Below are 57,671 nucleotides of genomic sequence, written 5' to 3'. Positions count from 1 at the left end.
TAGCCCTGAGCCCGCTTGTAGCGGCTGAGGATATCTGTCGCCGTGTAGCCCTCTGGATGCCCTACATGGAGCCCCGCTCCTGATGGGTAAGGAAACATATCCAGCGCATAAAAGTTAGGCTTGTCCTTGTCGGTACCTGTCTTGAATGTATGGTGCTCTGCCCAGTATTTTTGCCACTTAGGCTCGATTTCTCTATGATTGTAAGTACTCATATTTATCTCCAACTATTGTGATGTTTCTATTATACCATTTTCAAAGGATTTTGAAAGATGGAATCCAGTTTTCACCGATAAAAACTATAAGTCATTTCTAAAGCGTTAATCTTTGATTGACCTCCAAAATTAAAAGGTGTATAATTCTGACCGGAGGAATAATCATGAATTTACAAACTATTTTCACTTATGTTTTCTTTGTTATTTTTATTAGCACAGAAATGTGGATTAAAAATAAAACTAAGTCAAACAATGTAAATGATTCTGCAGACAAAGGAAGTCGCTACATCATTATCGGAAGTGTTATTTGCTGTCTTCTATTAATGAATGAACAACTTCTACCTTCTATAGCTCAATTGCCACCTTTTTTGATCTATGTTGGAATCCTCATCTCCCTAGCAGGGTTCGTATTGCGAATCTATGCAGTCAATTATCTCGGAAAAAACTTCACACTGGCCGTTCAAACAACCGATAGTCAACAATTAGTAGACTATGGCCCTTATTCTATTGTGAGAAATCCTGCTTATACTGGCAGTATCTTGTCTATCCTTGGCTATCGATTACTTCACTAAATCCTTTTACAATCATTATCTGTCTTATTTTACTAGTGGTGGGATATAGCATTCGACTTAAAGTAGAAGAAAAAGCCTTAGGTAATCACTTTGGAAAAAATTACGAAGCATATTGCCAAAAGGTTAGATACCGAGTTTTTCCTTACATCTGGTAATCTCACCAAAAAAACAAGCCGCCTTGTCAGCCTTATGGTTGAAAGGCGGCTTGTTTTCTATTTTGCTTTTATTTATCCAAATCCTTGACATATTGGTCGACTGCTAGGATAGCTTGTGCCACATCAGAAGCAGAAATAGCAAACGGCATCTGATGAATTGTCTCACCCTCAATCGTCGCCTGCTTTCCAACTTTCAGTAGATCCTCATAGCTAACATTTTCTAAATGCATTTCTTCTAAACTTGTCGGCATACCAATTCTTTGATAGAAACGTATGTATTTCTCCAATTCCTCTTTCGGCCGATTTTCAAGGAAGAGCTGGGTCAAGGTTCCATAGGCAACTTTTTCGCCGTGGGTCAAGTGGTGAATATCGCCTGAAAGAGCTGTAAAACCATTGTGAATAGCATGGGCTGCTGCCAAACCAGCACTCTCGAAGCCTAATCCACTAAGTAATGTATTTGCTTCAATGATATTTTCTAAAGCCGGCGTGACAACTTGGACTTCACAGGCTGCGATAGCCTGCAAGCCATCTGCAAACAAAATCTCTTCACATTTCTTCGCAATTGCATTTCCTGCTAAAGTCTGCCTGTCCCCCAACATGGTAACACCATTAGCCTGCATAACCGCTCTAGCCTCCACCCAAGTTGCTAATCCATCTGCAATTCCAGAGGCTAATAAACGTTTAGGGGCTTTAGCAATGACAGCTGAGTCAACTAAAACTAAATCTGGATTCTTACTGTAAAAAATATATTTCTCAAATGCTCCCTCATCAGTGTAAATAACTGATAAAGCAGAGGTTGGTGCATCTGTAGAAGCAATGGTCGGCGCAATAACCACTGGCACTTCTAACAGGTCTGCAATGGCTTTCGCACTATCAATGGTCTTACCACCGCCGAGACCAATCACCAAATCAGCCCCATCTTTTTCTGCTAGAGAAACTACTCGATTAATCTCATTATCGGAGGCTTCTCCATTAAATGCAACTCTAAAAACATGGAATCCATAACGTGTTAAATATTTCGAGAAAGCTTCACCAACAATACCATATACCACATCATCACAGAGAAGAACTGGGCGATTCCCCAACTTCAATATCTGCTTGGCATTCTCAAACAGAGCATTTTCTCCTTGAATATAACGAGACGGACTTGCAAATATTCTCATAAGGCACCTCTTTCAATTTGTTATGGGTAAACAATTTATTCTTTGTTAAACATATTCCTGACTATGAATATCGGACCAATCTGTTGCAAAGTCGTCTACCGCCTTAGCAATGGACGGCATGGCAAAGGCTGCTGCAAAAACATCCGGACCTACTGTAACGGCTTGGGCACCATCAGCAAAAGCTCGATTGACTTGGGCAACATTTTTAAAGGAGGCCGCCAATATTTTACTGTCGGAACGATCTCGCTCAATAGCCTGAGCCAGCTGGCTGATGACTGCATCTGAATCAATATTCAGATTTTCCATACGGTTATAGTAAGGAGCAAGATAGTCGGCCTCCGCTTCAATAGCTAATAGCCCTTGAAAGGTTGTATAAATGGCTGTTGCTGTAATCTTGTAGCCTTCTGCTTTGAGAGTTTTGATAGCCGCCAACCCATCTGGTGTGACCGGAATTTTAATGTAGACAGCATCGCCACATTTTTTTCGAATTGTGCTAGCATCTTTCAAGATTCCTTCATAATCCTTGGCAACAACTTGCACATGAATAGACGGGCCTTCCCCTATAATTTCTCGAACGGCGCTAATCCGCTCGAAGAAGTCTATCTTCCCTTCTTTTTTTGCGATGGTCGGATTAGAAGTCACTCCCGCCAAGGGAAGGACTTCCGACCATTTTTTTATCTCCTCTAAATTTAAGGTATCAAGCATGAATTCCATAAATTGGACCTCTTCTACAATGTGTGCTCCGTCCGTCCGATAATATCATCTTGCGTCGCCTTAGAAAGCACATTGAAGAAAGCAGAGTAGCCTGCAACGCGAACAATCAAATCGCGGTGCTTTTCAGGATGCTTCTGTGCATCAATCAAGGTTTCCCTAGAAACGACATTGTATTGGATATGATAGCCATGCAGACGGTTAAAGAATGTACGAAGCAAGGCAATTAGTTTCAGTTTATCTTCCTCTTTAGACAAAGTCTGAGGATTTACTTTTTGATTAAGCAAGACGCCACCAACGATTTCATCCGTCGGCAATTTAGAAACGGATTTCAATACAGAGGTTGGACCGTTCTTATCCATATTGTGAGATGGTGAGCATCCTTCAGCAAGCGGTGTTCCGGCATTGCGGCCATCTGGCGTCGCCAAAGTACCACGACCTTGACCGACATTGGCTGAAATAGAAGATGTTCCTGAGTAGCGGATACCGCCAATTGGACCGCGGCCATAGCGAGTATTTGGATATTTAGCGATTTCATCCACATAAATATCGTAAGCATCTGTCACTAGCTTATCTGCGTAATCATCATCATTACCATATTTTGGTGCATCATGAATCAGCATCTCTTGGATTTCTTTACCACGCTGACCTGCATAGTCCGTTTCAAGTGCATGCCATAGTTCAGCTGGAGTCAGCCTACCCTCCTCAAATACCAGTTTTTTGATAGCCGCCAATGAGTCTGATAGATTGGCAATACCGACTTGAAGACCGGAAATATAGTCATAGACAGCTCCGCCCTCTTTCAAATGCTTACCTCGTCCGATACAGTCATCTGTCAAAGCTGAGCAGAGAATATCCGGCACTTCTCTTTCAAGAGACAGGTCAATAGAATTTTCCACGATGACACTCATGCGGGTCAAGTGGCGCAAGGTCTTGTCCCAAGCCGTTTGCAGCTCAGCAAAACTCTTCATATCTTTAAAGTGACCAAAGCTTGGTGCAAAGCGCTTGCCAGATGCCGGGTCAATTCCATCATTCATAGTGATGAGGAGTACCTTAGGGAAGTTCATGTAGCTCATACCTGTACAACGGTAACCCCATTTACCAGGCACAGCGGTTTCCACACAGCCGATAGCGCTGTAGTCGTATGCATCTTCTTCTAAAACGCCTTTTGCGATAAAGGACGGAATGATGATTTCATCATTATTGAAAGCCGGCATACCGAAACCAAGCTTCATGACTTCAATACACTCATTCATAAAGCGAGCATCTAAGCCTGCATGATAGCGAACGGTCAGATTCGGCTGAGGAAGATGAGTTTGAGCCACAGATTTCAAGACAAGGTAGGAAAGTGGGTTGACTGCATCTCTCTTATCTCTCGTTTGGCCACCGATTGTCACATTTTGATAAAGGGGACTGCCCGCAGATGAGAATGTGTGGGCCTGACTGCGCACTTTATTAATGGTGATCGTCTTAATCCAGAGATTGGTTAAGCGTTCTACAATGCTAGCTTCTGTCTCACGTCCAGCTTCCAGGTCTGCCTTGACATAAGGATACATGTACTGGTCAAAGCGTCCATAAGAGAGTGAATGTCCGTTGGACTCAATCTGAAGAATACACTGGATAAACCAGACAGACTGAACAGCTTCAGCAAAGGTTGATGCTGGCTCATATGGCACTTTAGAACAAATTCTAGCGATTTCTAATAGCTCCTGACGACGCTTAGGCTCTGCTTTTTCAGCCAGTTGTTTGGCCAAGGTGACAAAACGCTCCGCATAAGCTTTCACCGCATTGACTACGATGAAAATCGAATCATAAAAATGGTATTTGTCAATACTAGCCGGGTCGGTTAAATCCAAAGCTTCTTTAGCTGCGCGAGCTTTTTCTTCAAAACCTTTCAGTCCATAAGCCAAGAGTTTCTGATAGTTGACCGCCAAGTGGGCATCCCCAGAGTTCATCTTTCCTTCCATGCCAAAGAAGCCAGTTTCCATATAAACTTGAACTTCCTCTGGGAGTAAAGCGCCAGCTCGAGCACGGAGGTTATTATTTTCCCAGAAAGGAGCGATGCTACGGAGCTGCTCTTTGGTTTCCTCTGTAATATAGAAGACGTCTCCGTCCCGTTTCTCAAAAAGATCTAGTTCATTGAGTACAAACTCTAAAGTATACTCTGGGAAGATAGGCGCGTCTTTGTTAGATGAAGCTTGATTACCAACAATCATCGTTTCATCTTCAATGTAAAGCGTCATATTTTCCAAAATCTCTTGGAGCATGTAAGCACGTTTCAACACATTTGGTTTTTCCTTATGCTTATCATAAGCCTTGGTAGCTAGGACAGCACGCTCTGCGTCAATATAGGGCTTTTTATTCAAAACATCTTCCCGATATTTATTCATTCTCTCTGTCAGACTACCAAAATAGTCTGTTTTTATTGTTGTTCTTTCTACTTCTTTTACTTGGATCATTTTGCCGCATCCTTTCTTATGAAATTATTTTTATTTCTTTCGTAAGTATTGTAACATGCAATATCCAAGAATTCAATCATTTATAGGCTATAATTAAATTAAAGATTATTTGCACATTTGTGCCATCCTATCCTGAAACTTTTATTATCTTTCAACATCAGCTTATTCTTCATTTTTCAATTCATTATTGTAAGCAATGTTGTCCTGAAATTTCACAAACGGGAAGTAAACAAAGGCGGACATGGCTAGAATGACAATTTGAATGACTGCTCCTTGCCAACCAGCAACCATAAAACCTGAAATGATAGCCGGTGTACTCCAAGGCAAAGTCACACCTGCGAATGGTTGCATAAATCCAACTGCAATCGCCATGTATACAATCAAAGCAGCTAAAACTGGAACCAAAACAAAGGGTAGGAACATGACCGGATTCATTACAATCGGAAAACCAAAGACAACTGGTTCATTGACATTGAAGATAGCCGGAAAAGCAGCAACTTTCCCAAGAGCCTTATACTGCTTAGACTTGGCAGCAAAGAGCATGGCTACGACTACTCCAAAAGTGATACCGGATCCTGATAAGATAAGAAAACTATCCAAGAACTGTTGGGTCACAATATGAGCACCTTGGCTAACGGACAGCTTATCTGCAGCAAGTAAAGCCTTATTTGCATCCAGGTTAGACAATAGTAAGGCTGTTACGACGCCATTGACAACGGATTGCCCATGAACACCAAACCACCACAGAAAAGAAATAAAGAATGCAATACCAATAGCTCCATAAAGAGAACCCGTAAGGCCTTGTAGAGGAACCTGAATAACATCATAAATCATCTCAATAAAGGTACCACCACCTGTCGCTAGCTTGGCAACTATATAAACTATCATGGAAAGTAAGAAAATAACGAAAGCTGGAATCATAGCTTCAAACTGCTTAGCAATCGCTTGTGGAACTTGCTCTGGCATTTTAATGACAATATGTTTTTTAATGAAAACAGTATAGATGCTACCAGCCGCTAGACCAATTAGAATTGCTCCTATTATTCCTTGCCCTCCAAACCAAACCTTGCCAATCGCATCTGCAATCGCCTCGCCTTTTTCAGGAACATAGGAGGACTTCAAAAGGATAAAGAAGGAAGATAAAGCCAGTACACCTGCAGGAAGGGGCTCTACACCACTGTTCTTGGCATAAGAATAACCGATTGAAAAACAAGAAATCAGCCCCATAATAGCAAAGGTTCCTGAATAAACCTGCATAAATGGTTCAGTCCAGTCTGACCCAAACACACCAGCAATAGCTTGATTTAGTCCTTCAAACGGTAATTGACCTACAATCAAGAATAGGCTTCCAACAACAGTAAGAGGCAGAATTGCCAACATACCATCTTTTAATGCGATAATTCCACGCATATTAACAAACTTCATTATGGGTGCAATTATTTTTTGTGTATTTATCTTAGACATAACTAAGCTCCTTGATCTTGATACTTATCTAACAAACTCAAAGCGAGATCTAATACTTTTTTGCCATCTAACATACCATAATCAGCCATCGGTATCACTGCAATTGGAGTATGGCAACTGTCGCAGATAGCTTTCGATTTGTCTAGAGTATAAGCAACCTGAGGTCCTAATAAAGCGATATCCAAGTCCGCAGCATAATCAGCCAGCTTAGCCTGTGAGTATGCCTCAATCTCAGCCTCTATCCCTTTTTCGGTTGCAGCTATTTTCATATTATTGACTAACATTCCTGTTGAAAAACCTGCTGCACAAAACAAACCAATTTTGACCATCATTATATCCTCCTAATAAGTTAAGCTTTTTCTTGTAGTTCTTTTCTCAAATCAATGATTTCCTTAATGAGATTAATCTCTGTAATACTGGTCATCAAATGATCTTGAGAATGGACAAATAGTGCTGTGATTTCTGTTTTTGTCCCCCCTGCTTCCTGTGCTAAAAATTGAGTCTGTAAATTGTGAGCCTCAAGCAACGCCTTGTCTGCCAACTCAACTTGTTCATCACACTCTAAAAACTTTCCATCTTTAGCTAGTGATAAAGCCTGATAAATATGTTGCTTGGCATCACCGGCATCTAAAATAAGTCCCATGATAATTTGATCTGCAACAATAACTTCCATAACTTGCTCCTTTTCCAGTCAACTTTTAACAACGTTTATTTGTTTCATATGAAAGCGCTTTTATTATGTTTGTAACTTAAATCTATCACCTTTAAACATATTCGTCAATAATTTATAGCACATTTACTCTTATTTAAATATTTTTGCACATTTGTGCATATTGCTGCAAAAAAAAGAAAGAACTAAATTCTTTCTTTTTTACTATTCTTTTTTCTTTAACCTACTAGGTAAAACTATTATCCCCATCTAAGGATAACACCTTTAATATTGTTTCTTCATCTGTTACTAAATGATTAATATATCCTGCCCGTAAAACTGATAGGATAGCTGTTGCCTTGGCAGACCCATAGGCAAATCCCAAAGCATGCGGTATTTTTTTAAGCTCAGATAGAGAAATAGCGATAGTCCTTTCCTGTAATTCTTCATATACAGGTTCTCCATTTTTATCGAAAAAACGGCAACAAATTTCTCCGACCTCTTCTTCACTTTTTAAAACAGAAAAATCTCGTTCTGTTAACATATCCAGCCACTGACGATTGTTCTCATCTGCAAAACCACCGATTCCTACGACAGCAATATCCAAATCCTGCCAACTCTTTTTGAGATCTTCAAAATACTTTGATGATAAAATTCCTTTTGCTAAATTTTCCTTTTCCTGAATAATAGTCGCATTGATAAAATTACAATCTCCATGACATTTGCTTGCCATATTATAAATCAAAGTATTAACATGGTACCGGGCATGGATGTGACTGGGACCACCAGCTAGTGGAACAAAATGAATATCTTTCAAATGTCGTGGATTTAAATGTTCTACCAACAGGCTGAGACTTTTTCCCCACGAAAAGCCTACATTCATATGATCATCTAATAGAGCTCGAAGTAGATTTGCTGCACTTTGACCTAGCCTTTCTTCTAATTCAGCAGTTGATTCATCAGGCACATTCGCAACTATATCTATACCTTTTAATCCATATTTCTCTTTGACATACTTTTCTAACTGAAACAAGCGAGTATCGAAATTATCTATTTCAATCTTGACAATCCCTTTTTTCTTTGCTTCAGCCAGCATTCGACTAACAGTTGTGCGATAGATTCCTGTTTCTGCTGCAATTTCTGCCTGGCTCTTCTCTTCTATGTAATAAAGATAGGCTAATTTAGCCAGAAGCTTTTTTCTTTCATTTCTCATCATCCGCTCCTTCAAGCCTAAACTTTAACAACTCTAATACTTGCCTTTTCTAATTGCTCAACAGCGACATTTGAAATTCCGGTATCTGTTACAACTTGAGATACCTGCTTAAGTCCGAAACGCTTAACAATCCCTTTTTTCCCAAATTTACTTGAATCAGTAAGAATTACAACTTGGTCGGCCACTTCAGACATATATTGAACGACTTCACTACGCATCAAATCTTTCCCTGTAAACCCAAGTTCTTCATCATAGCCATCTGTTCCTACAAAAGCATATTTAACATGAAAGTAGTGGATCATTTCTTTAAGAAGCGGACCAACAGTCACTTGAGAGTCTTTTTGGAATTCTCCACCTAAAAGAATGATTTTGCACGAATCATAATTCCTAACATAGTCAGCTATAAAGTAGGAATTGGTAACGATTTTTACATTCCTCTTGCTACGGCAAATTTCTTCTGCTAAAAGGGCACAAGTAGATCCTGATTCAATCAAAATTGTTTCATTATCACTAATTAGTTCAGCAGTTTTCTGGGCAATTCTTCGCTTTGTATCGTAATTAAAAGACAATCTGACATTAAGGTCGTCCCCACTATTCAAGACAGCATACCCATGTTCACGACGCAATAAACCTTTTAATTCCAATTTATCTAAGTCTTTCCTAATCGTTACTTTAGAAACTTGTAGCTTCTCAGAAAGTGTATTAACATCAATCTTTTCATATTCAGAGACTAATTTCACAATTTTATCTAAACGTTCCATTTTCATTACCTCACCTATATTTTAACAAAAGATTTTATAAAAATAAATTAAAAAATAGTTTCGTTCGTAATTGTATTTGTTGCGTAAATAAGTTATAATAGTTGTATTAAAAGGAGGGTTGCGTATGGAAACAACAAAAGGAATTATTTTCAATATCCAACATTTCAGTATTCATGATGGCCCCGGAATCCGAACAACAGTTTTCCTCAAGGGTTGCCCACTACGCTGCCCTTGGTGTTCAAACCCAGAATCACAGAGGATGCAGCCTGAACCTATGCTTGATGCTACTACCAAAAAAAACATTACTATGGGAGAAGAAAGAAGTGTTGTTGAGATTATAGATGAAGTATTAAAAGACCGTGATTTTTATGAAGAATCCGGCGGTGGTTTGACCTTATCTGGCGGGGAAATTTTTGCTCAATTTGAATTTGCCAAAGCTATCCTTAAAGCAGCTAAGGAGAAAGGTATTCATACCGCAATAGAAACAACGGCTTTTGTAGAACACGAAAAATTTGTTGATCTCATCCAATATGTTGATTTCATTTATACCGATTTGAAGCATTATAACTCTGTCAACCACCGAAAGATTACTGGTGTTAAAAATGAGTTGATTGTTAAAAATATACATTATGCCTTTACTCATCAAAAGACAATTGTCCTTCGAATTCCAGTAATTCCTAACTTCAATAACTCTCTAGAAGATGCGGAACAGTTTGCAACTCTTTTCAATGAATTATCCATCGATCAAGTCCAACTGCTGCCTTTCCATCAATTTGGAGAAAACAAGTATAAACTACTAGGACGTCGGTATGAAATGGAGGGTACTAAAGCCCTACATCCAGAGGATTTATACGATTATCAGCAGGTTTTTCTAAACCATAACATCAATTGTTATTTCTAAGCAAAAATTCCTTTTCCTAACTATTTTTTATATTATAAACCTTCTCTGATTATACCTCACATCTTGAACTGATTTTTATCCTTAATCAAAGGCTTCTAAATTTATTCGCTGAATCCAAGTTTGAAGAAAACCTCTACTTTGCTATTTCTTCAGCTTGGATTTTATTTTTATAGTAACTTTCTCAAAGGATTTTGAAAGACGCTAAAAATGGAGAATGGGGAAAATCTTTGTTGATTGGCCTTGACTTATCTTTAAAAACAGATAGAATTAAAATTAAATTCATATGAATAAGGGAGAGCTATGATTATGAGAAAGACTTTGTTTCAGATTATTGAGCCCCACCAGCAGGAAAGTTTTATTGAAGAAGCCTACGATATTTTCATGATCTTGGCCATTATTGTCAGCTTAATTCCTCTAACTTCAAAAAGTCATTCAGGAATCTTCATTTGGCTCGATCTTATAACAACGATTATTTTTATCATTGACTATGTGCTCAGGTTCGTCACTGCCGATTATAAATTACAGAAAGGACGGATTTCTTTCCTCCTCTATCCTTTTACTTTCTTAGCTATGGCTGATTTGCTCTGCATATTACCATCACTCTTTTTGTTAAATGACAGTCTGCGTCTGTTTAAAATTTTACGTATGCTTCGTACCTTGCGTATCTTTAAATTTTTCCGCTATTCCAAAAACATTCAGATCTTGACAAATGTCTTAAAAAAACAGAAAGACAGTCTGATTATTGTAGGGGTTTTAGCACTTGGATATATCTTTGTTTCCGCCCTTGTCATTTTCAACGTAGAGCCTAGTACTTTCCCTACCTTCTTTGACGCCCTCTATTGGGCAACGATTTCCCTGACTACGGTTGGATATGGGGACATTTACGCGATATCAACTACCGGAAAAATCATTACAATGATCTCTTCATTTTTAGGAATTGCAATTGTTGCACTCCCCGCTGGTATCATTACAGCTGGCTATATGAAAGAAATCAAAGAACTATAAAACCTGTTTAGGGAACCCTAAACAGGTTTTTTGTATATGCATTCACTTTTCTATAACCTTAGCTGAGGTTTCTTTTATTTCTTAACCTTTTTAATAAAAAATGGAGTGTTAATAGAGCAACAATAATAAGTGAAATATAAATTAGCATGAATTGATTAGAAAGATGAGCCCCACCAGCATTCTGCAATACTATTCCATAAGATTCCTTGTATTCATTTACCACCGAACTTGGAGCATTATCAAATACTTGAGCAATTGAGTTTTTCATCAAAACTTGTTTTAAAAGTGCATTCACTTGTGTCATAGGAAACCAAGTCATAACCTGCTGCAAAGTTTCCCCAACCGATCCGATAGAAAGATAAACTCCTGAAATAAATCCGATAAAGGTACCGACGATTGTACTCAAAGTGGTAAAAGCTGAACCTGTTCGAATAAAGGCTAATACAGGAAGAACAATAGTAGCTGATAAGACTGTTGATAAGCTAACAATTCCAAAAATCTTTAGATAGTCCATAGCCGAATAATCTAGAAGTGAACTAAAACCATTGAAAATCCCAATCGCAAAGACACAAGAGAACATGGTGAGGATCATCCCAAATAGGATTGCAAAAATAGCATAGGATAGTTCAACCTTGAAATTAGAAATGGGACTAACCTTGAAATCTTCACTCAGTTTCTTTTCTTTATCTGAGACCATTACTCCAAACGCTCCTAAAGTACTGGTCATAGAAATAATCGTCGTCAAACCTGATATCAACCAATAGTTTACCATCTTAATCGTATCGCTTGAGGCAGTGTCACTACCTAACGCCTCCTTAATAGCATCAATCTGGATTTGGCCTAGAAAGACTTGATAGACTAAAATTAAGATAATAACTGACAAGAATGACATTAAAAACGCCAAACGATCTCGCGTGTATACTTTCCTATTTCTAGAAATTAGCTCAAACATTCATTTCTCCTCCTGTTTCTTTTAATAGATTCAAATAAGCTGCTTCCAAGTTTGAATATTCCACATTAAATGCTTCAATAATAGACTTATCTTGATTTCCAGAAATAATTTCCATCATTTCTTCAACAGAAACATCTTTAAAAACAATCTCTCTTTCTGACAAAACTTGACTTTTGTTCATAAATTGCGATACCGACAGTGATCTTACAGACTGACCTTCTTTTAAGCGCAAATTCAAGTTAGTTGTCGAATGCTTTTCGATAAAAGTAGCAATATCTCCTGAGTAATAAAGATTACCAGAAATTAAAACATGAAGAATATCACATCCTGCCATCTCTTCTAAATAATGAGTGATGAGAACTACCGTCATATTATCTTTCTTATTCAACTGATTGATGGCATCCCATAAATCATGTCGAGATTGCGGATCTAGACCAGTGGTTGGCTCATCCAGCAATAGAAGTGATGGTTGAGGTAGCAGAGCACGAGCAATATCTACTTTGCGTTTCTGCCCTCCTGATAAACTTCCATATTTTTTATTTTTAATAGATGCAACATCTAGATAGTTTTGTAAATCCCTAATCCTCTCCAAGACCTTAGCCTTAGATAAGCCATACAAGGCACCTCTAGATACCAAATTTTCCTCTACTGTTAAATTTTCATCCAAACGATTGCTTTGAAAAACGATTCCGATATGGCGATAAAAATCTTTTGTGGATAGAGGCCGTCCGTCAACTTCCCAGCTAATATCGCCTGAGCTTTGCTTGAAATTTTGAATAAGGAGATTAAAGAGAGTCGTTTTACCCGCACCATTGGGCCCAAGAAGACCATAGAACTTGCCTTCTTCCAAAACTAAATCAATTCCCTTCAAGGCTTCAAAGGAGCCATAGTTTTTCTTAATATTTTTTAATCTAATTTCCATTTTCCCAAATCCCTTCCTCAAGAAGAAGTAACTTCTTTTTTCTACTCCCACTATTATAAGAGATCAATAAACCGAAGTGTGAGGACATTCATGTCCTATTTAAAAAACTCTATGAGTTCCTAGACTCACAGAGTTCTGTTGCTTATTCATCAATTTTACTATAGCGGCTTATATCCTGCTCCCAGTCCAGTCTCATATTCTCCTTAAGGACATCTTCTGGCAATAGCTCTAGCATTAACTTGACCTTTTGATAGTTGTCCTCAGCTTTTTCGAGATTATTTTCTAAGAAGAGGGCGATTTTCCACTGAAGCGCATAGCTAAATACACGATCTTGAAAGTCGTTTCGCCTCAACATCAGCTCTTCCAGAGCTCGTAATAGTTTAGGTAGTAAGTCATATTCTTGATAATGAGACAAGACGCCTGCAGCAAAAATGATACTGGCCTGGATTTTTTCCAATCCATTGGTCGGATAATCAGCTACTGCTACAAGTAACTTGTTTAGCAAACAAGTAAACTCCTTCTTGTCAAAATCTTTCAAACCAAGCGCCAACAGACGTAAATCAATAATTTCTAGATCCATTTCCGTCAATTTTTCTTTGGCCAAAGCCTGATCCAGATATTCATCTATTAAGCCTTGATCATAGGCAATATTTTCCGTTAAAACCATATCGTTCTTGGCCTGCTTAATCTGAAGATAAAGTTGTTCTTCCTCAGGGAGCTGATCGAAATACTTCCGATAGATTTCCTCGATCATCTCTTCTCTCTGTTGAAGACGTTCTCCATCGCCATAGTGATAAAGCTTTTCCAAGCGATACTTCAATTCAAGATAACCTGATGGCAATTCGAATCGCTCTCTATTTGCTAGCCTATCCAGCGATACTTCCAGTTGCTCAGCAATATAGAGAGCTGTTGCGATGGTAGGCAGAGACTGGCCTTTTTCAATTCGCTGTAGTTGCCGCGTTGTCAAAATGTCTTCTAACCCACAAAATGCCTGACGACTCAAGCCTTTTTCTTCTCTTAGAGATTGAATTTTCTGTCCTAGCTCTTCCTTGAATTCCACATCAGGATCTCCTTCTTCCAGATATCTCCTATTATAGCATAATTTGATCATCAAAATTTATCTCTGTAACTACAAATAAAAACCTGACCAAAGAACTTTATCTGAAGCTCCTTTAGTCAGGTTATTATGTCTTCTTATGACTTGTTTGTTACCAAATAATCACACGATCTCCAGGGCTCCGCCACATGCCGTCTCCTTCTTGGACATCAAAGGTTGTAAAGAAATCGTCAAAGTTAGGCAACTGCACATTGGTCCGAAGCTTGGCTGGAGCATGGACATCAACGCTTGCCAAGAGCTTCATATATTCCTCCCGACCTTTCATCCGCCAGATACGAGCAAAGTTGGTGAAGAATTCCTCAGCAGAGAAATCCGCTTCTTTCTTGGCCGCTTCTAGAGCTGCTGCAATGCCGCCCAGATCTGCCACGTTTTCTGAAACGGTCAACTTGCCATTGACCTTAGCACCATAGGAATCCTGTCCTTCGAACTGGTCAATAACCTTTTGAGTCCGCTCGGTAAAGGCTTGATAGTCATGCTCCGTCCACCAATTGTTGAGGCTTCCATTTTCATCAAAGGAAGCGCCATTGGTATCAAAAGCATGAGAAATCTCATGGGCGATGACCGCTCCGATACCACCGTAATTGGCTGATGAGGATTGGTGCAGATCATAGAAAGGCGCCTGCAGGATAGCCGCTGGAAAGACAATTAGGTTTTTCTGCGGATTATAGTAGGCATTGACCATGTGGGCTGGCATACCCCATTCCTTGTAATCCACCGGTTGATTCCACTTGCTCCAGCTGTACGCAATATCAATCTGGCTCAGCTTCTGAGCATTTTCAAAGAGAGTCAGCTTTTCATCCACGATCTTGCGAGAATAACGCTCAGGCAACTCGTCTGGATAACCAATATAAGGCTTGATGACATCAAGTTTGACAATGGCCTTGTCACGAGTTTCTGGTGTTAACCAGTCATTCTGAGCTAAGCGGTTTTTGTAAACTTCAATCATCGTCGCTACTTTCTGCTCCACATCAGCCTTGGCTTCTGGAGAGAACTTCTGACCGGCATACCAGAGACCGATTGCTTGATTAAAAGGTCCCTGAGCTAGGTAATAAGCAGCTTTTTTCTTGTCCTGGGCTTGGGGAGTTCCCGATAGAGCACGTTGATAAGCACCTGCTAAGACACGGATATCATCCGTTAGATATGGGGTTGTATTGCGAACCGCAGAGAGAATTAGCAAAGCGTGAAGTTTATCCCAGTTAGTAGCTGTATAGATATCCTTGGCTGCTTTCCAGAAGCGTTCCTCAGGCACAATGACTTGGTCGGGTTCTTGACCGATTAACTTGGTGAAGATATCTGCCAAAGGCAATTCCGGCACCAAGGCCTTGAAATCGTTCCACTTATAAGGATGGTAGAGCTTAGCATACTCAGAGCTCTCCTCGTTAGAGAGAACATACTGGGCAAAAACAGCATCCAAGTCCAAAACCTTGTCTAAAAGATCCTTGATTTCCTCTTCAGTAAAATCAAATTTTGCTAGTAAATCTTCCTGGGCCTTGCGCCATTTTGCAAGCAACTCTGCCTTCTGAGGATGGTCTTCCGCGTAGTAGGTCGTATCTGGCAAAATCGTTCCCGGTCCGTCAGCCCAAAGGACATTAATACGGGCATCCATAAAGTCAGGCGCTACACCAAAGGGGAAATAAGTCGGCTTGCCAGCCAGCTCAAAATCAGCAATCTTAGAAGCATAGTCTTCAAAAGACGCTAGGTTGCGAATCTCATCAATATAAGCACGCGCAGGCTCAGTTCCTGCTGCTTCCCGCTTGTCATAATCCGCTGCTAGGCGATGGTAAGCAACGAAGTTCTGCAGAATAGCATCTTCTGGTACTCCATCGCCAGCCAACCATTTGTCAGTCGTAGAGAGCATGAGATCTTCAATTTCCTCAGCCAAGTCCATAAAGCCACCTGTAACTGGTTTATCGTCGGGAATAACAGCTGTCTTGGCCCATTCGCCATTTATTGCATCATAAAAATCATCTTGCAGTCGTGTCATCTTTTTCTCACTTTCATACTTTTGATATAACCTTATCAAAAATAGCTTTGATTTTCAAATCTTTGTTAAATATTTCCCATATTTTGCAAAATTAACTTGACTTAATTTTTATGTTAAGGTATATTAATACAGTGGGGGGTGATATACATGATTGAGATACAAAACCTAAGTGTCAGCTATCAGGGCCAGCTGGCATTAGATAAGGCAAACGTAACTATAAAAGGCCCTACTATTACAGGGATTATCGGCCCAAACGGAGCTGGAAAATCCACCCTTATTAAAGGTTTATTGGGAATCGTCGACCACCAAGGCCAAGCTTTACTGGATGGTCAGCCCTTAGACAAAGAACTAAAACGAATTGCCTATGTAGAACAAAAAATCAATATTGACTATAACTTTCCTATCAAGGTAAAAGAGTGTGTTTCTCTTGGGCTTTATCCTAAGATAAAGCTTTTCCAAAGATTAAAGACTTCTGACTGGGACAAGGTCAACCAGGCTCTAAAAATCGTTGGTTTAGAGGATTTTGCTGAACGTCAAATCAGTCAACTGTCTGGCGGTCAATTCCAACGGGTCTTGATTGCGCGCTGCCTAGTCCAAGAAGCGGATTATATTTTCCTTGATGAGCCCTTTGTCGGTATTGATTCTGTCAGTGAAGAGATTATTATGAAAACACTCCGTCAGCTAAGAAAAGACGGGAAGACGATTTTGATTGTCCACCATGACTTGAGCAAGGTGGTCGCTTATTTTGATCAGGTCTTGCTACTTAACAAAAAAGTCGTCGCTTTCGGATCAACCGAGAGTACCTTCACCAAAGAAAATATGCAGCAGACCTACGGCTCTCAGCTCTTTATGAATGGAGGTGCCTAGGATGATTCAGGAATTTATTCAAGGCTTACATGACTTTCATTTCCTGCAAAATGCTTTGATTACAGCCATTGTGATTGGAGTGGTGGCCGGTGCCGTTGGCTGCTTTATCATTCTGCGGGGCATGTCACTCATGGGGGATGCCATCTCTCACGCGGTGCTGCCCGGTGTGGCCCTGTCTTTTATTTTGGGGATTAATTTCTTCATCGGTGCCATTACCTTTGGCTTACTAGCTTCCATTATTATCACTTATATCAAGGGCAATTCTATTATCAAAAGTGACACGGCTATCGGAATTACTTTTTCTTCCTTCCTGGCTCTGGGGATCATTTTGATTAGCGTTGCCAAGAGTTCGACCGACCTCTTCCATATCCTCTTTGGGAATATCTTGGCGGTACAAGACCTTGATATGTGGATTAGTATTGGCGTGGGTATTTTGGTGCTGCTGGTCATTAGTATTTTCTTCAAGCAACTTTTGCTGACGTCCTTTGACCCGCTTTTGGCCCAAGCTATGGGAATGAAGGTTAATTTTTACCACTATTTGCTGATGATTCTCTTGACTTTGGTTTCTGTCACAGCTATGCAAAGTGTCGGAACGATTCTGATTGTGGCCATGCTGATTACACCAGCTGCGACAGCCTATCTCTATGCCAAGAGTCTCAAGACCATGATTTTATTGTCATCTGCCTTGGGGGCTGGTGCATCTGTTTTAGGCCTCTTCATCGGTTATAGTTTTAATGTTGCAGCAGGTTCTAGTATCGTTCTAACCTCTGCCCTGATCTTTTTGGTTTCATTTTTTATCGCACCAAAACAGCGGTATTTAAAAAGAAAAGTAAAATAATATATTTATGGAGGATTTCCAATGAAAAAATGTCGTTTCTTAGTTCTGCTTTTGCTGGCTTTTGTCGGCCTAGCAGCCTGCTCTAGTCAAAAAAGCAGTACTGACTCTAGCTCTTCCAAGCTAAATGTCGTTGCAACCAATTCAATTATCGCAGATATCACAAAAAATATCGCTGGCGATAAAATCAATCTGCACAGTATTGTCCCTGTCGGTCAGGATCCGCACGAATACGAACCTCTGCCCGAAGATGTCAAAAAGACTTCTAAGGCTGATCTTATTTTCTACAACGGTATCAACCTTGAAACAGGTGGTAATGCTTGGTTCACTAAATTGGTAGAAAATGCCCAGAAGAAAGAAAACAAGGACTACTATGCTGTCAGTGAAGGCGTTGATGTCATTTACCTAGAAGGCCAAAATGAAAAAGGAAAAGAAGATCCTCATGCTTGGCTAAACTTGGAAAATGGGATCATCTACGCGCAAAATATTGCCAAACGCTTGATTGAAAAAGACCCTAACAATAAGGCTACTTACGAGAAAAATCTCAAAGCTTATGTAGAAAAGCTAACTGCATTGGATAAGGAAGCCAAAGAGAAATTCAACAACATCCCAGAAGAAAAGAAAATGATTGTGACCAGTGAAGGTTGCTTCAAATACTTCTCTAAGGCATACAATGTGCCATCGGCCTACATCTGGGAAATCAACACCGAAGAAGAAGGGACTCCAGACCAAATTAAAAGCTTGGTTGAAAAACTGCGCAAGACCAAAGTCCCATCTCTCTTTGTCGAATCAAGTGTAGACGACCGTCCGATGAAGACCGTTTCTAAAGACACAAATATCCCAATCTACGCTAAAATCTTCACTGACTCAATCGCTGAAAAAGGCGAAGATGGAGACAGCTACTACAGCATGATGAAATACAATCTGGATAAAATTTCTGAAGGATTGGCCAAATAATAACAAAAGGTTAGGAAGCAATCCTAACCTTTTTATGCAAAGAAAAAATTGGGCTGAGATGTAGGCGCTCTCAAATTTCCAGTCAAATTATTCGAAAAAAACATTGATTCAGGGTACAATGAAGCTATCAAACATGAATGGAGACTTTTATGACAACTTTTCTCGGAAATCCTGTAACCTTTACTGGAAAACAACTACAAGTCGGTGACACAGCCCATGATTTTAGCCTGACAGCAACGGATCTTTCAAAGAAAACTCTGGCTGACTTTGCTGGCAAAAAGAAAGTCCTGAGCATCATCCCATCTATCGATACTGGTGTCTGCTCAACTCAGACTCGTCGTTTCAACCAAGAACTCTCTGACTTGGACAACACCGTTGTTATCACAGTTTCAGTTGATTTGCCTTTTGCACAAGGCAAGTGGTGCGCTGCTGAAGGTATTGAGAATGCTGTTATGCTATCTGACTACTTCGACCATTCTTTCGGCCGCGACTACGCTGTCCTCATCAATGAATGGCACCTTTTGGCCCGTGCAGTTCTTGTCTTGGACGAAAACAACACTGTGACCTATGCCGAATATGTCGATAATATCAACACTGAACCTGACTATGATGCAGCTATTGCAGCAGTAAAAAACTTATAATCATCACGACCACTCAAACTGAGTGGTCTTTTTATGTCTAATTTTGAAAAAAGAGAGTCTGAAACTTCTGTTAGAACTGATCCTAAGATTATTTCTTTCTCACTTACTAAACAAATGACACAATACAAAGGAAAACTCTCCCTGTCACCAGAGAGAGTTTGAAAAATACGATTCGTTTTTAGAAGGCTTAAACAATTCTTCCTTGATCGACAACTAGTTTTCCTGCCTTGTAGACCTGATGGGTTAGGTTAGTCGCAAAGAAATAAAGCGGATAGTCGATATTCTTAGCGTCTAGGATGGTAATGTCAGCCTGCTTGCCAGTATCAAAGCTACCAATCTTATCTTGGCGGTTAACTGAGTAGGCTGAATTGATGGTTACAGCGTTAAGAACTTCCACTGGTGTCAGACGCATCATAAAGCAACCAAGCTGCATGACGAACTGCAGGTTAGCTGTTGGGCAGGAGCCTGGATTGCTGTCGGTAGTCAGAGTGATGGCCATACCAGCTTCCAGCATCTTGCGGGCTGGTGCATAGGTATCTTCCATCAGACTGAAGGTAGTTGCTGGCAGAAGATTGCCGATAACCTTGGCTTCTGCCATCTTGCGAATACCTTCGTCTGTCGCCATCATCAAGTGTTCCGCACTGGTTGCTCCTAGCTCAGCCGCTACATCCACCCCGCCGATAGACTCGATTTCATCAGCATGGATACGAAGTTTGAAGCCCATTTCCTTAGCTTTAGAAAGTAAGTAGCGTGACTCGTCAGCTGTAAAGACGCCTTTTTCACAGAAAATATCACAGAACTCAGCTAGATTTTCTGCTTTTACCCGAGGCAGCATTTCCTCAACGATGAGTTCCAGATATTCCTGAGAACGTCCTTTATATTCTGGTGGAACGGCGTGGGCAGCCATAAAGGTTGAAACTAGATCAATATCATGGTCACGGTCCAAAGCTCCAACAACATCTAGCTGACGCTTCTCTGTTTCCCAATCTAAACCATAGCCACTCTTGGCCTCAACCGTTGTCACTCCATGAAGCAACATATAGTCCAATAACTTCTTAGATTTATTGTACAGATTTTCAAAAGAAGCTTCTCGCGTTGCTCGAACTGTACTGAGAATTCCGCCACCTTGAGCAAGAATTTCCAGATAAGGAACACCGGCTAATTTCTTGGCAAATTCATGCTCCCGGCTGCCACCGTAGACCAAGTGAGTGTGACAGTCGATTAAGCCGGGCGTAGCAATCTTACCCTCATAAGACTGAATCTTAGTATCTGGTCCAATCAGACTAGCATCTGGTTCTCCGCTGCCAACAGCTAAGATTTTGCCGTCTTTGACTGCAATGTAGCCGTCTTCTAACACTCGAGCTTCCTTCATCTCCGCTCCGAAAAGGGGATGCCCAAGATCGTTAGGACAAAAGACTTGATTAAAGTGAGTTAATAGTAAATCAGCAGTCATGTTTCTTCCTCCATTTTATTTCTAACATTTTTACTTGCTTTTCATCATAATACACTATCGTCAAATTATAGTCAAAAGCTTTTAAAAAATAGTAAAAATTCTTTTTTTCTATTTTATGTTTTTTTCTTGACTTTTTATGGACGGGGGTCTTATAAAATAAGGTCGAAACATATTTTATACTTGACTTAATAAGGAGGAATCTTCATGTCATACTTTAGTGAAAATGAAATTGCAGCAGCAATGACCGTCAAATTAGACGATGTGATACCTGAAAAAACGGTTTTCCAAGAAGGCATCCGCCGAGCACCTGACCGGGGCTTCCGTCTAACTCAGGCGCAAACAGAAATCGCTCTAAAAAATGCTCTTCGCTATATTCCAAAAAAATTCCACGAAGAAGTGATACCTGAGTTTTTAGAAGAATTGAAAACTCGCGGACGGATTTATGGCTACCGTTGGCGTCCAAAAGAACGCATCTATGGTAAACCAATTGATGAATATAAAGGAAACTGTACCGCAGCTAAGGCTATGCAGGTCATGATTGACAACAACCTGAGCTTTGAAATCGCCCTCTATCCTTATGAATTGGTTACCTACGGGGAAACTGGATCCGTCTGCGCTAACTGGATGCAGTATAATTTGATTAAAAAATATTTGGAAGTGATGACCGATCATCAAACTTTGGTTGTAGAATCTGGTCACCCTGTTGGTCTCTTCAAATCCAAACCAGAAGCTCCACGCGTTATCATCACCAACGGTCTCTTAGTCGGTGAATACGACAATATGAAAGATTGGGAAATTGCAGAAGAAATGGGTGTCACCAACTACGGTCAAATGACAGCCGGCGGTTGGATGTACATCGGCCCTCAAGGTATCGTCCATGGTACCTTCAACACCCTCCTCAATGCTGGACGTTTGAAACTGGGTGTGGCAGATGATGGTGATCTAACCGGCAAACTCTTCATTTCTTCTGGTCTAGGTGGTATGAGTGGAGCTCAAGGGAAAGCAGCCGAAATTGCTAAAGCTGTGGCAATCGTAGCTGAAGTAGACCAATCTCGGATTGAAACTCGTCACTCCCAAGGCTGGATTAGTCAATTAGCCGAAAGTCCAAAAGAAGCAATCGAACTAGCTCAGAAAGCTCTGGAAGCTGGTGAATCAACTTCCATTGCCTATCATGGTAACATTGTAGACCTCTTGGAATACGTCAACGAGAACAATATCCATGTAGATCTACTATCTGACCAAACTTCTTGCCACAATGTCTACGACGGTGGCTACTGTCCGGCTGGTATCAGCTTTGAAGAACGGACTCGCCTCCTAGCTGAAGACAAGGAAAGTTTTGCTAAGTTAGTTGACCAAACATTGGAACGTCACTTCAAGGCGATCAAGACCTTGACTAACAATGGCACCTACTTCTTTGACTACGGTAATGCCTTTATGAAGGCAGTCTACGACTCTGGCATCAAGGAAATTTCTAAGAATGGCTTTGACGACAAAGACGGCTTCATCTGGCCATCTTATGTAGAAGATATCATGGGACCTATGCTCTTTGACTATGGTTATGGTCCTTTCCGTTGGGTATGTCTGAGCGGTAAGCATGAAGACCTGGTTGCTACTGACCATGCAGCTATGGAAGTAATCGACCCTAACCGTCGCTATCAAGACCGCGACAACTACAACTGGATCCGCGATGCAGAAAAGAACCAGCTGGTTGTTGGAACTCAGGCTCGGATTCTCTACCAAGACTGTATGGGTCGTGTCAATATCGCCCTCAAGTTCAATGAATTAGTCCGCGAAGGCAAGATTGGCCCTGTCATGATTGGCCGTGACCACCATGACGTATCTGGTACCGACTCACCATTCCGTGAAACTTCTAATATTAAAGATGGATCTAATGTTACTTGCGACATGGCCGTGCAATGTTATGCCGGTAATGCAGCTCGCGGTATGAGTCTAGTGGCTCTCCACAACGGTGGTGGAACTGGTATCGGTAAAGCAATCAACGGTGGTTTTGGCTTGGTTTTAGACGGTAGTGAACGTATTGATGAAATCATCAAATCAGCTATCGCTTGGGATACGATCGGCGGAGTTGCACGTCGTAACTGGGCTCGCAATGAGCATGCTATTGAGACAGCTATCGAGTACAACCGTCTCCATGAAGGAACAGACCACATCACTATTCCGTACTTAACTGACGAAGATTTGGTCAAAGAATCTGTTAAGAAATTGTTCGAATAGGAAAAAATTGTCCCCCAACTTCTGAACTGAGCTAGATCTCACATCTAGCTCAGCTGGAAGTTCCACTTTATTCACTTTGTAATTTTAATAACATATAACACGAGGTAATATCTTATGGCAAAAATTGTTGAATGTATTCCTAACTTTTCTGAAGGCCGCAACCAAGCGGTCATTGACGGTCTAGTGGAAGTAGCTAAGAGCGTGCCAGGTGTAACACTTCTGGACCACTCTTCTGATGCCAGCCACAACCGCAGCGTCTTTACTCTGGTCGGCGATGACCAAAACATTCAGGAAGTTGCCTTCCGTCTGGTTAAATATGCTTCTGAAAACATTGACTTGACCAAGCACCAAGGCGAACACCCTCGTATGGGCGCAACTGATGTCCTGCCTTTTGTACCGATCAAGGACATCACAAGTGAGGAATGCGTAGAAATTGCGAAGACTGTATCTGAGCGGATCAACCGTGAGCTCGGTATTCCAATCTTCCTCTATGAAGATGCAGCGACTCGTCCTGAGCGCAAGAACTTGGCTAAGGTTCGTAAAGGGCAGTTCGAAGGCATGCCAGAAAAACTCTTGGAAGCTGACTGGGCTCCTGACTACGGTGAAAGAAAGATTCACCCAACTGCTGGTGTCACTGCTGTTGGTGCTAGAATGCCGCTCATCGCCTACAACATCAACTTGGATACAGACAATTTGGAAATTGCCAACAACATTGCTAAAGTTATCCGTGGTTCAAGCGGTGGTTACAAGTACTGTAAGGCTATCGGTGTAATGCTGGAAGACCGCAACATTGCTCAGGTTTCTATTAACATGGTCAATCTGGAAAAATTCCCACTCTATCGTGTCTTTGAAACTGTTCGCTTTGAAGCTAAGCGCTACGGAGTTGGAATCCTCGGCTCAGAAGTCATCGGTTTGGCACCAGCCAAGGCTTTGATTGACGCAGCAGAATACTATCTGCAAATCGAAGACTTTGACTACGGCAAGCAAGTTCTGGAAAACCATTTGCTGGGCTAGGAGGACAGAAACCTATGAAATTAGTAGATTTAAGCTTGACAGAATTTGCCCAGGTCCTAGGCTCAGATGCTCCTGCACCAGGAGGTGGCTCTGCTGCTGCTCTTTCCGCAGCGAACGGTATTTCCCTGACCAAGATGGTCTGTGAATTGACCCTTGGCAAGAAAAAATATGCAGAATTTGAAGCAGAAATTGCTCTAGTGCATGCAGAAAGTGCCCGCCTCCAAGAAAGCCTGCTCACAGCTATCGACAAGGACACTGAAGCCTTCAATCTGGTCTCCGCCGTCTTTGATATGCCTAAGGAGACAGAGGAAGACAAGGCTGCCCGTCGGGAAGCGATGCAACAAGCCCTCAAAGAAGCGACCAAGTCACCTTATGGCATGATGGAAGACATCTTAGCTGCCCTACAAACAACTCAAAAAGCTGTTGGCAAGTCCAATACCAATGCTGCCAGCGACCTGGGAGTAGCAGCTCTCAATCTTAAGGCTGGCCTGCAAGGGGCTTGGCTCAATGTCCTCATCAACCTGTCAGGTGTCAAGGATGAAGCATTCGTCGCAGACTACCGCAGCAAGGGGGAAGAACTCCTACAAAAAGGCTGCGCTCTAGCCGATGAAATTTATCAAGAAATTTTGAAAGTTGTCTAATAGATAAACGGAAGAGAAGTCCGCTCTTTTCCATGAATGGACTTCCTTTTCTCAAGAGGTAACAATATGGTTTTATCAGATATTGAAATTGCTAATTCGGTTCAAATGAAGCCCATCAAAGAGGTGGCAGAAAAGCTAGGAATTGCTGAGGATGCCTTGTCTCTTTATGGAAATTACAAGGCAAAAATCAGTGCCGGCCAACTAGAAGCCTTAAAAGACAAGCCAGACGGTAAACTGATTCTCGTGACAGCTATTTCTCCGACACCAGCCGGAGAAGGTAAGACCACGACTTCTGTCGGATTGGTCGATGCTTTGGCTGCAATCGGTAAAAAAGCCGTTATCGCTCTGCGGGAACCTTCACTTGGACCTGTCTTTGGTATCAAGGGCGGAGCTGCTGGCGGTGGGCACGCTCAGGTTGTACCTATGGAGGATATCAACCTCCACTTCACTGGTGACTTCCATGCCATCGGTGTTGCCAACAACCTGCTGGCGGCCCTCATTGACAACCACATCCACCATGGCAATGCCTTAGGCATCGACTCTCGTCGCATCACTTGGAAGCGGGCAGTGGATATGAATGACCGGCAACTACGCCACATCGTGGACGGCTTGCAAGGCAAGGTCAATGGTGTTCCACGTGAGGATGGATTTGACATCACAGTTGCTTCTGAGGTTATGGCTATTCTCTGTCTGTCAGAAAATATCACTGACCTCAAGAACCGTTTGGAAAAAATCATCATTGGCTACAGCTTTGAAGGTAAGCCAATAACTGCTAAGGATCTGAAAGCTGGTGGCGCTATGGCTGCTGTGCTCAAAGACGCTATCCATCCAAACCTGGTTCAAACTTTGGAACACACACCAGCCTTGATTCACGGCGGACCTTTCGCCAACATTGCTCATGGCTGTAACAGTGTCCTAGCTACTAAGCTGGCTCTCAAATATGCCGACTATGCAGTTACAGAAGCTGGTTTCGGTGCTGACCTGGGTGCTGAAAAATTCATTGATATCAAATGTCGTACATCTGGTCTTCGTCCATCGGCTGTAGTTCTGGTCGCTACCATCCGCGCTCTCAAAATGCACGGTGGTGTGGCTAAGAGCGACCTGGCTGAAGAAAATGTCCAAGCAGTTGTAGATGGACTGCCAAACTTGGAAAAACATCTGGAAAACATTCAAGATGTTTATGGATTGCCAGCAGTCGTTGCCATCAATAAATTCCCGCTGGACACCGAAGCAGAATTGCAAGCAGTTTATGACGCCTGTCAAAAACGTGGCGTTGACGTCGTTATTTCTGACGTCTGGGCAAATGGCGGAGCCGGCGGTAAAGAGTTGGCTGAAAAAGTCGTTGAACTGGCCGAAGGAGACAATCACTTCCAATTTGTATATAATGAAGAAGACTCCATTGAAACCAAACTGAACAAGATCGTTACCAAGGTCTATGGAGGCAAGGGCGTTCGCCTGACTCCTGCCGCTAAACGTGAGCTCAAACAACTGGAAGAGCTGGGCTTCTCCAACTATCCTATCTGTATGGCCAAGACTCAGTACTCCTTCTCAGACGATGCTAAGAAACTGGGCGCACCTAAAGACTTTGTTGTGACTATCAGCCAGCTCAAAGTTTCTGCTGGTGCAGGCTTTATCGTTGCTCTGACTGGTGCGATCATGACCATGCCGGGACTACCTAAAGTGCCAGCTAGCGAAAAGATTGATGTTGACAAAGACGGCAATATCAGCGGTTTGTTCTAATAAATACCAAAAATGACAAATGTAACCCTTCTAAAATCAAACGATTTTCAAGTTTCCGATTGGTCGGGGGGAAAGACAAAACAACTTTATCTTTCCCCGTCCACCGGCGACTATGGCCAGCGGGAATTTGACTATCGACTCTCAACAGCAACTGTGGAAGCGGCTGAAAGTGAGTTTTCTGACCTCAGTGGCTTTCACCGCATTCTTATGAGCCTAGATCATCCTCTTCGCCTGCTCAATGCTAGTAGGCAAGAGGAAACGGCTCTAGATCCCTTTACCCCCTATTTCTTCGAAGGGAGTGATTCTATCACAAGTCGCGGGACTTGTACCGACTTTAACTTAATCTACAGCAACCACTATCAGGGACAGATGATTGCCGTCTCCAATAAGCAAGTTCTCATACGAGACGAAGAGATTCAATTTATCTATGCTTTGACAAATCTAACAGTGATTGGAGATAACTTTCCACCACTTGATATAGAGGAAGGAAATTTTCTGATAGTGGAAAAAGAGACTCAGGAAACTGAGCTGCATATAATGTTTTCATGTAACCAATCTAAAGGCTCTCCTCTTGCCATTTGGGCTGGTTTAAACCACATCCCCGCTAAGTAAAGATACAGTGATGCTCCAAGATTGGTTTGCCACCACCCTATCTTTACTTGGAAGGGATCCTCATATCTCTAAAGGAGAAACATTATTATGGATGCAAAAAAACTCAACACACAAGAGCAGGAAAAAGCGAAATTCAGCTTTGCCGGTGCAACTCTTTATGGTATTAATGCCGTTATCGGCTCTGGTATCTTCCTTCTACCGCAAAAAATTTATAAAGGACTTGGACCTGCTTCTCTAGCTGTCATGTTAGGGACTGCTCTCCTTGTTATTCTGCTAGCAGTCTGCTTGGCAGAAACTGCAGGTTATTTCAATAAAAATGGTGGAGCCTTCCAATATGCCAAGGAAGCATTTGGTAACTTTGTCGGATTTAACGTAGGCTTTCTGGGTTGGGCGGTTACCATCATCGCTTGGTCCGCTATGGCTGCAGGATTTGCAAGACTCTTTGTCATTACCTTCCCAGCTTTTACCCCTTATGAACTAATCCTTAGTATCACTTTAATTGTCTTGCTCAGCTTGATGAATATTGCTGGTTTAAAGACCTCTAAGTTTTTCACACTAGCTGCAACCGTAGCTAAGTTGATTCCAATCATTGCATTTGCAGCATGTGCCATCTTCTTCATCAAAGGTGGAATCGACAAAGGAAACTTTACTCCCTTCCTTCAGCTAGAACCTGGCGCAGATATCATGAAGGCTATCTCAAGTACAGCTATTTATATCTTCTATGGTTTTATCGGCTTTGAAACCATGTCTATCGTTGCTGGTGAAATGCGCGATCCAGAAAAGAATGTCCCACGTGCCATTCTAGGGTCTATCAGCATTGTATCTGTTCTCTACATGCTCATTATTGCAGGAACCATTGCTATGCTAGGTAGCCGTATCCTACAAACAGATGCTTCTGTGCAAGACGCTTTTGTTGAAATGATTGGCCCTGCTGGGGCATGGATCGTTTCTATTGGAGCCCTTATTTCTATTGCCGGACTCAACATTGGTGAATCTATCATGGTACCGCGTTTTGGGGCAGCTATTGCCAATGAAGGCATGTTGCCTAAAAAAATTGCTGAAACCAATTCTAAAAACGCACCTATCTTTGCTATCATCATCTCAGGTGTTTTAGCTATCGCATTGCTCTTTACAGGAACATTTGAAGTACTAGCAGCTCTCAGTGTAGTTTTCCGTTTCTTCCAATACATCCCGACTGCTCTAGCCGTATTGGTATTAAGAAAGAAATATCCAGACAAGAAAGTAGTCTTCCGAGTTCCATTTGGTCCAGTAATTCCAATTTTGGCGGTTCTAGTCAGCCTTGTCATGATTTGGGGTGAAAACCCAATGAACTATGTCTACGGCCTCATCGGTGTCCTTATCGCAAGTGCAGTATACTATATCTATATTGTACTGATTTGTAAAAATAAAGTTCTTGAATAAAAGGAGAATAAATCGTATGACACATGTAATAAATTTGGATGGCGAACACCTTACTTTAGAAGATGTGATCGCAGTAGCCCGTCATGGAGCTACCTGCGAAATCGACCAAGAAGCTAAGAAAGCTGTAGAAGCTTCCCGTAAAATCGTGGACGACATTGTTCGTGAAAAACGGGTGGTCTATGGTGTTACAACTGGATTTGGATCTCTCTGCAACGTTAGTATCTCACCAGAAGATACGACTCAACTACAGGAAAATCTGATCCGTACCCACGCTTCAGGCTTTGGTGATCCCCTACCAGAAGACGCAGTCCGTGCTATCATGTTAATCCGGATTAATTCTCTGGTAAAAGGCTACTCTGGTATTCGTCTGTCTACTGTCGAAAAGCTTCTGGAACTGCTCAATAAAGGCGTCGTGCCATTCATTCCAGAAAAAGGCTCTTTGGGCGCTTCTGGTGACTTAGCTCCATTGGCTCACATGGTTCTTCCTATGCTAGGACTGGGCCACGCATACTATCAAGGCCAATTGCTCTCTGGCCAAGAAGCTTTGGACAAGGCTGGGATTGAAAAAATTGCTCTAGCTGCCAAAGAAGGTCTGGCGCTAATTAACGGTACGACTGTCCTAACAGGTATCGGAGCTCTGGCTACCTATGATGCCATCCAATTGCTTAAATTATCAGATGTCGCCGGCGCTCTTTCTATGGAAGTCCACAATGGTATTACTAGTCCATTTGAAGAAGACTTACATACCATTCGACCTCAGAGCGGTCAGCTAGCTACAGCCCGGAATATCCGCAACCTTCTAGAGGGCAGTGGCAATACGACCGTAGCTACTCAACAACGTGTTCAAGACCCATACACACTGCGTTGTATCCCGCAGATTCACGGTGCAAGCAAGGACTCTATCGCTTATGTCAAGACCAAGGTTGAGATTGAGATCAACTCCGTTACAGACAACCCTATCATCACCAAAGAAGGTCATGTTATCTCAGGCGGTAACTTCCACGGCGAACCAATGGCTCAGCCATTTGACTTCCTCGGTATCGCTATTTCTGAAATCGGAAATGTTTCTGAACGTCGTGTAGAACGTCTAGTTAACAGCCAACTGAGCAAGCTACCATCCTTCTTGGTCAAACACCCAGGACTCAACTCTGGCTTTATGATTACCCAATATGCTTGTGCTTCTCTTGCTTCTGAAAATAAGGTTCTGGCTCATCCAGCCAGCGTAGACTCTATCCCATCTTGTGAAAACCAAGAAGACTTTGTCAGCATGGGAACTACCGCAGCACGCAAGGCAGCTGAGATTCTCAAGAATTCTCGCCGCATCGTGGCAACAGAAATCATGGCAGCCTGCCAAGCTCTAGATCTGAAACCAGAAAACCATGAACTGGGCAAGGGAACCAAACCAGCCTACGACCTCTTCCGTCAACATGTCCGCTTTATCGAATTTGATAAGGACATCGAAATCTATGAAGAGCTCAACAAGGCCTCTGAGCTGATTGAAAGCGATGAATTCCTAGCAGCAGTTGAAAACGCTGTGGACTTAAGCATTCAATTCTAAATCTGATACTCTTTGAAATTGATTTTTGAAGGTCTTAAACTCTTTTGACGGACTTCGGTTCTATCAGCAGTGCCTTACCTTGTCAAATTTGGATCTTCGTTGAGTCAGAAAAGCGAATAAAAGAAGCCCACGCTTGTTCAGCTGGGCTTTCTTTTTTCAGCTAAAAGTCATTGACAGCCATAGTGGAAACTCTTATAATAAAGTCGCTAGTGCCATTAAGCAAGGTCAAATAAAATGAAAATCTCAAGGGCAAATCTTAGAAGCTAGAAAGAGTTTGATTAAGGAGAAAAGTAACAATGAAAAAAGCCTCTAAAGTAGACTATTTTGCAATTCTACATCCACTTGTCTTAATCATTTTACCAGCAATGGCCTACCTCATTTGGCATATGTTAAAAACCATTTTATTTACTTTTTTATATCTCCTAATAGGCAAGCCTATTGTTAAACAGGACGATAGCTTTCTCATTGTATTTTTTTATATATGTATCGCTGTTTTTATCCTTTATTCAGTCGGCTTTTTAGCACAACTGATGCTCCATATTTGCAATAGCAAAGAGAGCACCCTTTTACCTGTTTGGTGCATGCTTACAGCTTTAATTCTACTTGTACCAACGGTTGAAAATGGCCGAATCCTTAGCTCTGGATGGACACCATATGCTTATTTTCTTTCAATTGCAGCCTATATTGCTTATCTCTTTTCGAAAAGGCCAAAGGTTAGAGAGGGCTACCGGTCCAACGCTAAGATACGCTACGCTACATGGACTGCATTGATTCTCGCCATTATAGTGGCTTTCTTGTAAACAATTTCCTCTCCACTAAGCTCCTTTCCCAGCAGAAAGTCATTGACAGGCTTAGCGGAAACTCTTATAATAAAATCGCAATATCGTTATGGAAAAGGAAAAGATTATGTTAGAAGATTATTATCAATTAGATAACAGCTATTATCAACGGGGTGTCGAGGATAATTTATACGCTGCCAAATGGGGTATGGTTATCGAATTCTTGAATTTAAATGACCCAAACTTAAAACCTTTTGAGGGAGTCAACTTTGCCTTAATTGGTTTCAAGAGCGACAAAGGAGTCTATATCAACCACGGTCGGGTTGGGGCAGTTGAAGGACCACAATCTATCCGTACTCAATTGGCCAAACTGCCTTGGCATCTAGGTCGAAACGTCCGTGTCTTTGATGTCGGTGATATTGATGGTCCCAATAGGTCTCTGGAACAACTCCAAAGCAGTCTAGCGAAAGCTGTCAAGCGCCTGCGGGAGCTCAATCTTCGCCCCATCGTACTGGGAGGCGGGCACGAAACAGCCTACGGAAACTATCTCGGACTCAAGTCTTCACTAAAACCCGAGCAAGAATTAGCCGTCATCAATATGGATGCCCATTTTGATCTTCGTCCCTATGACCAGACCGGTCCCAATTCCGGTACTGGTTTTCGCCAGATGTTTGACGAAACTTTGGCCCAGAAACAAGTCTTTAATTATCTCATTTTAGGTATCCAAGAACACAATAATAACCTCTTTCTCTTTGATTTTGTAGCCAAGTCTAAAGCCATCCAGTTCCTAACTGGACTGGATATCTATCAAATGGGCCACAAGGAAGTCTGCAAGGTTGTTGATGCCTTTCTTGCAGACAAGGAACAAGTCTATTTGACCATTGACATTGACTGCTTTGCTGCTGGTGCTGCTCCTGGTGTCAGTGCTATTCAGTCGCTGGGCGTGGATCCAAATTTAGCCGTTCTGGTCTTCCAGCATATCGCTGCTTCAGGAAAACTAATTGGTTTTGACGTGGTAGAAGTTTCTCCACCCCACGATATTGATAACCATACAGCCAACCTAGCTGCCAGCTTTATCTTTTATCTGACCCAGGTCTGGGCTCAAATACATGATTAATCTTTTTATCAAAATAAAAAGAGAGGATGAAATTCATTTTCATCCTCTTTTATTTTGCATTTGATTATTGAGACAGTCTCAAGCGCAAGTTTTCCAGTTCTTTCAACTGATGGCGGTCCCGATAAAAATTAAGATGGCTTTTAGCCGTATCATAGTAATAATCAAAATCCCGAGTCAATATCTCTGCAAAACTACTTTCTTTCAAATCCCCTACCTGAAGTTGATACTTAATCACTGCCATCAGGTAGTAAATTAAGCCCTTGTCTCGCGGGTTGCCATATCGGCTGATCAACTCTTCCTTCTTTCTCAGCAGATCCAAAACTGGCTGATAGTCTCCTTTTTCACAACTAATCAAGCCTAGATAGACTTCCAACTGAGTCTCCTTCCAAGGAAAACTAAGGGATTCCATAGCTTTTTTAGCCTTCAAGAGAATCGCCTCTGCCTGCTCATAATCTTTCAGCTGATAATAGGTCATGCCTAATCCAATATAGAAGGCAAATATTGATGGCTCTGCTATTTTGTTTTCTGTTAGATCAATTGCTTCTTTCTGGTGGGCCAAGGCTGTTGTAAAATTCCCACGAATCTGCTCAATCTCTGCCAGATAATCTAAAGCTGCTGCAATCTGAATCGAATATTTGGAGCGAAGCGAGTCTGTTAGGCTGAAACAATCAATAGACTGATAGAGATGGTGAAGCGACTGTTCTTCATCTCCGATCATGAGATGATATAGCCCCTTCAGACGAAGATTGACGGCAATGGCTTCGTGGTTATTGGCCTGGACTGAAGCATCCAGAGCCCTCTCCGTATAATAGCGCATCTCAGGAATATTCTCCGTCTGAATACAATAATAGATCATCTGCCGATAACCTTCCAGAAGGAACTCCATTTGTTGTAGTTCCTTGGCTGAAGCAATCACCTGCTGGATATTGTCCATCCCCTGCTGGTAATTTCCTGTCCGAATAGCATAGCGCCCTTCCAGATAGAGGAAACGAAGTACCAGCAATTGAAAATCCTTATGGTTTTGATGTTTGCTTTCTAAGTCCTTTATTTCCTGACGAATTCGATCAAATTGCTCTAGAACAGCAGCCTGGTTGTTATCCTCAGTCTTTTCAATAAAACCAAACTCCCGTGAGTAAATTGGAAAGAGCTCATGGTGAAACTGTAAAGTAGCTTCCAAATAATGCAACTCGTACTCTAAAGACTTGATCGGTTGCTTAGACATCTTATAATGATAGGCAATTTCATTGAGCAACTGGGAATGATAAAGGGGGTCTCCCAAGCATTCTTCCATACTCTGGGCAATCTGATGATGCAACATCCGGCGCTTGGCTATTGACAGACGCTCATAAGCATATATTTGCAGGAGTTCCTGGCTAAAATTCACTACCAGTCTGTCCTCTTCTTCCACCTCAATTAAGAGTCTCTTTTGTCTCAAAGCCTCAATAATTTCAACCAAGTCTTCCACAGGCAAAGCAAGTAACTTGGTCAAAAAGGAAAGTGACGCAGGTTCTCTGAAACAAGCTAGATAGTCCAGTAGCTCCTCTTCCCCACTGCTAAGATGATCCAGTTTCAAAGACAGCTTAGCCTTAATAGCCGGCGTCAATGGCTGAAACTTTTCTCCTCTCAAGAGTTGCTCAGCATATTCTGACAGGAAGAATGGAATCCCCTGGCTAACTCGATAAATGTCTTTGACTTTTTCCTCAGAAAGAGCTACTATGCCCTTTTGAGCTTGTAGATAAGCTACACTATCTTGAAAATTGAGGGGCTGCAGCTCAATAAAATCAATCTTATCACGAACCAGCAAATGACTGAAAAAATGCTCCAAATAAGAAGGAGTACTGAGATGTTTGGTCAGCACAAAGGCTACTGGGTAATCATACATATGGTTCATGACCTGTTCCAAGACTGCAGTACTAGCTGCATCCATCCAGTGACAATCTTCAATTAAAATTACCAGAGCTTTTTTCTTAGAAATTTTCTGCAGAATATCGACTACAAATTGGGCTAATTTGTCTGCATCTAGCTCGGCTCCAGAAATTCCTCCTGTTAAGATTGGAAAATAACTTTCCAAAATAACTTGCCACTGACTAATTGTAAGAATCTGATGCTGAATGACCAAATCACCCAAGCCATCCAGTAGACCACGCCAAGGCTGAAGCTCCGACTTCATTTCTTCCTTGAAACACTCAGCCATAACAATTTGAAAGTACTTGGTCTGATTGGCTAGCACCTGACGAGTCACTGTCCGCTTCCCTATGCCAGTGCCCCCCACTAAAACTAGGGCACGCGCCTCCTGTTCTCCTAAAATCTTAGAAAAATAAGACTCCAACCGCTGAATTTCACTTACTCGACCAAAAAAATGGTCCGTATTCCGAAGAAACTGTTTGGTTTTTCTTTCACTCCGGTCTTTAGCAAGAACTTCGTGATAGAGCTGTTGAATAGACTCATTGGGACTGATTCCCAGTTCCTTATCCAAGAGATTCACTAGTTTATAGTAAGTCTCAATAACCTTCCCTGGTCGATCATTGTCTCGGTAGAACTTCATGAGCAGGTGATAATTCTTTTCATCAAACTCATCCATGCTAATCAAACGGCGCAGATTTTGCTCGGCATCTTCTAGATTTAGCTGGTCCTTTCCTTTTTCAAGCTGATGGTAGCAAGCTTGGACATAAAGTTGCTCATACTGGGTCCGCATTTTGGAAACCCAGTAATCAAAAGCTTCGCTATCCTTGAGATAGAATCCCTGCAAAAAATCGCCTTGATAGAGAGACAAATGCTCTGTTGGCTGAGCTATAAAAGTCTCCACATCACTTTCAATTTTGAAGTTCGGATTAAGAGACAAAACTGTCCTGTTGGGCGCAATAATCCAATCTCCTCCTAAAAGTTTATTGGCTTGGTAGATGGTATTACGCAAATTTTTTTTAGCAGTCTGATTATCCTTATTTTCCCAGAGGATTCCTGCAATTTCTTCTCGATTAACCGCTCCATTAATATGAAGGTAGTAAATCAAGGCATTTATTTTAGAAAAAGGGAAGAAAACTTCCTCCTGATCAAGAAAAACACTGGGGCTTCCCAATAGTTTCAAGCTCAAAAGTTTTTTGTTCATGCAAACGCCTCCAAGAAAGCTTATAAAACTACTATAAACAAAAATAGAAAGTTTCGCAAGTAAGGAAGACTACCAAGCTTTGGTATGCTTCTTTTAAGAGGGACAATTGAGAAGGATTGCCTCTTTCCAGACAAGTCAATTTAAGATGCCTTATCCTTAGTGATTGACCAAAGAATTTTCTTTTGAAAATAGCTCTTCTTTATACCCCCATTAACTTTTCTAGCGTTTGGTCCTTATGACTTAAAAATATTTTTCCAAAACTGGCGTAGCCAAGCCCAGAAACGGACAAAGAAGGCTGGTCGATTTAAGAGCTTTTTAAAGCGGGCAAGTTCCTTTTTGACTTCCTTTTGAATACTCTCTTTCCCTGGAACATAGACACTTTTAGCCGAGATATACCCCATTGATCCTCGATTATTTTGTGGTGCCTTAAATTTTTTGCCTCCATTAGCCATCGCTCTTCTGCGAAAAAGAGGGTCCCAAACGGCAGGTGGTTTAACATCATAGCGAGTATGGGAAGCTCGATTCCCTGGACGATTGCGGTCGCCATAGTTAAAGCTAGCACCATTAACAAGGCCATTTTGGCTAGTCCCTTCGGGGTCTAGAATATTGAGGAAGCGACCTTGCTGATCTAAAATAAATTCTGTATGAAAATCAAGTAAAATTTTGATATTGACTTGGCTTTTTTGACCATCTGGGTAAAATACCCGGCCCGAAAGCTTATCTATATAGGCTTTATTATGCAAACGAGAGGACTCATTGAAGCTATAAGGCATACTTGGCCGAGACTTAAAATAGCTGGCCAAGGCTTCTGCATCTGTCATTCCCTCTGCTCTATAATGCTCTCGCACCCACTGGGCTTGTTGACTGGAAATCAGATAACGAAATTGATGGACCTGGCTTTTTAATTCCTGATTGCCATCTGTCTGACTGAAATCGTCAGCTGGAAAGGCGGTCTGTACCGTTTTAGCAAAAGTTCTCCAAAAACTGTCGTGAGGTGACAAATCCGGACTGAACTTCTCTAGAAGCGAAACAACTTCATCCTGCCCTCCTGCTAACTCCTTGGGCATTCCCACGCAAGCTAGGGCAAGCCCCAGTAATTTCTGAGCTTGGAGAGGAGAAGCCTGACGACTATCTAACTTCCACAACTCTTTAAATAGCTCACTGCCAAAAGGTTGAGCTTCTTGCCAAGGCACTTGAACATTTGCTTTCCCAATGTTTCGACAAACCTCTTCCACTGCCTCATGTGACCAGCCCTGCTCTTCCAGCCACTTTTTGTAATTCTCTACTTTATTTGCCACTGGCAAGTTCCTTCCCGTCTTTTTTATCTATTATATGCATTTTTTATTTCTTCCGTCAAACTAGAAGACTGCCTTTCTATAGGATAGCAGAATTTTTTCTAAAGTTGATCCTTTTTCTGCCTAAGAACCACTTGACTGTATTCTTGGCCTATTTTTTGCTATACTAATAATAAGAAAATTCGAGGTACAACATGACACCTAATAAAGAAGATTATCTGAAATGTCTCTATGAACTTGGAACCAGACATAATAAAATCACTAATAAAGAAATCGCTCAACTCATGCAAGTCTCTCCGCCAGCTGTAACAGAGATGATGAAAAAGCTACTAGCAGAAGAACTACTCATCAAGGACAAAAAAGCCGGTTACCTCTTAACCGATTTGGGGCTAAAATTAGTTTCAGACCTCTATCGTAAACACCGGCTAATTGAAGTTTTTCTAGTCCACCATCTGGGCTATACCACAGAGGAAATCCATGAGGAGGCTGAGGTTTTAGAACATACTGTTTCTGACCACTTTGTTGAAAGACTGGATCAGTTGCTGGATTATCCCAAAGCTTGCCCCCATGGAGGAACCATTCCAGCTAAGGGAGAACTCCTAGTTGAAAAACATAAACTTACTTTAGAAGAGGCCAAAGAAAAAGGCGATTATATACTGGCCCGTGTCCATGATAACTTCGACCTCTTGACCTACCTGGAAAGAAATGGCCTTCAAGTAGGAAAAACAATTCGTTTTCTAGGCTACGATGACTTTAGCCACCTCTATTCTCTTGAAGTGGATGGGCAAGAAATCCAACTAGCCCAACCTATTGCCCAACAGATTTATGTAGAAAAGATTTAAAAGTTCTTTGAAATTCAAAGGGCTTTTTTTGACAAGATAATAGAAAAGATGTATAATAAGTATACTTACTATTTTGGAAGTGGTATAAAAATGAAGCAACTTGATTTTAATTCAATTTATAAAAACGATTCCCAACAGTCTACTGGTCTCCTCTTTATCCGTGCCTACCACAAGTGGCATGGTCTGATTAAAAGCCAACTGAAAACAATTGATCTGACCCATCCCCAATTTGTCGTTTTGACTAGTCTTGCAGCACTTCTACGTCAGCAAGAATGGGTGAGTCAAACCGATATCGCCCGCTTTTCTGACATGGATGTCATGACCGTATCCCAAATCATCCGACTCTTGGTCAAAAAAGACTTAATCATGCGGGAAATCCATCCCAAGGACAGCCGCGCCAATATCATACTTCTAACGGATACGGGGCTGCAAAAGGTCAATCAAGCCCTTCCTTTAGTTGAAGGTATTGATCAGGCATTCTTTGGGAAATTAAAAAACAAAACGGAAATATTGAATCAACTATTAATTGAACTGGAGACCGAAAATGACTAGATTTTGGATTGGTGTCGTATCAAAAGAACATGTACTAAGAGGTGTGGAAGGTGGTTTTTGTCAAGTCTGCCATGGTAAGAAAGCACCACTAAACCGAATGAAAAAAGGAGACTATCTTCTCTACTACAGCCCTAAATATCAGATGAATGATCAAGAAAAGTTGCAGGCCTTTACAGCAGTTGGTAAGATCCTAGATGATACTGCCTACCAAGTAGAGATGTTCGAAGATTTCTTCCCATTTCGGCGAGATGTCAGCTACTACCAGCCGGTCATAGACTGCCCCATTGAGCAAGTCCGCCAGCATCCTCAGTGGCGTCAGTATGCCTCCCAGCTAAGATACGGGCATTTCGAAGTTTCGAAGGACTTCTTCCTTTATGTTTTTGATCAAATGAAAGTCGACAGTCCTGCAAATAACTAGAAACAGCTATGTTTGATTATCTTCTCCCTCAAAAGACTGTACCAGCTCTTTCTCAAAAATGAAGTTCCGATTCATGAAATGAATCGGAACTTTTAATTTGTAGTGGAATTCTTAGCTAACTAAATCAACAAGAAAGCCGATAGCATACCCGTAATCACATTGGCTAAAGCATGCATGATCCAGCTGGCTAAAATAGAACCACCAGATTTCTTTTCATTGACAAAACCTAGATAAGCTGCAATGCCACCAGTACACAAAATGATGACTAGGGTTTGCAACCAAGAAACCTCTGTTATAAACATAAGGCCATGAAGGAGCCCAAAAAGAGCAGCTTGTATGGTATTGGCTATTCCAAAAGACAAGCAGACAGAGAATCTTTTTAAAAGAAAACCTCTGAATAGTAGTTCTTCTGGCAGGGAAGTTTGAAAAAGACTATAAATCAGAACAGCTGGCAAGGCTTGGAAGCCGAGGCCAGCAAAGCTTGAAGTTGCCGTTTTAAGATCTTTAACGGTAGTATACAGTACTAAATACGAAAAGATAGTGAAGCTTAGTAAACCAAGAAATATCCAGAGCCACATCTTATGATTGCCAGTATCTTTTAGTGGCTTAAAGCCTATCCAATCTAAAAATGAACTTTTTCTTCTAGCTGTCACAAACCACCAAATAAAAGGAAGTAACATAAACAAAACAATTTGAATCAGAGCATTTGTCATTTGTTGAATAAGACTTACCATCATTAGAAACTCCTTTCTCTCTTTTCTTTACCATCATTATATAAAACAAACTTCAATTATTTATTAAGTAATTCTAAATTGTTTCTAAAAAAAAGAGAGGTTTCAAAGGTATAAAATCAAAGGTTTTTACTGCTTCAATTTTCTTGCCAACCCGCTTACATTTTGTTAAAATGATGTCAAAAATCAGTGAGGAAAAATTATGCCGCAAGAACTTTTTAAAGAATTTGCCCAGCTAGATCAAGTGGAAGCTATCGTTCTCGGTGGCTCTCGTGCTGGACAGTATTTTGACAAAGACTCAGACTATGATGTTTATGTCTACTTGACGGATTCCATTGCTCCCATGACTCGACGCAATATCCTCAGCAAGTACTGCTCCTACATGGAAATCGGCAATCAATTTTGGGAACTAGAAGATGACTGTGTGCTAAAGAGCAAGATCGAAATTGAGCTTATTTACCGTACACTGGATAGCTTTGATAAAGACCTGCAAACTGTAGTCCTAGATCACCAAGCTCAGAATGCCTATACCACCTGTATGTGGCACAATCTGCTCCACAGCAAAATCATCTACGACCGCAATGGTCGCTATGAGGCGCTTCAGAACAAGTACAGACGACCTTATCCAGCTGAGCTGAAAAAGAATATTATTAAGAAGCAGCTCCTCTTACTTGATCAAGCCATGCCAGCTTTCTCCAAACAAATTGAAAAAGCGCTCAAGCGTCAGGACCTGCTCAGCATCAATCACCGTAGCAGCGAATTTTTTGCTTCCTATTTTGACTTGCTCTTCGCCCTAAACGAACAGACGCACCCTGGAGAAAAGAGAATGCTGGAGTTTGCAAAAACCAACTGCCCGCTATTACCTCAGCATTTTGAAGAAAATATACAGACTTATTTTCAAAAACTCTACAAAGAGCCCACTGAAGCGAAAAAGCTTATCAATCAGCTAGTGACGACCATCAAAGAAATCATTCCTCAAGAAATGATTGATGGTTTTTAGAAATGTTGTAGGAAATTATACATCCATTACGACAGAATCTGAAAAAAATTAGGAGTTTGAACATTAGTGTTCAAACTCCTTTTCATATTTATTCTCAGCGATTCTTCGTATCCAGAATAATAGTCACTGGGCCATCATTGATTAGCTCTACCTGCATATCTGCACCAAAAATACCCGTTTTGGTTGGTACTTCTTGCGCCAGTAGCTGATTAAATTCGTCGTAGAAACGACTGGCTAATTCGGGTGGCGCCACCTTGACGAAAGCCGGCCGATTTCCCTTCTTAGTATCCGCATGCAGGGTGAACTGAGAAATAGAAAGAATCTCCCCTTCAATGTCTTTAACAGACAGGTTCATCTTGCCCTCATCATCAGAAAAAATCCGCATATGAACGATTTTACGAACAGCATAGTCCAAATCATCTGGACCATCATCTGGCCCGACTCCTACCAAGAGGAGCAAGCCAGACGAAATTTTGTTGTGTACTTGGTTTTCAATCGACACCTGAGCTTGTTTTACACGTTGAATGACAATTTTCATTTCTCTGCTTCTATCCCCTTTTCCATCTGGATATCCTCTATCCTACACATCAACTTCAGTCCGCATACTTATCCATTAGTCCGCTTAACTGAGTAGACCTCCGGAACGCTCTTAATCTTATCCACCACTGTTGTCAGCATAGATAGATTAGCAATACCAAAAGAAACGTGGATATTGGCAAATTTCATATCCTTGGTCGGCTGAGCATTAACAGTAGAGATGTTTTTAGTTGTATTCGATAAGACCTGTAGCACATCGTTGAGAAGGCCAGTTCGGTTCAATCCATAGATATCAATGTGGGCCGTGTATTCTTTGGTCGTATTATTTTCTTCCCACTCGACATCAATCAGGCGCTGCTCATAGTTTTCCTGAGCCTTAAGGTTCATACAGTCCAAGCGATGGATAGCCACACCACGACCCTTGGTAATGTAACCAACAATATGGTCACCTGGAACAGGGTTACAACATTTGGCAATCCGAATCAGTAGACCAGATGCCCCCTGAATGACTACACCTCCCTCATGTCTGACCTTGAGGGTCTCTTTGTTTTCAACCTTGACCTCGCCGCCTTTGACTAATTCCTCAGCCTCAGCTCTAGCCTTGGCCCGTTCCTCTTCACGGCGCTCTTTTTCAGTCAGACGATTGAAAATCGAAATAGCTCCTATTTCACCAAACCCAATAGCTGCAAACAGAGCTTCTTCTGTCTTATAGCTGGTCTTTTGCAGGACCTCTTCCATATGCTTCTTGTCCATGTACTTATTGGCTACATAGCCATTTTCTTGGAATTGAGCTTGCAGAAGTTCCCGACCTTTAGAGATGGATAATTCCTTGTCTTGGTTTTTAAAGAATTGACGAATTTTATTGCGAGCCTTACTAGTCTTAACCAGACCAATCCAGTCTCGACTGGGACCAAAAGAGTTGGCACTGGTGATAATCTCAACCTGGTCACCAGTCTTAAGCTTGGTCGTCAATGGAACCATGCGTCCATTGACCTTAGCACCTGTCGCCCTCTCCCCAACCTTGGTATGAATCTCATAGGCAAAATCAATCGGCCCTGAATCCTTAGGTAGAGCACGTACAGAGCCATCAGGCGTAAAGACATAGATTTCTTCAGCCAGATAGTTTTCTTTGACCGAATCCACAAATTCTTTGGCATCACCAGACTCAGCTTGCAATTCCATCAATTCTTGGATCCAGTTCATTCCGATTGCAGATTCTTTGCTATCAACCTTGCCCTTAATGCCCTTCTTGTAGGCCCAGTGAGCTGCAACCCCGTATTCAGCGACTTCGTGCATTTCCTTAGTCCGAATCTGAAACTCAATCGGTCCCTTAGGCCCATAAACCGTTGTATGGATGGATTGGTAACCGTTGGCCTTGCGGTTGGCGATATAATCCTTAAAACGACCCGGCATTGGTTTCCATAGCTCATGGATATAGCCAAGCATTGCATAGACATCGCTTGGTGTTTCCAAAATGCATCGAATAGCAATCAAGTCATAGATTTCATCAAATCGCTTTTTCTTGTCCTGCATCTTACGGTAGATCGAGTAGATGTGCTTAGGTCGCCCATATATCTTCCCATGCAAATGTCGTTCACCTGCATAGGTCTCAATCTTACTCACGACTTCTTCGACCAAGGCTTCTCTTTCACGTCGTTTTTCCTTCATCATGTGAGAAATCTTATAAAACTCGACTTCATTGAGATAGCGGAAAGACAAGTCCTCTAACTCCCACTTGACACTGGAAATCCCCAGGCGATGAGCCAAGGGCGCATAGATCTCCATTGTTTCGCGCGAAATCCGCTCCTGCTTATCCTTGCGTAAATGCTTGAGCGTCCGCATATTGTGAAGGCGGTCCGCCAACTTAACCAAGATAACCCGAATATCCTCCGACATAGCCATCAGCATCTTACGGTGATTCTCAGCAAGCTGCTCCTCGTGGGATTTGTACTTAACCTTCCCCAGTTTGGTCACACCGTCTACAATCGTCCGGACATCTGGACCAAACTCACGCTCTAAATCATCTAAACTAGCATCTGTATCTTCTACCACATCATGCAAAAAACCACAGGCAACTGTAACTGCATCAAGCTTAAGTTTGGCCAAAATCCCAGCTACCTGAATAGGATGAACAATATAGGGCTCTCCCGACTTGCGAAATTGCCCGCTATGACAGTCCACTGCATATACCAAGGCTTTCTGAACAAAGGCCACATCCTCAGCTGCTAAATATTTCCTTGTTAAAGCGACGACCTGATCGCCCGTTAAATTCACTTCTTTTGGCATTCATTCTCTCCAATTTCTTGCCTATTATTTTATCATTTTTAAGGCAATAAGAAAACACTTATGCAAAGAGCCTGGCCTGTTTTAATAAAAAGACAGCAGAAGCCAAAAAAACTGTACCTCATCCGATGAGGTACAGTATCATTTAGTTCATTAGTTCAGACAAAACACTGACTGCGGTCAAGGCATAAAGCGGGGCTGTTTCAGCCCGCAGGATACGTGGGCCTAGACCTGCTGATACAGCACCTGCTTTATGAAAGGCTGCTATTTCCTCTGGCGAGAGACCGCCCTCCGGCCCGAAGATAAAAAGAACTTTTGCACCGGCTGCCAAACCCGACAGAGTACGAACTAGAGCTGCAGTTTCTTCTTCTTTGGCCGATTCTTCATAGGCCACAACGATGGTGTCAAATTGAGCCAGCTGAGCAAGAAAGTCTGCCTTTTTATCAAAGAGACGAACTTCTGGAATTAGATTGCGCTTGCTCTGCTCAGCTGCTCCCTGAGCAATTTTCTCCAGCTTTTCACTCTTTTTGTCTAGTTTTTTGCCATCCCACTTGGCCACCGACCAGTCCGCCGGGAAAGCCCAGATAGCACTGGCTCCTAGCTCCGTTACCTTCTGGGTGATAAACTCCAACTTATCACCCTTAGGAAAACCTGAAGCAATGGTCACTTGAACCGGCAACTCGGTATTATCCGCTAACTCCTCCAAGATTTCCAAGCTCTGCTGACTGGGGTCTAGCACCCGAGCCAGTCGTTTCACGCCATCATCAAAGACTAATGTGACTTGGTCGCCCGCTTTGAGCCGCATGACTGAAAACATATGTTTGGTCGTGTCCTTATCCGTGACCACCAGAGGAGACTGAGGGTTTCCTTTTATAAAATACTGCTGCATCTAACCACCTATCACGCCTGAAATGTCCTGCGTTTTCTTAAAGACACAGGCATTCCATTCGCCCTGAATCATATGCGTTTCCAAGAAAAATCCTGCCGCTTCCGCTGACTCGCGCACCATTTCCCACTTCTCAGAAATGATCCCACTCATAATCAGATAGCCCTCATCCTTGACTAGACGATAAGCATCCTCAGTCAGATGGATGAGTATATCGGCCAAAATATTGGCAACAATGACATCCGCCTCGATTTCCACACCTCGAAGAAGATCCCCCGGCGCCACATGGATATTCTCCATACCTGGATTGAGCTCAATATTTTCCTGAGCCACGCGCACTGCCACCTCATCTAAATCATAGGCGTAGATGTCCTTAGCGCCTAAAAGTGAGCTGGCAATGGAGAGAACTCCGCTTCCTGTGCCCACATCCAGCACAGTTTCTCCGCCCCGCAAGACCTGCTCCAGCGCAAAGAGGCTCATCTTGGTCGTCGGGTGAGTACCTGTCCCAAAGGCCATGCCAGGATCCAGCTTGATAATCTTCTCACCAGCTGTCGCTTCATACTCCGTCCAGGACGGCACAATAGTCAAATCATGAGTAATACGAGCCGGCTCAAAGTATTTCTTCCAATTATCCGCCCAATCTTCCTCAGCCAGTTCCTGCCGAGTCAGCTGAATATCTCCCGTCTCCAAGCCGAAGCCATCCAGCTCAGCCAAACGCTCATTGGCCTGGGCCGCAACAGCTTCTATATCTACAGAAGCCGGATAGTAGCCCGTAATCTTGACCCGCTCGCTCTGCTCAACTTCTGGAAAAAGCTCACCATATTGGTCAACCTGCCCCAGATAATCTGCGCTGTCATCGATAGCCACACCCTGACTGCCCAGCTCAATCAGAATATTCGAGGCCGCTTCCTCTGCCTCCCGCTTCACTTCAATCGTTAATTCCTGCCAAGTGTCCATCATTAAAATACCAAGCCCGTAAAATACAAAGCCAAAATAGGAAATTCTCTGACGACGCTTGCGTCTAAGAGAAACTTTTATTTTTGGCACAGTATTTAGGGCGGGTTCAGTTTAGAAATTTAACTGAACAATCCTTTCTTTGTTTATTTCATTATCTTCGTCATATAGACCATATCCATGCCCTCTTTTTCGGGCTCAATATGGGTCTGATGATAGCCGTTTTTCTCATAAAAAGCCACCATACCTTTGTCCTGGAAAACCGTACACAAATCCCATTGCCTAATGGTAGAGAATTTCTCCTCAATCAGACCAAGCCCCTCAGAGCCATATCCTTTATTCTGGCACTCTGGCAAAATCGCCACTGTCCCAATCCAGCCTGCTGTCTGTTCATCATTTGTATTCAAGCGGATAAAGCCCAGAATCTTCTCGCCGTCTTTGACAAAATAATAAAAACTATTGGGCCGCTCAACCAGCTTCCAGTGAATCCGCTCTCGCTCCTCCAGATAGGGGTCGTATTGATCCTGATATTTCTCATAAACGGCCTTAAAACTCGCTCGCTGAATGGCAATAATAGTCTCTAAATCCTCAGCTCCCGCCCGATCAATATGAATCATACTCGCACCTCCAAATAATCTCTCAACCTGTCCTGTAGCTGCGGAACAACCTTTTCATCTGATAAGAACTGGCTCACATCCATCATCTGATAAGCCTGCCCCTCATCGCCAAAGACGATACCGGCAAATTCTTCCTGAGTGATGGTTCCCACCATAAAAATAGAGGTTTTGTCTGGATCAAGCATTCCTTGATAGTCCTTAGCCCAGAGAATATCCGCTTTTTCAAGCTTCAAACCAAGCTCTTCAAAAACTTCTCTTTGTACGCATTCAAAAGGTGTCTCCTCGCCCTCTCGGCCACCGCCCGGCAGCTCCCACATTTTGGGCCAAGGAATGGTTGGAATATCGTCTCGCAAGATAGTCAGTAGCTTATCATCACAGAGCAAGGCAATCTTGCAGCCAGAAAACTCCATCTGTTTGTGCAGTAAATCTAGTCCTTCTTCATCCGCCATAAGCGCCTCCTAGTACCTCGGATAAGGATAAAAGTCTGTCTCAGTCAAGTCCGCTCTGCCATTTTCAAAAGCCTCAGCATTCCAAGCTAACTCAAACTCTGCCACCTCTGGATCTGCTAAGAAGTCCATGAGGGCATCGAGGCCCGACTCAGCCGTTTGGGTTAGGAAATCCACGAAATAAGCCAGAAACTCCCGTGACAGCCCCTTCTTCGGCTCATATGGCAGGGCTGCCAGATAGTCCTCTGCCTCAAAGCGAGACTTGGTCGGATTATAGAAAAGTACGGCTTCCTCAAAGTAAATATCCTCAGCTGAGGCATTGCCCTCAGCATCAACCGTCTCAATCCCGCCTGGATTTTGCACCTCAAGGAGAAAGGCGACCTCGACTGCGTGATTCTTCTTGTCCCAGTTTATCTCATAGTCAAAAGGAAAGCTCTTCCCCATTTCCTCGTCCAATATCTCCAAAAAACCGTACTTAGCCATGATTTCCTCTTTTCATTGTGATAAAATATTACTATCTACAATAGTAACACAAAAAGCCAAGAAAAACACTTGCAGAAAGGAAATCTTATGCCAGAAAACCTCGCCCTGCGCATGCGGCCGACCGACATTGATCAGATTATCGGCCAGCAACATCTGGTCGGACCCGGGAAAATCATCCGTCGCATGGTTGAAGCCAATCGCCTGTCCTCGATGATTCTGTACGGGCCACCCGGCATCGGAAAAACCTCTATCGCCTCGGCTATCGCCGGCACAACTAAATATGCTTTTCGGACCTTTAATGCCACCGTAGATAGCAAGAAGCGTCTGCAAGAGATTGCGGAAGAAGCGAAATTCTCCGGCGGATTAGTGCTCCTACTGGATGAGATTCATCGCTTGGACAAGACCAAGCAAGACTTTCTGCTGCCGCTATTAGAAAGCGGTCTGGTCATCATGATTGGGGCAACGACGGAAAATCCTTTCTTTTCTGTCACTCCTGCCATCCGAAGCCGAGTTCAGATATTTGAGCTTGAGCCCCTCAGCAACGACGACATCCGGACAGCCATTCAGCTAGCCTTGACGGATAAGGAAAGAGGATTTGATTTTCCAGTAGAGCTAGACAAAGAAGCTCTGGATTTCATTACCATCTCTACCAACGGAGACCTGCGCTCTGCCTATAACTCGCTGGATTTAGCTGTGCTCTCTACTCCAGAAGATGGCAAGGGCATCCGCCACATCACGCTTGATGTGATGGAAAACAGCCTGCAAAAGTGCTATATCACCATGGATAAGGATGGAGACGGCCATTACGATGTCCTCTCTGCCCTACAGAAGTCCATCCGCGGCTCCGATGTCAATGCCAGCCTCCACTACGCAGCTCGCCTTGTTGAGGCAGGAGACCTGCCTAGCCTAGCTCGACGCTTGACCGTTATCGCTTATGAAGATATTGGTCTGGCAAATCCTGACGCACAAGTCCATACCGTTACAGCTCTAGAAGCAGCCCAGCGGATTGGATTTCCTGAAGCTCGTATCCTTATTGCTAATATTGTCATTGACTTGGCCCTATCCCCCAAGTCCAACTCAGCCTATGTGGCTATGGACAAGGCCTTAGCCGACCTACGAAAGAATGGAAATCTCCCCATTCCACGTCACTTACGCGACGGACACTATGCAGGCAGTAAAGAACTAGGCAACGCACAGGACTATCTCTACCCTCACTCCTATCCTGGCAATTGGATCAAGCAAGACTATCTGCCTGATAAGATAAAAGATGCCAATTATTTCACGCCTAACGAAAACGGCAAATACGAGCGAGCCCTTGGAATGACCAAGGATAAGATTGATCAGCTCAAAAAATGATGGTATCGTTTGCAAAAAATCATGTTTTTCTCTTGAATTTTTCAAAATTTATGGTATTATAATTATAGAAACGCTGTGGTGTACGACTTCACACTTAAGTGTTGACCGACTATTTTTTGTATTATTAGGGAAACAAAAGACTTCTAACAGCATGCAGGCCGTATCACGCGGAAGCAGCTTCAGTTAGAGCGAGTTGCCCACCTGCTTAATTGCGCGGGTTCAATACAAATCGTGAAGGTCCGGCACCAATACAGCTTTTTCTGTTGCCTCCTTAGCTCAGTTGGTAGAGCAGTAGACTCTTAATCTATGGGTCGCAGGTTCGAGCCCTGCAGGGGGCATCTAAACAACAGGAAAAAGCCTTGATTTACAAGGCTTTTTTGTTTGTCTATAACTGATTTGCCCTACATTTAAATCTATCTTTTCTTTTTGAATCAAATTACATCTTAACAAATAGTGTAAAGCCAGTTACTTTTGCTTTGATGCCATACAATATTTTCATGTAGAGAAGACAAATTTTATCTTCTCTTTTTATTTTCAAAATGATAAAAACTGATTTTCTTTTCATGAATCAGACTGAAACTTCCAAATTGTTTATTTATTTTATTGACATTTTCTATAAAAATAAGTATAATAGTTTTATTAACAAACTATACTATATAGGGGGTATTGAAATGAAATTTTCTAATCGTTTACTGCTATTCCTTGCAGGAGTTGTTTTTGTCCTTTTAGGACTTTTCCTATTTACAAACCCAGTAGCTAATCTTGTTGCTTACAGCTGGTGGATTGCATTTGGTTTACTGGTTTCTTCTATAGCAGCTATTTTAGGCTATTTCTCTGTACCAAAAGAGCTTCGCTCACCAGCTCATCTTTTCCAAGGGATTGTTAATCTTCTCTTAGCTCTTTACCTCGTTGCCTATGGCTTTGTGACGCTGCCAGTTGTCATTCCAACTATTTTAGGAATTTGGTTAATTGTAGAAGCCATTATAGTTTTCTTTAAAGGCAATCGTCTGGGATTGATTTTCCCTATTATTGGCAACCATATCATGTGGATAGCGTTGCTTGCATTTTTACTAGGTCTAGTGATTTTGTTCAATCCAGTAGCTACAAGTGTCTTTGTCGTTTATGTCGTTGCCTTTGCATTTTTAATTGTTGGTTTCACCTATATCCTTGATGCCTTTCGTAAATAATCTAGCTGCCATTTTGGGCATATTAAAATAGCTGGGAAGTTACATTCTCAGCTTTTTCTGTTGCCTCCTTAGCTCAGTTGGTAGAGCAGTAGACTCTTAAGCTATGGGGCGCAGGTTCGAGCCCTGCAGGGGGCACATCTAAATCAACAGAAATAAGCCTTGAAACCAAGGCTTTTTTTAACGTCTAATAGCTTTTTGTAGAAAAGTATTTAAAAATAAAAGAGAAGAGAATCTCTCACTCTCTTCTCAGTATATCTTATTAAATTTAGTTTTTCTTAATCTAGCTGATTTTCCTTTGCAACGACAAATTCCTTAACCAATCGATAGATAACAGCAAATATCGGTGTAAAGAATATCATCCCAAGTAAGCCAAAGAGATTGCCTCCAATACTAGCAGCCGCAAGCGTGAAAATAGCTGGCAAACCAATAGACTGACCTACAACTCTAGGATAAATAAGGTTTCCTTCAATCAGCTGTATAACTTGATATAGAAGAAGAGAAAGTAAGGCTTGAGTAGGACTCACTGTGAAGATAAAAATCGCTCCCACAACACAAGCAATCATAGGCCCTACATAAGGAATGAACGATAGCACTCCTGCAAAGATACCTGTCATTACTCCATAGGGTATCCCAAACACGCTGTAACCAACCGCTATCATAACTCCTATGATAACTGCTTCAATCAGCTGACTCATCAAAAATTGGTCATAAGTCTCTAGTGCTACTTGTCCAATGTAAGTCAACTTTATCACCACCTTCTCTGGAAGAAAAACTTTTAGAAGTCGACTCGTCATCGCTGCCAAATGTTCCTTACTGGATAAAAATGAAAAGGTGAAGACTATAATCAAAAAGGCATTCATCAAACTTGAAAAAATATTGCCGATATTACTAGTCAGACCTGATAAAAAACCTATCAAAGCTTGGCTAATAGAACTAGATTGTCCCTGTATGCCTGATACGATAGTTGACAACATGTCTTTGGTTACAAATTCCGAGCTGCCTAGCAATTTCCCAAGTTGAGTAAGGACTGTTGAAAGGACTGTTCCCAGCTGACTAATAGTCTGGGCTAGGGTTGGCAGCACCAAAACCAAAAGAGCAATCACGATTAAGATAAGAGCTAGGAAAACAAGTACCATGGCAATCGGACGACGCAACTCTGCCTTTACCTTCAATTTAACTAAGTACTGTTCAATTTTTTTCATAGGAACATTAAGCACAAAAGCAATAACAGCACCATAAATCAAGGTTGATATTACATCAAAGAGAGAGATTGCTCCTGATATAAAGCTCGATGCATTCAGAATTACAAGAGCAACCAGCCCTATAAAAAGTATTAACGGGGTGTATTTTTTTACTAAGTTCATAAATTCTTCTTAATAAACATGTTTAGATACGACTATACTATTTGGTTTTTCAAACTCTCGATTAAGGTAGGCTTGGTAAGTTCCTGGAGCGATAAATCCTTTGGGTGAGAGGATATCGGTGCCAGCCTGACCGACTATGGTATCAGCCAAGAGCACACAGTTTGTAGATAAGACAAAGTAGGATTTAAACTTAGATTTGATAAATTTATAAAGTTCCCCATCTGTCTCATGTCTGATTTTATAAGCGTAGGTGTAGTCTTCCTTACCATCACCTGTCATGATTTTATCTGCACTTGGCTCCCATGGAATCGTCAGTTGTTTCAATTCAGCCAACTTTTTCTGAACTGCTTTTTCCATTTCAGGCGTCAAATCTATCCCATAACCAAAAAGCGTTTTTTGACTCTCACGTTTACATAGGTCAATGTACTTGTCACGATCACAGAAATATAAGACACCATCTCCTACCATGCCAAATAAGGTCTCAGAAGACGGATCATAGTTGCCATAAGAAATAACACGGCCTTGATAGCAGATATCCACATGACCAATTGCCGAAAACAGAGAGGTCTCAGCTGTATGAACAAAAATTTCAAGCTCCGCTGTCTTACCAGACTTCACCATTCCAAGATGGATATCCTCTCTCTCATCAGCATTTTCCTGCATGAATTTGTTGATTTTTGCTAAAGTACTTGCAGGGATGAGAGCGGCTAGGACAATAGGTAAGCTCATTCTTACACGACGTTTGAGATGGTTTTTCCCAATTTCCTCCTCAAACAAGAAACCATCACGGATATTGGACACACCATAAAGGAAAAAATAAGCCCCTAATACAAAGAGTTGAAAGACAGAATTTCCTGTAGAGGACAAAAGACTAGTCCCACCAAGAAAAACTAGTACGAGTCCATCTAGTAAGAGACGAAAACGAGGTCGAATTTTGTTTTTGCGGTAGAGAACATAGGTGACAAGGTTAATACTAGCATGAAAAATCTGATAAACTCCAATCACAAGAGCCAGAACATAAATCGGTATATCAGTCGCAAGATTAGAACCTAGCAAATATCCCAGCACTAACAATTTAACCAGTGCAACTCCCAAGGTATCCGTTGACTGGCTTTTTTTGAAAACTCTTAATAGCAAATCTACGACCGTTGCTATCCAAGCTAAAAACAGAACCAGGCGAATAACTGTTACTGGCAACCAAGTCCCCGTGACCATCAAGATGAGACCTAGCAGAACAAACAAGAACCCCTGAGCAAGTAATTTCTTACCTGTCAGACCTAAAGATAGAATTTTCGCCATATAAAAACCTTTCAACAATAAAAATTAAACACTCCGATTAAACTGACTAGTAAATAGCCAACACTACAAACAGCCTGTGCCAGCAACATATGGTGACTAGAAATGACTGTAATAATGTCACCATCTTGTCTTATGCACTTCTAAAATTTGTTATATTGATTAGAAACCAGAGCTTATAAAAACTAGCTAAACTCGAGAGATAGACACAATTGCGACGAAAAAATGTATAACCAATTCAACTTGTTAAGGTAAGAAAGCATTATTTCCAATCTATTAATTATTCATCTATTACCTATTATGACACAATATTCCCTATAGTTCAACTTTTTACTTGTTTTTATATTACACGGACTAAAAAGTTTTCAACAGTTGATTGCATTTGTTTTAATAAGTTTTAACCTTTCTTGGTTAGATAAAAAAAGAACCATACAGTTTAGAATCTGTATGGTTTTTGCCCCACTTTTGTCCCATTTTTAAATCATGACATTGAAAATACCTAAAATCACTTATATTTCAATATTTTTAATTGCTCTCAATATGAAAGTCCTTTCCAAATCCCTGTAGGGGGCATCTAAATCAACAGGAAAAAGCCTTGGAATCAAGGCTTTTTTGTGTAGTCTTAGCACTAAAAAACGATAGAAAAAACACCCCTTCTGAACTGCACCCCAAAAGTTAGACAGAAAAAACCTAACTTTTGTGGCGCAGTTCATTCGCGTCACATGAAGTTATTTAAGCATCTCCTTTTTTTTTATTACCATTTTCTGTTATAATAAATTGTACTTCTAAAATAGAAAGGTCTTAAGATGACAACTCTTGTTAAACATAAACGTGTAAATTATTCAGAACTTTTTTATGATCTAGTTTTTGTTTTTGCGATTTCAAAAGTAACTGCTTTAATTCACCATCTTCATAACGGTATTTTGACTTGGAATTCTTTCCTTGATTTTCTCATTGCTACTTTGATTCTCATCGATTCCTGGATGATTCAAACCGATTATACCAATCGCTATGGAAAGAACTCTTTTATTTAACATAGTAATCATGTTTATCAAAATGGGAATTTTACTCTTTATAGCCAATATGATTGGACCTGATTGGCAACAATATTTTCATTATGTCTGTTGGGCTATTGGTACATTAACCCTTACCTTATTTTTTCAATATTTGGTTGAGTTTTTTAAAAAATCAACCGATAATGTTCATAGGGAAAGTATCAAAGGTTTTCTATGGATAACAGGTCTACGAAGTTTAGAAATCTATCTAGCAGCTCTTCTTCCTATTTACATTGGAGTCTATATCCTTTATGCTAGTATTCTGCTAACATTTATTATGCCAAGTATCTTGCTTAATAAAGATAAGCATTACCAGGTAAATCTCCCCCATTTAATCGAGCGCATCTCCCTTCTTGTCATTATTATGTTTGGAGAGATGATTACGGAGCTAGCTAACTTCTTTACAATCGAGAATTTCTCGATTTATTCGGTTCTTTATTTCATTATTATGATTTCTCTGTTCTTGTTTTATTTTGGTCAATTCGACCATGCTATTGATGAAAAATCTAATCAAAAGGGGCTATTTCTAATTTACAGTCACTATCCTATTTTCATTGGACTTATGATGATGACTGTATCGATGGGATTTCTTCAGAATCCTGAAGCTAATCGTCTCTTTGCAACCAGCTTCTCTTATATCGGATTTGGCCTCTTTCAAGCTGCTGTCCTAGTAAATGGGCCCCATAACAAACACTATCTTCGCTATTCGAAAAGTTACTACTGTGTCCAAGCGACACTCTATCTGGCTGCCTTGATTCTCTCTTTAATCTTTGCTTCTAATCCTATAATAGTAGTGAGTATAACAACCATTTTAGCTCTAGCTATAGCTATTCATTCTATTTATTTTTATATGACACAGACTAAAAAACATTCCACACCTTACTGGGAGTTGTTTTAATGAGTTTATAAGATTAAAAAGCTTTGGGAACCAAGGCTTTTTTTTCATTAATTTGTTTTTCCATTTTATCCTCCAATTTGATCTCGCACTGACATTTATTTATAACAAAACTATATATCTAGAATAGCATAATCATTAGGTATTATAGGTTTTCAAACCAAATACGAGTCATTCGTTTTTGCCCCACTTTTGCCCCATTTTTAAATCCTGACATTGAAAACACCTAAAAGTATTTCCCTAAAATCAGCTATATTTCAACATTTTTGTTTATTTTCAATATGAAAAGTTCTTACAAATCCATGCAGGGGGCATAGAAATAGAGAAAAAAGCCTTGAAAATCAAGGCTTTTTTGCTTAAATTTTTAGGATATTCTGAGTCTAATATAGATGAAATTCTCTTCTCATAACAAAAAAACGCTACATAGCGTTTTTTTATTATTCTTAGTTACTCATCTAGTCGAATAAACATCATTGCGTTAAGTAAGGAGATGAGTGCGACCGTATTAATATTATTGGAATAGATCAGTCTCTTGTTCTCAATGGGTGGAATAATAAAATTCGAAATGATGATATCGTAAGGTGATTCTTTTAAAGAATCAAGTGATAGTTCTAATTCACTCCAAACCTCCAGTTCAAAATTGTTGCTGCAATAGTAAGAAAGTGTCTCTGCTACTGATTTTGCATGATACTGATCAAAATTACTCATGACCAAAACCTTTAATTTAGGTTGATTTTGTAAAAGATTTAACACTAAGTGTTTGCTATGGGTAATAAAAGTATAGCTCAAGTGATTGACTTTCATTGAATTGTAATCCATATCCAAAGCCTCTAGATAATGTTCAATCCCTTCCTTCACCTCCGAAACAAATCGAGGGAAAATATTTTGAAAGTTCTTGATTGTATTGCCTTTTTGATCAAATAAGATAAACTCTGTCGATAATTCCTGGCGATGCAGATGTGCTGTATTATGCAGATGCCAAATCAGATTGTCCTTATTGTCTACTTGGAGATTATACTCTCTTGATACCTGATCTACTAGATCGCCCAATAACTGATACGATTTTTTTACATAGCTGTCTGTTTTTGCATGATTCAGAAATACTTCTTCATCTATGAAAAACATTTTTTGAAAATAGGATACAAATAGTTGACCTATCACTTCTTTATTCAAAGAGATATGATATTCAGAATCAAAGTTCGCTACAATGTCTTCGATTCCTTCTGCCTGCATGAACGATTCTAACAATTGATTGTTAAAAGAATTTTTCTCAACTTCCATGAAATGACCAAACTTTATACGATATAAATTTGTAACCAGAAGTAATTTTAACATTCTGTGAGTTGACAAATTCATCGGGAAAGAAGTTGCTTTATAGACTAATTCCAATAATTGAGACAAGGGTTCTTGAGAAAAATCTTCAAAGGGCCATTCAAGGAAATAATATTTCTCTGAAAAATACTGGGCAAAAAAGTAACGGATATCGATTTCATTTCCAGTGATTCGAACTGGATTGAGGCTGATTTCAAAACGATATTGTTTCTTAATAATTTTATTAATGTGACCGATGATACGGTAAAACGAGGATGAACTGATGTAAAACTCTTTGGAAATACTATCAGTATCACATCCTTCATTAAAGAAGATAAATTCTAAAATTGAAAAGTGGGTTGAATGCTTAAAAAAATGATGATAGACCATCTCAATATCACTATCATCGGTGTTAATAATACGTATGCCATTTGTAGAGGAATGAAATATCAAGTCAGGAAATGAGGACCTGACATGGGATAAGTCATCTTTTACAGAACGTTCTGTACAGTGTAATAATTCTGCTAGCTCAGAAATATGAAACCATCGTTTGTTTTCAAATAGCAATTCTAATAATTCTAATTGTCTGTGACTTTTTTTAGACAGTAATTCTCGCATTAAAAATGTTATCTTTCTTTATAATATAGATAATATAGTGTTTATATTGTCATGCAATTATACCATATTGTGTATATTTAAACTAATCCAATAACTCAAAAATATATGAGAAATCATATTGTTTTTCTATCAAAACCCTATAAAATAAACGTTTTATTGTTTTTTTGTATCTTATATACATAAAAATGATTATAAAAGTAAGTTGAATTATTATGTTTCAAAGTTAGAAAATTATATAATTATATTAATCAAAAAATAATATTAAATTATTTTGATTTAGAAAGGAGAAGCAATATGCTTTGGTCTATTATTGTTGGAGGTGTAATTGGTCTTATTGCTGGATCAATCACTAAAAAAGGCGGTTCTATGGGTGTTATTGCAAATATTGTTGCAGGTTTAGTCGGTTCATCTGTCGGTCAGTCACTTTTTGGAACTTGGGGTCCTAGTTTGGCTGGTATGGCCTTACTTCCTTCTATCATTGGTGCAGTTATTGTAGTAGCTGTTGTATCATTTTTTGTAGGTAAAAAGGCATAAATTGTCCTTTTACTTTTCAAAATACAATTTAAAATTTAATGATGTGAGGATTCAATATGTCAAAATCAAGAAAAATACTTTTTCTTATACTATGTATTTTAATCTTGACAATTTTGATTCCTGTTTTGCTAGATTTTCATAAAGTTAGCGGTCTGGGGCTTCAACTATTTACCTGGAAGTTGTTCACTTGGAAGCAAATTCCTTTTGTAGGATACTATCTTTCTAGATATGTCTTTTGGGGCACTCTGATTCTAGCAAGCTTAATCCTAATACTGATGTTAGTGATAGCTTTTTATCCTAAGAGACGTTTGGAAATTCAGCTAGCTGATGCGGATGGGAAACTGATGCTGAAAAATTCAGCGATTGAAGGGTTTGTTCGTAGTCTGTTAACAGAACACGGTTTAATTAAAGATCCTACAGTTTCAGTAAATAGCCGTAAAAACAAATGCATGGTGTCCGTTAAAGGGGCAATCGTTCCTTCGGAAAACATCATCAAGAGAAGTCAGTTGATTCAAGAAGAAATTGCGTCTGGATTGACAGAATTCTTCGGAATCAATCATAATGTCAAGCTTAAAATCTCTGTCTCAGACTTCAAGCCAAAAGAAGCGGCTAAAAAAACTACTAGTCGTGTAAAGTAAGGAAGTAAAAAATGGAATGGTTTAAAAAATATCAATATCCAATCTTGTCTGGATTAGCAGGCATTATTCTAGCGTGTTTTATCCTATCCTTTGGCTTCTTTAAGACTCTATTTGTCTTGATTTGCGCTACTCTAGGGGCAGGAATTGGATATTATATTCAAAACAAAAATATATTTAAATAAGAATAAAGGAGTTTAACATGTCAAATAAAGATGTTAAAGATGTTGCAAAAAAAGAAGTTGCTCAAGCAGCTCACGAAGTAAAAGGTGAATTGACTTATGATGATAAGGTCATTCAAAAAATTATTGGCCTTTCTTTAGAGAAAGTTTCAGGTTTGCTGGCTGTTGACGGTGGCTTCTTCTCTAACTTAACAGATAAATTGATTAACACTGATAATGTCACTAACGGTGTTAATGTCGAAGTTGGTAAAGAACAAGTAGCTGTTGACTTGAATGTAGTAGTTGAATATCAAAAGAATGTTCCTGCATTATACGACGAAATCAAGAAAGTTGTTGTGGAAGAAGTTTCTAAGATGACTGACTTAGAAGTTGTTGAAGTCAATGTTAATGTTGTTGATATCAAAACTAAAGAACAGCATGAAGCTGATTCAGTTAGTCTTCAAGACCGAGTAACAGATATTGCAGAATCAACAGGCGAATTCGCTTCAGAGCAATTTGAAAAAGCAAAATCTGGACTTAGCGGAGGCTTCTCAGCTGTTCAAGAAAAAGTTGGTGAAGGGGTAGATGCTGTTAAAGAAGCTACTTCTAAGGAAAAAACTCGCGTTCATTAATACTATAACTACGAAAAGAGATTTTTATTTTATTTCTTTTCTATAAATAAAATACTTAAAAACTCATAATGGAGGTAAAGATTATGTCTACAGAAGAAAAATTCAACCAAGCTAAAGGTTCTGTTAAAGAAGGACTAGGAAAATTAACTGGTGATAAAAAAACAGAAAAAGAAGGGGCTGCTGAAAAAGTAGTTTCTAAAGTTAAAGAAGTCGCTGAAGATGCCAAAGATGCTGTCGAAGGCGCAATTGAAGGCGTTAAAAATATGATTAATAAAGACGACAAATAAAGCTAAGAGTTAATTTCTCTTGCAAAACATCTTTGTAATTTATAATAGTAAAAAGAGAGTGGGACAGAAATCGGTAATT

53 protein-coding genes, 2 tRNA genes and 2 pseudogenes (1 of these 57 cut by a window edge) are annotated in these 57,671 nt (G+C 40.9%); 30 read left to right on the top strand and 27 right to left on the bottom strand.

Annotated elements, in window-relative coordinates; all coding sequences use genetic code 11:
- Positions 1 to 212, bottom strand: the beginning of a protein-coding gene (leuS, locus tag HMPREF3108_RS04210) for a leucine--tRNA ligase (protein WP_070493405.1). 2,290 nt of this gene lie to the left of the window's left edge; only the first 212 of its 2,502 coding nucleotides appear in the window; it begins with the start codon at positions 210 to 212; its stop codon lies off the left edge, out of view.
- 164 nt (positions 213 to 376) lie between these two features.
- Here leuS and HMPREF3108_RS04205 point away from each other — a divergent pair.
- A pseudogene (locus HMPREF3108_RS04205) lies at positions 377 to 939 on the top strand (isoprenylcysteine carboxylmethyltransferase family protein).
- A 68-nt stretch (positions 940 to 1,007) separates the two neighbouring features.
- On the opposite strand, the gene HMPREF3108_RS04200 reads toward HMPREF3108_RS04205, so the two are convergent.
- The 8 genes from HMPREF3108_RS04200 to HMPREF3108_RS04165 form a co-directional block, all read right to left on the bottom strand.
- Positions 1,008 to 2,102, bottom strand: a complete 1,095-nt coding sequence (locus HMPREF3108_RS04200; RefSeq protein ID WP_045634086.1) for a glycerol dehydrogenase — start codon at positions 2,100 to 2,102, stop codon at positions 1,008 to 1,010.
- Positions 2,103 to 2,147: 45 nt separating this feature from the next.
- Positions 2,148 to 2,816, bottom strand: coding sequence for a fructose-6-phosphate aldolase (locus HMPREF3108_RS04195; RefSeq protein WP_045634087.1), 669 nt, complete (start codon positions 2,814 to 2,816; stop codon positions 2,148 to 2,150).
- A 14-nt stretch (positions 2,817 to 2,830) separates the two neighbouring features.
- Positions 2,831 to 5,272, bottom strand: a complete 2,442-nt coding sequence (locus HMPREF3108_RS04190; RefSeq protein ID WP_045634088.1) for a glycyl radical protein — start codon at positions 5,270 to 5,272, stop codon at positions 2,831 to 2,833.
- 162 nt (positions 5,273 to 5,434) lie between these two features.
- Complete coding sequence (locus HMPREF3108_RS04185) at positions 5,435 to 6,736, bottom strand: PTS sugar transporter subunit IIC (protein ID WP_012130824.1); 1,302 nt, start codon at positions 6,734 to 6,736, stop codon at positions 5,435 to 5,437.
- A gap of 2 nt (positions 6,737 to 6,738) precedes the next feature.
- Positions 6,739 to 7,065 carry a PTS sugar transporter subunit IIB gene (locus HMPREF3108_RS04180; protein ID WP_041789902.1) on the bottom strand — a complete coding sequence of 109 codons (327 nt, stop codon included), beginning with the start codon at positions 7,063 to 7,065 and terminating at the stop codon, positions 6,739 to 6,741.
- Between the two features lie 20 nt (positions 7,066 to 7,085).
- Entirely contained in the window at positions 7,086 to 7,409 is a 324-nt protein-coding gene (locus HMPREF3108_RS04175) for a PTS lactose/cellobiose transporter subunit IIA (RefSeq protein ID WP_012130826.1), read from the bottom strand.
- Between the two features lie 223 nt (positions 7,410 to 7,632).
- The gene (locus HMPREF3108_RS04170; protein ID WP_012130827.1) at positions 7,633 to 8,598 is read right to left on the bottom strand and encodes a sugar-binding transcriptional regulator; all 966 of its coding nucleotides are present in this window, start codon (positions 8,596 to 8,598) and stop codon (positions 7,633 to 7,635) included.
- 17 nt (positions 8,599 to 8,615) lie between these two features.
- The gene (locus HMPREF3108_RS04165; protein WP_041789904.1) at positions 8,616 to 9,359 is read right to left on the bottom strand and encodes a DeoR/GlpR family DNA-binding transcription regulator; all 744 of its coding nucleotides are present in this window, start codon (positions 9,357 to 9,359) and stop codon (positions 8,616 to 8,618) included.
- A gap of 124 nt (positions 9,360 to 9,483) precedes the next feature.
- On the opposite strand from HMPREF3108_RS04165, the gene HMPREF3108_RS04160 reads away from it, so the two are divergent.
- Entirely contained in the window at positions 9,484 to 10,260 is a 777-nt protein-coding gene (locus HMPREF3108_RS04160) for a glycyl-radical enzyme activating protein (protein WP_012130829.1), read from the top strand.
- A 306-nt stretch (positions 10,261 to 10,566) separates the two neighbouring features.
- On the top strand, positions 10,567 to 11,265 hold the full coding sequence (locus tag HMPREF3108_RS04155) for an ion transporter (protein WP_012130830.1): 699 nt from the start codon (positions 10,567 to 10,569) through the stop codon (positions 11,263 to 11,265).
- Between the two features lie 58 nt (positions 11,266 to 11,323).
- Here the strand turns inward: HMPREF3108_RS04155 and HMPREF3108_RS04150 are convergent, their stop codons facing one another.
- From HMPREF3108_RS04150 to HMPREF3108_RS04135, 4 genes are all read right to left on the bottom strand, one after another.
- The gene (locus HMPREF3108_RS04150) at positions 11,324 to 12,217 is read right to left on the bottom strand and encodes an ABC transporter permease (RefSeq protein ID WP_070493402.1); all 894 of its coding nucleotides are present in this window, start codon (positions 12,215 to 12,217) and stop codon (positions 11,324 to 11,326) included.
- The gene (locus HMPREF3108_RS04145) at positions 12,210 to 13,139 is read right to left on the bottom strand and encodes an ABC transporter ATP-binding protein (RefSeq protein ID WP_045634090.1); all 930 of its coding nucleotides are present in this window, start codon (positions 13,137 to 13,139) and stop codon (positions 12,210 to 12,212) included. The genes HMPREF3108_RS04150 and HMPREF3108_RS04145 overlap by 8 nt, the downstream gene beginning before the upstream one ends.
- 142 nt (positions 13,140 to 13,281) lie before the next feature.
- Positions 13,282 to 14,199, bottom strand: a complete 918-nt coding sequence (locus HMPREF3108_RS04140) for a helix-turn-helix domain-containing protein (protein WP_061594142.1) — start codon at positions 14,197 to 14,199, stop codon at positions 13,282 to 13,284.
- A 148-nt stretch (positions 14,200 to 14,347) separates the two neighbouring features.
- Complete coding sequence (locus HMPREF3108_RS04135) at positions 14,348 to 16,240, bottom strand: M13-type metalloendopeptidase (protein ID WP_045634092.1); 1,893 nt, start codon at positions 16,238 to 16,240, stop codon at positions 14,348 to 14,350.
- Positions 16,241 to 16,387: 147 nt separating this feature from the next.
- Here HMPREF3108_RS04135 and HMPREF3108_RS04130 point away from each other — a divergent pair, with 147 nt between their 5' ends.
- The 4 genes from HMPREF3108_RS04130 (at position 16,388) to tpx (ending at position 19,540) form a co-directional block, all read left to right on the top strand.
- Positions 16,388 to 17,107 (top strand): metal ABC transporter ATP-binding protein, encoded by a 720-nt coding sequence (locus tag HMPREF3108_RS04130; RefSeq protein ID WP_012130835.1) that lies wholly within the window; start codon positions 16,388 to 16,390, stop codon positions 17,105 to 17,107.
- A 1-nt stretch (position 17,108) separates the two neighbouring features.
- Positions 17,109 to 17,945 carry a metal ABC transporter permease gene (locus HMPREF3108_RS04125; RefSeq protein ID WP_045504337.1) on the top strand — a complete coding sequence of 279 codons (837 nt, stop codon included), beginning with the start codon at positions 17,109 to 17,111 and terminating at the stop codon, positions 17,943 to 17,945.
- A 21-nt stretch (positions 17,946 to 17,966) separates the two neighbouring features.
- Positions 17,967 to 18,899, top strand: a complete 933-nt coding sequence (scaA, locus tag HMPREF3108_RS04120) for a metal ABC transporter substrate-binding lipoprotein/adhesin ScaA (protein ID WP_045634093.1) — start codon at positions 17,967 to 17,969, stop codon at positions 18,897 to 18,899.
- Between the two features lie 149 nt (positions 18,900 to 19,048).
- Positions 19,049 to 19,540, top strand: coding sequence for a thiol peroxidase (gene tpx, locus HMPREF3108_RS04115; protein WP_012130838.1), 492 nt, complete (start codon positions 19,049 to 19,051; stop codon positions 19,538 to 19,540).
- A 187-nt stretch (positions 19,541 to 19,727) separates the two neighbouring features.
- Here tpx and hutI read toward each other — a convergent pair whose 3' ends face one another.
- Positions 19,728 to 20,993, bottom strand: a complete 1,266-nt coding sequence (hutI, locus tag HMPREF3108_RS04110) for an imidazolonepropionase (RefSeq protein WP_045634094.1) — start codon at positions 20,991 to 20,993, stop codon at positions 19,728 to 19,730.
- 204 nt (positions 20,994 to 21,197) lie between these two features.
- On the opposite strand from hutI, the gene HMPREF3108_RS04105 reads away from it, so the two are divergent.
- From HMPREF3108_RS04105 to HMPREF3108_RS04065, 9 genes are all read left to right on the top strand, one after another.
- Positions 21,198 to 23,228: a urocanate hydratase gene (locus HMPREF3108_RS04105; protein ID WP_045634095.1), complete on the top strand. Its 2,031-nt coding sequence runs from the start codon at positions 21,198 to 21,200 to the stop codon at positions 23,226 to 23,228.
- 114 nt (positions 23,229 to 23,342) lie between these two features.
- Positions 23,343 to 24,242 (top strand): glutamate formimidoyltransferase, encoded by a 900-nt coding sequence (gene ftcD, locus HMPREF3108_RS04100; RefSeq protein ID WP_045634096.1) that lies wholly within the window; start codon positions 23,343 to 23,345, stop codon positions 24,240 to 24,242.
- A 14-nt stretch (positions 24,243 to 24,256) separates the two neighbouring features.
- A complete protein-coding gene (locus tag HMPREF3108_RS04095; RefSeq protein ID WP_012130841.1) occupies positions 24,257 to 24,883 on the top strand; it encodes a cyclodeaminase/cyclohydrolase family protein in 627 nt (208 codons plus the stop codon).
- 66 nt (positions 24,884 to 24,949) lie between these two features.
- Positions 24,950 to 26,623 carry a formate--tetrahydrofolate ligase gene (locus HMPREF3108_RS04090; protein ID WP_032914976.1) on the top strand — a complete coding sequence of 558 codons (1,674 nt, stop codon included), beginning with the start codon at positions 24,950 to 24,952 and terminating at the stop codon, positions 26,621 to 26,623.
- Between the two features lie 12 nt (positions 26,624 to 26,635).
- Positions 26,636 to 27,235: a HutD family protein gene (locus HMPREF3108_RS04085; protein WP_061596738.1), complete on the top strand. Its 600-nt coding sequence runs from the start codon at positions 26,636 to 26,638 to the stop codon at positions 27,233 to 27,235.
- Between the two features lie 87 nt (positions 27,236 to 27,322).
- The gene (locus HMPREF3108_RS04080; RefSeq protein WP_061603365.1) at positions 27,323 to 28,657 is read left to right on the top strand and encodes an APC family permease; all 1,335 of its coding nucleotides are present in this window, start codon (positions 27,323 to 27,325) and stop codon (positions 28,655 to 28,657) included.
- Positions 28,658 to 28,673: 16 nt separating this feature from the next.
- Positions 28,674 to 30,215, top strand: coding sequence for a histidine ammonia-lyase (gene hutH, locus HMPREF3108_RS04075; RefSeq protein WP_012130845.1), 1,542 nt, complete (start codon positions 28,674 to 28,676; stop codon positions 30,213 to 30,215).
- Between the two features lie 296 nt (positions 30,216 to 30,511).
- The gene (locus HMPREF3108_RS04070; protein ID WP_061596734.1) at positions 30,512 to 31,015 is read left to right on the top strand and encodes a hypothetical protein; all 504 of its coding nucleotides are present in this window, start codon (positions 30,512 to 30,514) and stop codon (positions 31,013 to 31,015) included.
- A 106-nt stretch (positions 31,016 to 31,121) separates the two neighbouring features.
- The gene (locus tag HMPREF3108_RS04065) at positions 31,122 to 32,111 is read left to right on the top strand and encodes a formimidoylglutamase (RefSeq protein WP_020992718.1); all 990 of its coding nucleotides are present in this window, start codon (positions 31,122 to 31,124) and stop codon (positions 32,109 to 32,111) included.
- Positions 32,112 to 32,175: 64 nt separating this feature from the next.
- Here the strand turns inward: HMPREF3108_RS04065 and HMPREF3108_RS04060 are convergent, their stop codons facing one another.
- Positions 32,176 to 35,217: an ATP-binding protein gene (locus HMPREF3108_RS04060; RefSeq protein WP_045634099.1), complete on the bottom strand. Its 3,042-nt coding sequence runs from the start codon at positions 35,215 to 35,217 to the stop codon at positions 32,176 to 32,178.
- Positions 35,218 to 35,450: 233 nt separating this feature from the next.
- Positions 35,451 to 36,515: a DUF3114 domain-containing protein gene (locus HMPREF3108_RS04055; RefSeq protein ID WP_048809677.1), complete on the bottom strand. Its 1,065-nt coding sequence runs from the start codon at positions 36,513 to 36,515 to the stop codon at positions 35,451 to 35,453.
- A gap of 191 nt (positions 36,516 to 36,706) precedes the next feature.
- Between HMPREF3108_RS04055 and HMPREF3108_RS04050 the strand changes: the two genes are divergently transcribed.
- The 3 genes from HMPREF3108_RS04050 (at position 36,707) to HMPREF3108_RS04040 (ending at position 38,324) form a co-directional block, all read left to right on the top strand.
- Entirely contained in the window at positions 36,707 to 37,354 is a 648-nt protein-coding gene (locus tag HMPREF3108_RS04050; RefSeq protein ID WP_012130850.1) for a metal-dependent transcriptional regulator, read from the top strand.
- A gap of 90 nt (positions 37,355 to 37,444) precedes the next feature.
- On the top strand, positions 37,445 to 37,906 hold the full coding sequence (locus HMPREF3108_RS04045) for a MarR family winged helix-turn-helix transcriptional regulator (RefSeq protein WP_045634101.1): 462 nt from the start codon (positions 37,445 to 37,447) through the stop codon (positions 37,904 to 37,906).
- Positions 37,899 to 38,324 (top strand): EVE domain-containing protein, encoded by a 426-nt coding sequence (locus HMPREF3108_RS04040; RefSeq protein WP_070493399.1) that lies wholly within the window; start codon positions 37,899 to 37,901, stop codon positions 38,322 to 38,324. Before HMPREF3108_RS04045 ends, HMPREF3108_RS04040 begins: the two co-directional genes overlap by 8 nt.
- Positions 38,325 to 38,443: 119 nt before the next feature.
- Here HMPREF3108_RS04040 and HMPREF3108_RS04035 read toward each other — a convergent pair whose 3' ends face one another.
- On the bottom strand, positions 38,444 to 39,058 hold the full coding sequence (locus HMPREF3108_RS04035) for a CPBP family intramembrane glutamic endopeptidase (RefSeq protein WP_048777275.1): 615 nt from the start codon (positions 39,056 to 39,058) through the stop codon (positions 38,444 to 38,446).
- Between the two features lie 199 nt (positions 39,059 to 39,257).
- On the opposite strand from HMPREF3108_RS04035, the gene HMPREF3108_RS04030 reads away from it, so the two are divergent.
- Complete coding sequence (locus HMPREF3108_RS04030; protein WP_070493396.1) at positions 39,258 to 40,055, top strand: nucleotidyltransferase domain-containing protein; 798 nt, start codon at positions 39,258 to 39,260, stop codon at positions 40,053 to 40,055.
- A gap of 94 nt (positions 40,056 to 40,149) precedes the next feature.
- Here HMPREF3108_RS04030 and dtd read toward each other — a convergent pair whose 3' ends face one another.
- The 7 genes from dtd to HMPREF3108_RS03995 form a co-directional block, all read right to left on the bottom strand.
- Positions 40,150 to 40,593, bottom strand: a complete 444-nt coding sequence (dtd, locus tag HMPREF3108_RS04025; RefSeq protein WP_070493393.1) for a D-aminoacyl-tRNA deacylase — start codon at positions 40,591 to 40,593, stop codon at positions 40,150 to 40,152.
- Positions 40,594 to 40,661: 68 nt separating this feature from the next.
- A complete protein-coding gene (locus HMPREF3108_RS04020) occupies positions 40,662 to 42,878 on the bottom strand; it encodes a RelA/SpoT family protein (protein WP_048777196.1) in 2,217 nt (738 codons plus the stop codon).
- Between the two features lie 142 nt (positions 42,879 to 43,020).
- A complete protein-coding gene (locus tag HMPREF3108_RS04015; RefSeq protein WP_070493390.1) occupies positions 43,021 to 43,764 on the bottom strand; it encodes a 16S rRNA (uracil(1498)-N(3))-methyltransferase in 744 nt (247 codons plus the stop codon).
- Positions 43,765 to 44,718, bottom strand: coding sequence for a 50S ribosomal protein L11 methyltransferase (gene prmA, locus HMPREF3108_RS04010; protein ID WP_070493483.1), 954 nt, complete (start codon positions 44,716 to 44,718; stop codon positions 43,765 to 43,767).
- A 143-nt stretch (positions 44,719 to 44,861) separates the two neighbouring features.
- Positions 44,862 to 45,332, bottom strand: a complete 471-nt coding sequence (locus HMPREF3108_RS04005) for a GNAT family N-acetyltransferase (RefSeq protein ID WP_048775211.1) — start codon at positions 45,330 to 45,332, stop codon at positions 44,862 to 44,864.
- On the bottom strand, positions 45,329 to 45,781 hold the full coding sequence (locus tag HMPREF3108_RS04000) for an NUDIX hydrolase (protein WP_048775208.1): 453 nt from the start codon (positions 45,779 to 45,781) through the stop codon (positions 45,329 to 45,331). The genes HMPREF3108_RS04005 and HMPREF3108_RS04000 overlap by 4 nt, the downstream gene beginning before the upstream one ends.
- A 9-nt stretch (positions 45,782 to 45,790) precedes the next feature.
- Positions 45,791 to 46,261, bottom strand: coding sequence for a DUF3013 family protein (locus HMPREF3108_RS03995; RefSeq protein WP_048775206.1), 471 nt, complete (start codon positions 46,259 to 46,261; stop codon positions 45,791 to 45,793).
- A gap of 87 nt (positions 46,262 to 46,348) precedes the next feature.
- On the opposite strand from HMPREF3108_RS03995, the gene HMPREF3108_RS03990 reads away from it, so the two are divergent.
- The 4 genes from HMPREF3108_RS03990 (at position 46,349) to HMPREF3108_RS03975 (ending at position 48,939) form a co-directional block, all read left to right on the top strand.
- Positions 46,349 to 47,617: a replication-associated recombination protein A gene (locus HMPREF3108_RS03990; protein WP_070493388.1), complete on the top strand. Its 1,269-nt coding sequence runs from the start codon at positions 46,349 to 46,351 to the stop codon at positions 47,615 to 47,617.
- A gap of 265 nt (positions 47,618 to 47,882) precedes the next feature.
- Positions 47,883 to 47,955 (top strand) — tRNA-Lys (locus tag HMPREF3108_RS03985).
- A gap of 333 nt (positions 47,956 to 48,288) precedes the next feature.
- Positions 48,289 to 48,804: a DUF308 domain-containing protein gene (locus HMPREF3108_RS03980; protein ID WP_000672740.1), complete on the top strand. Its 516-nt coding sequence runs from the start codon at positions 48,289 to 48,291 to the stop codon at positions 48,802 to 48,804.
- A 62-nt stretch (positions 48,805 to 48,866) separates the two neighbouring features.
- Positions 48,867 to 48,939: transfer RNA gene (locus tag HMPREF3108_RS03975), tRNA-Lys, on the top strand.
- 140 nt (positions 48,940 to 49,079) lie between these two features.
- Here the strand turns inward: HMPREF3108_RS03975 and HMPREF3108_RS03970 are convergent.
- Positions 49,080 to 50,168, bottom strand: coding sequence for an AI-2E family transporter (locus HMPREF3108_RS03970; protein WP_001055021.1), 1,089 nt, complete (start codon positions 50,166 to 50,168; stop codon positions 49,080 to 49,082).
- A gap of 9 nt (positions 50,169 to 50,177) precedes the next feature.
- Positions 50,178 to 51,467: a membrane protein gene (locus HMPREF3108_RS03965; RefSeq protein WP_032915016.1), complete on the bottom strand. Its 1,290-nt coding sequence runs from the start codon at positions 51,465 to 51,467 to the stop codon at positions 50,178 to 50,180.
- An 803-nt stretch (positions 51,468 to 52,270) separates the two neighbouring features.
- Between HMPREF3108_RS03965 and HMPREF3108_RS03955 the strand changes: the two are divergent.
- Positions 52,271 to 53,417: pseudogene (locus HMPREF3108_RS03955) on the top strand (low temperature requirement protein A).
- A 444-nt stretch (positions 53,418 to 53,861) separates the two neighbouring features.
- Here the strand turns inward: HMPREF3108_RS03955 and HMPREF3108_RS03950 are convergent.
- Positions 53,862 to 55,343, bottom strand: a complete 1,482-nt coding sequence (locus tag HMPREF3108_RS03950) for an AcpB/EbpR/MafR family transcriptional regulator (protein ID WP_048775916.1) — start codon at positions 55,341 to 55,343, stop codon at positions 53,862 to 53,864.
- A 294-nt stretch (positions 55,344 to 55,637) separates the two neighbouring features.
- Between HMPREF3108_RS03950 and HMPREF3108_RS03945 the strand changes: the two genes are divergently transcribed.
- From HMPREF3108_RS03945 to HMPREF3108_RS03925, 5 genes are all read left to right on the top strand, one after another.
- On the top strand, positions 55,638 to 55,877 hold the full coding sequence (locus HMPREF3108_RS03945; RefSeq protein ID WP_061593949.1) for a GlsB/YeaQ/YmgE family stress response membrane protein: 240 nt from the start codon (positions 55,638 to 55,640) through the stop codon (positions 55,875 to 55,877).
- Between the two features lie 56 nt (positions 55,878 to 55,933).
- Positions 55,934 to 56,515 (top strand): alkaline shock response membrane anchor protein AmaP, encoded by a 582-nt coding sequence (amaP, locus tag HMPREF3108_RS03940; RefSeq protein WP_045634110.1) that lies wholly within the window; start codon positions 55,934 to 55,936, stop codon positions 56,513 to 56,515.
- Between the two features lie 11 nt (positions 56,516 to 56,526).
- Complete coding sequence (locus tag HMPREF3108_RS03935; protein ID WP_002899156.1) at positions 56,527 to 56,697, top strand: DUF2273 domain-containing protein; 171 nt, start codon at positions 56,527 to 56,529, stop codon at positions 56,695 to 56,697.
- A gap of 17 nt (positions 56,698 to 56,714) precedes the next feature.
- Complete coding sequence (locus HMPREF3108_RS03930) at positions 56,715 to 57,305, top strand: Asp23/Gls24 family envelope stress response protein (protein ID WP_061593950.1); 591 nt, start codon at positions 56,715 to 56,717, stop codon at positions 57,303 to 57,305.
- Between the two features lie 83 nt (positions 57,306 to 57,388).
- A complete protein-coding gene (locus HMPREF3108_RS03925) occupies positions 57,389 to 57,592 on the top strand; it encodes a CsbD family protein (RefSeq protein WP_008809820.1) in 204 nt (67 codons plus the stop codon).
- Positions 57,593 to 57,671 lie beyond the last annotated feature (79 nt).

Origin of the sequence: Streptococcus sp. HMSC10A01, from assembly GCF_001807785.1 — a bacterium.
Lineage (GTDB): Bacteria > Bacillota > Bacilli > Lactobacillales > Streptococcaceae > Streptococcus > Streptococcus gordonii.
Note: the sequence above shows the minus strand (reverse complement) of the source record. Positions and strands in the feature narration are given on the sequence as shown.

Coding starts and splice junctions, on each gene's coding strand:
- HMPREF3108_RS04200 (WP_045634086.1), bottom strand. CDS start 2,102: ATGAGAATATTTGCAAGTCCGTCTCGTTATATTCAAGGAGAAAATGCT.
- HMPREF3108_RS04195 (WP_045634087.1), bottom strand. CDS start 2,816: ATGGAATTCATGCTTGATACCTTAAATTTAGAGGAGATAAAAAAATGG.
- HMPREF3108_RS04190 (WP_045634088.1), bottom strand. CDS start 5,272: ATGATCCAAGTAAAAGAAGTAGAAAGAACAACAATAAAAACAGACTAT.
- HMPREF3108_RS04185 (WP_012130824.1), bottom strand. CDS start 6,736: ATGTCTAAGATAAATACACAAAAAATAATTGCACCCATAATGAAGTTT.
- HMPREF3108_RS04180 (WP_041789902.1), bottom strand. CDS start 7,065: ATGGTCAAAATTGGTTTGTTTTGTGCAGCAGGTTTTTCAACAGGAATG.
- HMPREF3108_RS04175 (WP_012130826.1), bottom strand. CDS start 7,409: ATGGAAGTTATTGTTGCAGATCAAATTATCATGGGACTTATTTTAGAT.
- HMPREF3108_RS04170 (WP_012130827.1), bottom strand. CDS start 8,598: ATGAGAAATGAAAGAAAAAAGCTTCTGGCTAAATTAGCCTATCTTTAT.
- HMPREF3108_RS04165 (WP_041789904.1), bottom strand. CDS start 9,359: ATGGAACGTTTAGATAAAATTGTGAAATTAGTCTCTGAATATGAAAAG.
- HMPREF3108_RS04160 (WP_012130829.1), top strand. CDS start 9,484: ATGGAAACAACAAAAGGAATTATTTTCAATATCCAACATTTCAGTATT.
- HMPREF3108_RS04155 (WP_012130830.1), top strand. CDS start 10,567: ATGAGAAAGACTTTGTTTCAGATTATTGAGCCCCACCAGCAGGAAAGT.
- HMPREF3108_RS04150 (WP_070493402.1), bottom strand. CDS start 12,217: ATGTTTGAGCTAATTTCTAGAAATAGGAAAGTATACACGCGAGATCGT.
- HMPREF3108_RS04145 (WP_045634090.1), bottom strand. CDS start 13,139: ATGGAAATTAGATTAAAAAATATTAAGAAAAACTATGGCTCCTTTGAA.
- HMPREF3108_RS04135 (WP_045634092.1), bottom strand. CDS start 16,240: ATGACACGACTGCAAGATGATTTTTATGATGCAATAAATGGCGAATGG.
- HMPREF3108_RS04130 (WP_012130835.1), top strand. CDS start 16,388: ATGATTGAGATACAAAACCTAAGTGTCAGCTATCAGGGCCAGCTGGCA.
- HMPREF3108_RS04125 (WP_045504337.1), top strand. CDS start 17,109: ATGATTCAGGAATTTATTCAAGGCTTACATGACTTTCATTTCCTGCAA.
- scaA (WP_045634093.1), top strand. CDS start 17,967: ATGAAAAAATGTCGTTTCTTAGTTCTGCTTTTGCTGGCTTTTGTCGGC.
- tpx (WP_012130838.1), top strand. CDS start 19,049: ATGACAACTTTTCTCGGAAATCCTGTAACCTTTACTGGAAAACAACTA.
- hutI (WP_045634094.1), bottom strand. CDS start 20,993: ATGACTGCTGATTTACTATTAACTCACTTTAATCAAGTCTTTTGTCCT.
- HMPREF3108_RS04105 (WP_045634095.1), top strand. CDS start 21,198: ATGTCATACTTTAGTGAAAATGAAATTGCAGCAGCAATGACCGTCAAA.
- ftcD (WP_045634096.1), top strand. CDS start 23,343: ATGGCAAAAATTGTTGAATGTATTCCTAACTTTTCTGAAGGCCGCAAC.
- HMPREF3108_RS04095 (WP_012130841.1), top strand. CDS start 24,257: ATGAAATTAGTAGATTTAAGCTTGACAGAATTTGCCCAGGTCCTAGGC.
- HMPREF3108_RS04090 (WP_032914976.1), top strand. CDS start 24,950: ATGGTTTTATCAGATATTGAAATTGCTAATTCGGTTCAAATGAAGCCC.
- HMPREF3108_RS04085 (WP_061596738.1), top strand. CDS start 26,636: ATGACAAATGTAACCCTTCTAAAATCAAACGATTTTCAAGTTTCCGAT.
- HMPREF3108_RS04080 (WP_061603365.1), top strand. CDS start 27,323: ATGGATGCAAAAAAACTCAACACACAAGAGCAGGAAAAAGCGAAATTC.
- hutH (WP_012130845.1), top strand. CDS start 28,674: ATGACACATGTAATAAATTTGGATGGCGAACACCTTACTTTAGAAGAT.
- HMPREF3108_RS04070 (WP_061596734.1), top strand. CDS start 30,512: ATGAAAAAAGCCTCTAAAGTAGACTATTTTGCAATTCTACATCCACTT.
- HMPREF3108_RS04065 (WP_020992718.1), top strand. CDS start 31,122: ATGTTAGAAGATTATTATCAATTAGATAACAGCTATTATCAACGGGGT.
- HMPREF3108_RS04060 (WP_045634099.1), bottom strand. CDS start 35,217: ATGAACAAAAAACTTTTGAGCTTGAAACTATTGGGAAGCCCCAGTGTT.
- HMPREF3108_RS04050 (WP_012130850.1), top strand. CDS start 36,707: ATGACACCTAATAAAGAAGATTATCTGAAATGTCTCTATGAACTTGGA.
- HMPREF3108_RS04045 (WP_045634101.1), top strand. CDS start 37,445: ATGAAGCAACTTGATTTTAATTCAATTTATAAAAACGATTCCCAACAG.
- HMPREF3108_RS04040 (WP_070493399.1), top strand. CDS start 37,899: ATGACTAGATTTTGGATTGGTGTCGTATCAAAAGAACATGTACTAAGA.
- HMPREF3108_RS04035 (WP_048777275.1), bottom strand. CDS start 39,058: ATGGTAAGTCTTATTCAACAAATGACAAATGCTCTGATTCAAATTGTT.
- HMPREF3108_RS04030 (WP_070493396.1), top strand. CDS start 39,258: ATGCCGCAAGAACTTTTTAAAGAATTTGCCCAGCTAGATCAAGTGGAA.
- dtd (WP_070493393.1), bottom strand. CDS start 40,593: ATGAAAATTGTCATTCAACGTGTAAAACAAGCTCAGGTGTCGATTGAA.
- HMPREF3108_RS04020 (WP_048777196.1), bottom strand. CDS start 42,878: ATGCCAAAAGAAGTGAATTTAACGGGCGATCAGGTCGTCGCTTTAACA.
- HMPREF3108_RS04015 (WP_070493390.1), bottom strand. CDS start 43,764: ATGCAGCAGTATTTTATAAAAGGAAACCCTCAGTCTCCTCTGGTGGTC.
- prmA (WP_070493483.1), bottom strand. CDS start 44,718: ATGGACACTTGGCAGGAATTAACGATTGAAGTGAAGCGGGAGGCAGAG.
- HMPREF3108_RS04005 (WP_048775211.1), bottom strand. CDS start 45,332: ATGATTCATATTGATCGGGCGGGAGCTGAGGATTTAGAGACTATTATT.
- HMPREF3108_RS04000 (WP_048775208.1), bottom strand. CDS start 45,781: ATGGCGGATGAAGAAGGACTAGATTTACTGCACAAACAGATGGAGTTT.
- HMPREF3108_RS03995 (WP_048775206.1), bottom strand. CDS start 46,261: ATGGCTAAGTACGGTTTTTTGGAGATATTGGACGAGGAAATGGGGAAG.
- HMPREF3108_RS03990 (WP_070493388.1), top strand. CDS start 46,349: ATGCCAGAAAACCTCGCCCTGCGCATGCGGCCGACCGACATTGATCAG.
- HMPREF3108_RS03980 (WP_000672740.1), top strand. CDS start 48,289: ATGAAATTTTCTAATCGTTTACTGCTATTCCTTGCAGGAGTTGTTTTT.
- HMPREF3108_RS03970 (WP_001055021.1), bottom strand. CDS start 50,168: ATGAACTTAGTAAAAAAATACACCCCGTTAATACTTTTTATAGGGCTG.
- HMPREF3108_RS03965 (WP_032915016.1), bottom strand. CDS start 51,467: ATGGCGAAAATTCTATCTTTAGGTCTGACAGGTAAGAAATTACTTGCT.
- HMPREF3108_RS03950 (WP_048775916.1), bottom strand. CDS start 55,343: ATGCGAGAATTACTGTCTAAAAAAAGTCACAGACAATTAGAATTATTA.
- HMPREF3108_RS03945 (WP_061593949.1), top strand. CDS start 55,638: ATGCTTTGGTCTATTATTGTTGGAGGTGTAATTGGTCTTATTGCTGGA.
- amaP (WP_045634110.1), top strand. CDS start 55,934: ATGTCAAAATCAAGAAAAATACTTTTTCTTATACTATGTATTTTAATC.
- HMPREF3108_RS03935 (WP_002899156.1), top strand. CDS start 56,527: ATGGAATGGTTTAAAAAATATCAATATCCAATCTTGTCTGGATTAGCA.
- HMPREF3108_RS03930 (WP_061593950.1), top strand. CDS start 56,715: ATGTCAAATAAAGATGTTAAAGATGTTGCAAAAAAAGAAGTTGCTCAA.
- HMPREF3108_RS03925 (WP_008809820.1), top strand. CDS start 57,389: ATGTCTACAGAAGAAAAATTCAACCAAGCTAAAGGTTCTGTTAAAGAA.